This window comes from Acetobacter ghanensis, assembly GCF_001499675.1.
In the GTDB taxonomy this organism is placed as follows: Bacteria; Pseudomonadota; Alphaproteobacteria; order Acetobacterales; family Acetobacteraceae; genus Acetobacter; species Acetobacter ghanensis.
Map to the genome: position 1 here is coordinate 1,711,571 of NZ_LN609302.1, position 57,671 is coordinate 1,769,241.

Annotated in this window: 50 protein-coding genes, 2 tRNA genes and 1 pseudogene (2 of these 53 running past the window's edge); 33 read left to right on the forward strand and 20 right to left on the reverse strand. The window is 52.3% G+C overall.

The genetic code is table 11. The annotated features are described in order from the left end of the window. From fdnG to aspT, 4 genes are all read right to left on the reverse strand, one after another. Window positions 1-2,940, reverse strand: the 5' portion of a protein-coding gene (gene fdnG, locus AGA_RS08215; RefSeq protein ID WP_083503679.1) for a formate dehydrogenase-N subunit alpha. 114 nt of this gene lie to the left of the window's left edge; the window shows 2,940 of its 3,054 coding nt (coding positions 1-2,940); the start codon lies at window positions 2,938-2,940; its stop codon lies off the left edge, out of view. Window positions 2,941-3,205: 265 nt separating this feature from the next. Then, window positions 3,206-4,300 (reverse strand): asparaginase, encoded by a 1,095-nt coding sequence (locus AGA_RS08220; RefSeq protein ID WP_231945748.1) that lies wholly within the window; start codon window positions 4,298-4,300, stop codon window positions 3,206-3,208. Window positions 4,301-4,451: 151 nt separating this feature from the next. Beyond that, window positions 4,452-6,044 (reverse strand): bifunctional aspartate transaminase/aspartate 4-decarboxylase, encoded by a 1,593-nt coding sequence (locus tag AGA_RS08225; RefSeq protein WP_059023818.1) that lies wholly within the window; start codon window positions 6,042-6,044, stop codon window positions 4,452-4,454. 34 nt (window positions 6,045-6,078) lie between these two features. Continuing rightward, the gene (gene aspT, locus AGA_RS08230; RefSeq protein ID WP_059023819.1) at window positions 6,079-7,761 is read right to left on the reverse strand and encodes an aspartate-alanine antiporter; all 1,683 of its coding nucleotides are present in this window, start codon (window positions 7,759-7,761) and stop codon (window positions 6,079-6,081) included. Between the two features lie 301 nt (window positions 7,762-8,062). On the opposite strand from aspT, the gene AGA_RS08235 reads away from it, so the two are divergent. Beyond that, window positions 8,063-8,995 carry a transporter gene (locus AGA_RS08235; RefSeq protein ID WP_059023820.1) on the forward strand — a complete coding sequence of 311 codons (933 nt, stop codon included), beginning with the start codon at window positions 8,063-8,065 and terminating at the stop codon, window positions 8,993-8,995. Between the two features lie 95 nt (window positions 8,996-9,090). Here the strand turns inward: AGA_RS08235 and AGA_RS08240 are convergent, their stop codons facing one another. The 4 genes from AGA_RS08240 to AGA_RS08250 form a co-directional block, all read right to left on the reverse strand. Beyond that, window positions 9,091-10,590, reverse strand: coding sequence for a globin-coupled sensor protein (locus AGA_RS08240; RefSeq protein ID WP_059023821.1), 1,500 nt, complete (start codon window positions 10,588-10,590; stop codon window positions 9,091-9,093). A gap of 121 nt (window positions 10,591-10,711) precedes the next feature. Beyond that, window positions 10,712-11,623 (reverse strand): putative bifunctional diguanylate cyclase/phosphodiesterase, encoded by a 912-nt coding sequence (locus AGA_RS14115; protein ID WP_331711634.1) that lies wholly within the window; start codon window positions 11,621-11,623, stop codon window positions 10,712-10,714. Beyond that, window positions 11,508-12,851, reverse strand: a complete 1,344-nt coding sequence (locus AGA_RS14120) for a diguanylate cyclase domain-containing protein (protein ID WP_231945750.1) — start codon at window positions 12,849-12,851, stop codon at window positions 11,508-11,510. Before AGA_RS14120 ends, AGA_RS14115 begins: the two co-directional genes overlap by 116 nt. Window positions 12,852-13,683: 832 nt before the next feature. Continuing rightward, window positions 13,684-13,757 (reverse strand) — tRNA-Gln (locus AGA_RS08250). A gap of 193 nt (window positions 13,758-13,950) precedes the next feature. Here AGA_RS08250 and AGA_RS08255 point away from each other — a divergent pair. From AGA_RS08255 to AGA_RS08320, 14 genes are all read left to right on the forward strand, one after another. Beyond that, the gene (locus AGA_RS08255; RefSeq protein WP_059023822.1) at window positions 13,951-15,081 is read left to right on the forward strand and encodes a Ppx/GppA phosphatase family protein; all 1,131 of its coding nucleotides are present in this window, start codon (window positions 13,951-13,953) and stop codon (window positions 15,079-15,081) included. After that, on the forward strand, window positions 15,078-15,863 hold the full coding sequence (locus AGA_RS08260; RefSeq protein WP_059023823.1) for an RlmE family RNA methyltransferase: 786 nt from the start codon (window positions 15,078-15,080) through the stop codon (window positions 15,861-15,863). The genes AGA_RS08255 and AGA_RS08260 overlap by 4 nt, the downstream gene beginning before the upstream one ends. A 72-nt stretch (window positions 15,864-15,935) precedes the next feature. Further along, the gene (locus AGA_RS08265; protein WP_059023824.1) at window positions 15,936-16,172 is read left to right on the forward strand and encodes a sulfurtransferase TusA family protein; all 237 of its coding nucleotides are present in this window, start codon (window positions 15,936-15,938) and stop codon (window positions 16,170-16,172) included. 82 nt (window positions 16,173-16,254) lie between these two features. Continuing rightward, window positions 16,255-16,509: an exodeoxyribonuclease VII small subunit gene (locus AGA_RS08270; protein ID WP_172793731.1), complete on the forward strand. Its 255-nt coding sequence runs from the start codon at window positions 16,255-16,257 to the stop codon at window positions 16,507-16,509. 1 nt (window position 16,510) lies between these two features. Next, window positions 16,511-17,446 (forward strand): polyprenyl synthetase family protein, encoded by a 936-nt coding sequence (locus AGA_RS08275; protein ID WP_059023826.1) that lies wholly within the window; start codon window positions 16,511-16,513, stop codon window positions 17,444-17,446. 4 nt (window positions 17,447-17,450) lie between these two features. Further along, the gene (gene dxs / locus AGA_RS08280) at window positions 17,451-19,442 is read left to right on the forward strand and encodes a 1-deoxy-D-xylulose-5-phosphate synthase (RefSeq protein WP_059023827.1); all 1,992 of its coding nucleotides are present in this window, start codon (window positions 17,451-17,453) and stop codon (window positions 19,440-19,442) included. A gap of 4 nt (window positions 19,443-19,446) precedes the next feature. Next, window positions 19,447-20,187, forward strand: coding sequence for a TlyA family RNA methyltransferase (locus AGA_RS08285; RefSeq protein WP_059023828.1), 741 nt, complete (start codon window positions 19,447-19,449; stop codon window positions 20,185-20,187). Between the two features lie 297 nt (window positions 20,188-20,484). Then, a complete protein-coding gene (locus tag AGA_RS08290; RefSeq protein WP_231945751.1) occupies window positions 20,485-20,916 on the forward strand; it encodes a hypothetical protein in 432 nt (143 codons plus the stop codon). 115 nt (window positions 20,917-21,031) lie between these two features. After that, entirely contained in the window at window positions 21,032-22,246 is a 1,215-nt protein-coding gene (gene rlmN, locus AGA_RS08295; RefSeq protein ID WP_059024770.1) for a 23S rRNA (adenine(2503)-C(2))-methyltransferase RlmN, read from the forward strand. A gap of 120 nt (window positions 22,247-22,366) precedes the next feature. Further along, a complete protein-coding gene (locus AGA_RS08300; RefSeq protein ID WP_059023830.1) occupies window positions 22,367-23,608 on the forward strand; it encodes an argininosuccinate synthase in 1,242 nt (413 codons plus the stop codon). 42 nt (window positions 23,609-23,650) lie between these two features. Further along, complete coding sequence (locus AGA_RS08305; protein ID WP_059023831.1) at window positions 23,651-24,151, forward strand: FKBP-type peptidyl-prolyl cis-trans isomerase; 501 nt, start codon at window positions 23,651-23,653, stop codon at window positions 24,149-24,151. A 250-nt stretch (window positions 24,152-24,401) separates the two neighbouring features. Next, a complete protein-coding gene (gene trpS, locus AGA_RS08310; RefSeq protein WP_059023832.1) occupies window positions 24,402-25,397 on the forward strand; it encodes a tryptophan--tRNA ligase in 996 nt (331 codons plus the stop codon). 103 nt (window positions 25,398-25,500) lie between these two features. Beyond that, window positions 25,501-26,880, forward strand: a complete 1,380-nt coding sequence (locus AGA_RS08315) for a tetratricopeptide repeat protein (RefSeq protein WP_231945752.1) — start codon at window positions 25,501-25,503, stop codon at window positions 26,878-26,880. Window positions 26,881-27,435: 555 nt separating this feature from the next. After that, window positions 27,436-28,752 carry an MFS transporter gene (locus tag AGA_RS08320; protein ID WP_059023834.1) on the forward strand — a complete coding sequence of 439 codons (1,317 nt, stop codon included), beginning with the start codon at window positions 27,436-27,438 and terminating at the stop codon, window positions 28,750-28,752. Between the two features lie 169 nt (window positions 28,753-28,921). On the opposite strand, the gene fumC is transcribed toward AGA_RS08320, so the two are convergent. From fumC to AGA_RS08335, 3 genes are all read right to left on the reverse strand, one after another. Continuing rightward, window positions 28,922-30,388: a class II fumarate hydratase gene (gene fumC, locus AGA_RS08325; RefSeq protein WP_373319907.1), complete on the reverse strand. Its 1,467-nt coding sequence runs from the start codon at window positions 30,386-30,388 to the stop codon at window positions 28,922-28,924. Then, window positions 30,388-32,541, reverse strand: coding sequence for a catalase (locus AGA_RS08330; protein WP_083503591.1), 2,154 nt, complete (start codon window positions 32,539-32,541; stop codon window positions 30,388-30,390). The genes fumC and AGA_RS08330 overlap by 1 nt, the downstream gene beginning before the upstream one ends. A gap of 300 nt (window positions 32,542-32,841) precedes the next feature. Then, window positions 32,842-34,308 (reverse strand): mannitol dehydrogenase family protein, encoded by a 1,467-nt coding sequence (locus tag AGA_RS08335; protein ID WP_059023836.1) that lies wholly within the window; start codon window positions 34,306-34,308, stop codon window positions 32,842-32,844. 215 nt (window positions 34,309-34,523) lie between these two features. Here AGA_RS08335 and AGA_RS08340 point away from each other — a divergent pair, with 215 nt between their 5' ends. Next, window positions 34,524-35,570, forward strand: a complete 1,047-nt coding sequence (locus tag AGA_RS08340) for an aldo/keto reductase (protein ID WP_059023837.1) — start codon at window positions 34,524-34,526, stop codon at window positions 35,568-35,570. Window positions 35,571-35,695: 125 nt separating this feature from the next. Then, window positions 35,696-36,148, forward strand: a complete 453-nt coding sequence (locus AGA_RS08345; RefSeq protein WP_373319906.1) for a Dabb family protein — start codon at window positions 35,696-35,698, stop codon at window positions 36,146-36,148. A gap of 3 nt (window positions 36,149-36,151) precedes the next feature. Here the strand turns inward: AGA_RS08345 and AGA_RS08350 are convergent, their stop codons facing one another. The 4 genes from AGA_RS08350 to AGA_RS08365 form a co-directional block, all read right to left on the reverse strand. Then, the gene (locus AGA_RS08350) at window positions 36,152-37,120 is read right to left on the reverse strand and encodes a helix-turn-helix domain-containing protein (RefSeq protein ID WP_083503592.1); all 969 of its coding nucleotides are present in this window, start codon (window positions 37,118-37,120) and stop codon (window positions 36,152-36,154) included. Window positions 37,121-37,274: 154 nt separating this feature from the next. Next, a complete protein-coding gene (locus AGA_RS08355; RefSeq protein WP_059023839.1) occupies window positions 37,275-38,165 on the reverse strand; it encodes a transporter in 891 nt (296 codons plus the stop codon). A 67-nt stretch (window positions 38,166-38,232) separates the two neighbouring features. Beyond that, window positions 38,233-40,689, reverse strand: coding sequence for a membrane-bound PQQ-dependent dehydrogenase, glucose/quinate/shikimate family (locus tag AGA_RS08360; RefSeq protein ID WP_059023840.1), 2,457 nt, complete (start codon window positions 40,687-40,689; stop codon window positions 38,233-38,235). Between the two features lie 329 nt (window positions 40,690-41,018). After that, window positions 41,019-41,095: transfer RNA gene (locus tag AGA_RS08365), tRNA-Ile, on the reverse strand. Between the two features lie 800 nt (window positions 41,096-41,895). Between AGA_RS08365 and AGA_RS14460 the strand changes: the two are divergent. Together AGA_RS14460 and AGA_RS14465 are read left to right on the forward strand one after the other, a co-directional pair. Then, window positions 41,896-42,435: pseudogene (locus tag AGA_RS14460) on the forward strand (B12-binding domain-containing radical SAM protein); the annotation flags it as partial. Between the two features lie 72 nt (window positions 42,436-42,507). Continuing rightward, complete coding sequence (locus AGA_RS14465) at window positions 42,508-43,050, forward strand: DUF4070 domain-containing protein (RefSeq protein WP_408735972.1); 543 nt, start codon at window positions 42,508-42,510, stop codon at window positions 43,048-43,050. A 70-nt stretch (window positions 43,051-43,120) separates the two neighbouring features. On the opposite strand, the gene AGA_RS08375 is transcribed toward AGA_RS14465, so the two are convergent. Further along, on the reverse strand, window positions 43,121-43,468 hold the full coding sequence (locus AGA_RS08375; RefSeq protein WP_059023842.1) for a hypothetical protein: 348 nt from the start codon (window positions 43,466-43,468) through the stop codon (window positions 43,121-43,123). Between the two features lie 470 nt (window positions 43,469-43,938). Here AGA_RS08375 and AGA_RS08380 point away from each other — a divergent pair, with 470 nt between their 5' ends. Next, window positions 43,939-45,636, forward strand: a complete 1,698-nt coding sequence (locus AGA_RS08380) for an ATP-dependent nuclease (RefSeq protein ID WP_197556471.1) — start codon at window positions 43,939-43,941, stop codon at window positions 45,634-45,636. A gap of 354 nt (window positions 45,637-45,990) precedes the next feature. Here the strand turns inward: AGA_RS08380 and AGA_RS14125 are convergent, their stop codons facing one another. After that, on the reverse strand, window positions 45,991-46,293 hold the full coding sequence (locus AGA_RS14125) for a site-specific integrase (RefSeq protein ID WP_059023843.1): 303 nt from the start codon (window positions 46,291-46,293) through the stop codon (window positions 45,991-45,993). Between the two features lie 140 nt (window positions 46,294-46,433). On the opposite strand from AGA_RS14125, the gene tnpA reads away from it, so the two are divergent. From tnpA to tnpC, 3 genes are all read left to right on the forward strand, one after another. Further along, complete coding sequence (gene tnpA, locus AGA_RS08390) at window positions 46,434-46,793, forward strand: IS66-like element accessory protein TnpA (protein WP_007400224.1); 360 nt, start codon at window positions 46,434-46,436, stop codon at window positions 46,791-46,793. Further along, the gene (tnpB, locus tag AGA_RS08395; protein ID WP_010510701.1) at window positions 46,790-47,137 is read left to right on the forward strand and encodes an IS66 family insertion sequence element accessory protein TnpB; all 348 of its coding nucleotides are present in this window, start codon (window positions 46,790-46,792) and stop codon (window positions 47,135-47,137) included. The genes tnpA and tnpB overlap by 4 nt, the downstream gene beginning before the upstream one ends. Before the next feature lie 63 nt (window positions 47,138-47,200). After that, window positions 47,201-48,811 carry an IS66 family transposase gene (tnpC, locus tag AGA_RS08400; RefSeq protein WP_007397838.1) on the forward strand — a complete coding sequence of 537 codons (1,611 nt, stop codon included), beginning with the start codon at window positions 47,201-47,203 and terminating at the stop codon, window positions 48,809-48,811. Here the strand turns inward: tnpC and AGA_RS08405 are convergent. The 3 genes from AGA_RS08405 to AGA_RS08410 form a co-directional block, all read right to left on the reverse strand. After that, on the reverse strand, window positions 48,741-49,373 hold the full coding sequence (locus AGA_RS08405) for a hypothetical protein (RefSeq protein WP_059023844.1): 633 nt from the start codon (window positions 49,371-49,373) through the stop codon (window positions 48,741-48,743). The genes tnpC and AGA_RS08405 overlap by 71 nt on opposite strands. A gap of 187 nt (window positions 49,374-49,560) precedes the next feature. Further along, window positions 49,561-49,905, reverse strand: coding sequence for a hypothetical protein (locus AGA_RS13730; protein WP_157065331.1), 345 nt, complete (start codon window positions 49,903-49,905; stop codon window positions 49,561-49,563). Beyond that, a complete protein-coding gene (locus tag AGA_RS08410) occupies window positions 49,887-51,056 on the reverse strand; it encodes a hypothetical protein (RefSeq protein WP_157065332.1) in 1,170 nt (389 codons plus the stop codon). The genes AGA_RS13730 and AGA_RS08410 overlap by 19 nt, the downstream gene beginning before the upstream one ends. Window positions 51,057-51,107: 51 nt before the next feature. On the opposite strand from AGA_RS08410, the gene istA reads away from it, so the two are divergent. The 10 genes from istA to AGA_RS08455 all read left to right on the forward strand — a co-directional run. Continuing rightward, entirely contained in the window at window positions 51,108-52,631 is a 1,524-nt protein-coding gene (gene istA / locus AGA_RS08415; protein ID WP_059024568.1) for an IS21 family transposase, read from the forward strand. Then, a complete protein-coding gene (istB, locus tag AGA_RS08420) occupies window positions 52,621-53,400 on the forward strand; it encodes an IS21-like element helper ATPase IstB (protein ID WP_025437151.1) in 780 nt (259 codons plus the stop codon). Before istA ends, istB begins: the two co-directional genes overlap by 11 nt. 164 nt (window positions 53,401-53,564) lie before the next feature. Further along, the gene (locus AGA_RS13465; RefSeq protein ID WP_173568053.1) at window positions 53,565-53,750 is read left to right on the forward strand and encodes a hypothetical protein; all 186 of its coding nucleotides are present in this window, start codon (window positions 53,565-53,567) and stop codon (window positions 53,748-53,750) included. Then, window positions 53,747-54,343, forward strand: a complete 597-nt coding sequence (locus AGA_RS08425) for a YmfQ family protein (RefSeq protein ID WP_059023846.1) — start codon at window positions 53,747-53,749, stop codon at window positions 54,341-54,343. Before AGA_RS13465 ends, AGA_RS08425 begins: the two co-directional genes overlap by 4 nt. 6 nt (window positions 54,344-54,349) lie before the next feature. After that, window positions 54,350-55,492, forward strand: a complete 1,143-nt coding sequence (locus AGA_RS08430) for a hypothetical protein (protein ID WP_059023847.1) — start codon at window positions 54,350-54,352, stop codon at window positions 55,490-55,492. Further along, entirely contained in the window at window positions 55,489-55,935 is a 447-nt protein-coding gene (locus AGA_RS08435) for a hypothetical protein (protein ID WP_059023848.1), read from the forward strand. Before AGA_RS08430 ends, AGA_RS08435 begins: the two co-directional genes overlap by 4 nt. A gap of 132 nt (window positions 55,936-56,067) precedes the next feature. Further along, on the forward strand, window positions 56,068-56,370 hold the full coding sequence (locus AGA_RS08440; RefSeq protein WP_083503594.1) for a hypothetical protein: 303 nt from the start codon (window positions 56,068-56,070) through the stop codon (window positions 56,368-56,370). Continuing rightward, window positions 56,367-56,843 carry a hypothetical protein gene (locus AGA_RS08445; protein WP_059023850.1) on the forward strand — a complete coding sequence of 159 codons (477 nt, stop codon included), beginning with the start codon at window positions 56,367-56,369 and terminating at the stop codon, window positions 56,841-56,843. Before AGA_RS08440 ends, AGA_RS08445 begins: the two co-directional genes overlap by 4 nt. Beyond that, window positions 56,836-57,258 carry a hypothetical protein gene (locus AGA_RS08450; protein ID WP_059023851.1) on the forward strand — a complete coding sequence of 141 codons (423 nt, stop codon included), beginning with the start codon at window positions 56,836-56,838 and terminating at the stop codon, window positions 57,256-57,258. The genes AGA_RS08445 and AGA_RS08450 overlap by 8 nt, the downstream gene beginning before the upstream one ends. Then, a protein-coding gene (locus tag AGA_RS08455) for a twin-arginine translocation signal domain-containing protein (protein ID WP_059023852.1) crosses the window boundary here: on the forward strand, window positions 57,255-57,671 show its 5' portion. It continues 132 nt past the right edge of the window; 417 of the gene's 549 nt are visible here — the first part of the coding sequence; it begins with the start codon at window positions 57,255-57,257; its stop codon lies beyond the right edge, outside the window. Before AGA_RS08450 ends, AGA_RS08455 begins: the two co-directional genes overlap by 4 nt.

Consider the following 57,671-nt stretch of genomic DNA (forward strand, 5'->3'; position numbering starts at 1 on the left):
AAAGCCCCAGTGGCAGGGCACACCAACCTGATCCAGATCCTTGCCCATAACGCTCAGGCGTTTAAGCCTTTTGGTGACAACGGCTTTAGCCTCGATATACCCACGGTGGGAGGATACGCGCACCATGTCTCCGGCGTTGATGCCGAGTTTGTCGGCCAGTTTGTCACCAATTTCTACAAACTGTTCGGGTTGCATGATGGCATTCAGCCTGGAATGCTTTGTCCAGTGCCGAAACAACTCAGTAATGGAATATGTTGTAGCTACATAGGGATACTGAGCTGGGTCTCCCATACGCGGTTTTTCGTCGGCGAAAAAACGCGCTGCCGGGTTTCGGAGTGTTGTTTTACCCAGAGCTGATGCCAGAACCGGCGTTTCCGTCGGCTCATAATGTTCGGGGAACGGCCCATCAGCCAATTTGTCACCACCAGCAAACAAAAGACCAACGCCTTCGCTATGCATAATAAACGGACCAACACCGCTGCCGGGTGGTGATGTGACCGGATAATCAGGCACATCCCCGCCTCCCCAGCGTTGACCATCCCATGCAATAATCTGCCGTTTGGGGTCCCACGGACGGCCCTGTACATCCAATGAAGCACGATTATACAGAATGCGGCGGTTAGCAGGCCAAGCCCAAGCCCAGCCGGGGGTTGTGCCTAGCCCGGTATCTGTATTGTCGCGTCTAGACATCTGGTTACCGGCTTCTGTCCATGAGCCGGCAAAAATCCAACAATAGCTGGATGTGCTGCCGTCATCCTTCATGACGGAAAAATCAGGCAGTAATTCCCCTTTGCGGACGACAATTTTTCCTTTGTCATCCGTTATGTCGGCCAGTGCGTAGCCGTTGGCTTCCTTCGCCACTTCTTCAGGCGTGGGGTCTTCGGGGTCTTTGTAGTTCCACTGCATGTTCAGAACAGGCTCGGGGCACACACCTCCCTCTTTGGCATATAGCGCTCGGAGTTTGGTAAAGATGGTGCCAATAATGCGTCCGTCATTCCATGCCTCACCCGGTGGTCGGGCACCTTCAAAGTGCCATTGCAGCCAGCGTGCGGAGTTGACGATAGACCCATTTTCTTCTGCAAAGCACGAGGCGGGCAGACGGAAGACTTCTGTCTGAATATCCTCCGGTTTGGTATCGTTATAGGCGCCCTCATTCTGCCAGAAGTTGGATGTTTCCGTATCCAGCGGGTCCATGGTGACCAGAAAGCGGAGTTTAGACAGACCTTCCCGCATACGATTTTTATCGGGCATGGCAGCCAGAGGGTTAAAGCCCTGTGCAATGTAGCCGTTGACCTTGCCCTGCTGCATCATTTCAAAATAGGCCAGCATATCGTAGCTGCGGTCCCATTTTGGGAGCCAGTCATAACCCCAGTTATTGGTTGGGGTCGCGTGCTCACCCCATAGGGTTTTCATCAGACTGACAAAGAATTTGGGTGTGTTATGCCAGTAGTTGACCTGCCCCGGTTCATCCGCATGGGGCGTTACGGCTTGCAGGTAGGTATCCAGCGTCTGCTGGCTGTCCTTAGGCAGGTTCATATAGCCCGGCAGCCGCAGAGAAAGCAGGCCGAGGTCGGTATAGCCCTGAATGTTGGAATGTCCACGCAAGGCGTTCAGCCCGCCACCGGGCATACCAACATTGCCCAGCAAAAGCTGAATTATAGCCGCTGTGCGTATTATTTGCGTTCCATTGGTGTGGTGCGTCCATCCGAGCGCAAACAGGATGGTCGAGGTCAAGTCCGGCGCGCTGGTCGCCGCAAGTGTTTCGCAAACGTGCAAAAAATCTTTTTCGGGCGTGCCGGTTATTTGCGCCACAACGTCTGGCGTATAACGTGCTGCATGTTGGCGCAACAGGTTGATGACGCAGCGCGGGTTCTGAAGTGTTGGGTCAACAACCGCATATCCCTGAGCATCCCGCTCATAGGTCCATGATGACTTGTCGTAACTCCGTTTTTCCGCATCGTAACCGCTAAAGAGTCCTTCGTGAAAACTGAAGTCCTCCCGAACGACGAAGGCCGCATTGGTATAGGCCTTTACGTATTCATGCTGAATCTGGTCATGCGTTAGAAGGTAGTTGATGACACCCAGCAGGAAAGCTCCATCTGAGCCTGCCCGGATGGGGGCGTAAAAATCCGCGACGGCGGCACTTCGGTTGAAGCGCGGGTCCACCACCATGACCTTGGCGCCGTTGCGAATTTTGGCTTCCATGACCCATTTGAAGCCCACGGGGTGAGCTTCTGCCGGATTGCCGCCCATGATCAGCACGACATTGGCGTTTTTTATATCGACCCAGTTGTTGGTCATGGCGCCACGGCCAAGAGTTGGCGCAAGGGCCGAAACGGTGGGGCCGTGGCAAAGGCGGGCCTGACAGTCAAGCGCGAGCATTCCCATAGACCGGGCGAATTTAAAGTCGAGCAGACCTGTTTCGTTGCTGGCGGCGGAGGACGCCAACATGCCTGTGCTTAACCAACGATTAACGGTTTCGCCTTTTTCGTTCTTTTCAATAAAGTTTTTGTCACGGTCATCTTTGAGCAAGCGGGCAATGCGGTCTGTTGCTTCGTCCCAGCTAATGCGCTTCCATTCGTTGCTACCAGGCGCACGGTAGGATGGGTAATGAAGACGTCCTTCGCTGTGAATGAAGTCAACAAGCCCAGCGCCTTTGGGGCAAAGAGACCCACGGCTGACGGGGTGGTCCGGATCACCCTCAATGTGGAAAATACTGGGTTTGGCATTTTTGGCGCCATCCCCCAGTGAGTACATCAGCAGTCCGCAGCCAACAGAACAATAGGTACAGTTGTTCCGAGTTTCTTTCGCGCGGAGCAATTTGTATTGCCGCGTTTCCTGCGCAAAAGCTTGTGGGGGAGAAAAACCAAGGGCAATGGCGCTGGCTCCTCCTACGCAAGTGCCAGCACCTTTTAAAAACTCTCTGCGCCCCAGAGCCATCTGTACCATCCCGGTTTTGTAAAGAAACAGTAATTCCGGTGTATATATGGGCTTCTGGGTTTAGATCATTGATCAGGATCACACGAGATAGCTAAACAAGGCTTTACTTGATAAATTTTTGCATAAATCGGCAAGGGTGTGGCAAAAATGCAAACATGGAATATTAGGAAACCATAGGAAGTTTTAATTTTTGGCGGTTATCTATATTTGTGTGTATATAGATAACCTGTATAATGTTTTTAAATTATACTTTATGTCTGTAAGTTCATTCGGGAGAGCCGGTTGCTGAGTCTGCATAAGCGAACGCCTGCTGTACTTCGGCAGGTGATGTCTGCTGATTGGCAATCAGAAGCTGAAGCAGAATGCGCGCTTTTTGCGGGTTCAGGTCGTAGGAAACCGCAAAACCATGCTGGTCGTCTGATACTTCAACATTGCGATTGACAAAACCGCTGCCTGTGCGGGTTGATCGCACAACCAGCAGACCCTGTGTTACGGCACGGTCCAGCCCCTCAATGGCCAAACGGGACGTATTGCCATCTCCTACGCCAGCCAGAACAATCCCTTTGGCACCATCACGAATGGCATTGTCAATCTGTTGGGCATCCATATTACTGTGCGCATAAATAATTTCCACACGTGGTAGTGGAGCATGTTCAGGCGCTCTTAAAGTCGGCCCATGCTGAGGCAATGCCGCTTCAATAAAACGGATAGAAGCCGGATCGACATAGCCGATGGGCGCCGCGTTAACAGAGCGGAAGGTTTGCACCTCTGTTGTATTGGTTTTACTGGCCCAACGGGCACCGTGAATGGTGTCATTCATAACCATCATGACGCCACGCCCTTTGGCTTTGGGGCTTGTCGCAACTTCAACAGCTTCGTACAGGTTTGCCGGGCCATCGGCGCTAATGGCCGTGCTAGGGCGCATGGAGCCCGTTAGTACAACAGGGTTTGCAGTGTGGATAACATTGCTGAGGAAAAAAGCAGTTTCCTCCATGGTGTCCGTTCCATGTGTAATGACCACACCATCAGCTTCATGCTGGTCAAAAGCTTTCTGAATACGATTTGCCAGACGGAGCCAGACATCATCATTCATGTCCTGTGAGCCGATATTGGCGATCTGCTCAACTTTCAGGTTCGCAAGTTTATCAAGTCCAGGGACCCCTTCCGCCAGTTCCTGCCCACTTACGCCGCCTGCATCATAACCAATTGCGGAGCGGGTATCTTTTTTGCCCGATATGGTGCCGCCAGTCGCCAGTACCAGCACACGTGGCAAGGTTTGTGTAGCGTTATGCTGCAATGGTGATTCGGCATGAACGCACGGAACAGGAAGAGCGGTCGCCAGTCCAAACGTGGCGGCCAAAAGAAGTTGTTTGCAGTATGGGCCAGAAAACATAGTTACACCGTGGCATATAAAGTTAATGGCGTGGAGTATGGAGCCATATTCCACGCCATTAAAAATAGTATTTGTAGTATGCGGGAGATTATAAACCTCCCACGTGGAAACGAGGTGTTTATGCCTCGCTTTTCAAGAATTCCTGGTAGTATTCATCTGCCATTTTGCGCAAAGAACGACCAATGGCAGCGTATTGATATTCGCTAAGATTGGCCAAAGATGCGCGGGCTGCAGGTTTTTGTACACCAAAGCCCTCGCCCGGCAAAAGTACAATGCCAGTTTCATCTGCAATGCGGAACAGCATTTCACCCGTGCTGGCACGCTTGAGCATCCATTTAGCAAATTTTTTGCCGTATAGACTGCGGGAAATTGTTTCCAGATCAAGCAGTGTATAGTAGTCGACCGCATTGGCATCTTCGGACGGTTTGACGCCGAGTTCACGGTAAAGCGCAGCTTCGCGGCGGCGAATAACCGCTTTGAGGGATGCTTTATAGTGTCCGGTTTCGTCCATCAGAGCAAACAATGCGAACAGCACCATTTGTACCTGCTGAGGGGTGGAGAGACCCGCCGTGTGGTTAAGTGCGACGGCGCGGCTGTCTGCAACAAGACGGTCAATGAACTTGAGCGAACTGGCATCTGTTGTCAGGCTTGAATAGCGCTGTCCAAGGGCTTTTTGCGTATCGGCCGGGAGTGCGCGCAGTAGTCCGTCAATGGCGTTGTCTTTATGAACGCCAATAACACCGAGACGCCAGCCTGTTGCACCAAAGTATTTGGAGAAGGAATAAACCAGAATGGTGTTGGCTGGGCAAACGGCATACAGGGAACGGAAGTCATCTGCAAATGTGCCATAGACATCATCCGTCAGGATCATCAGATCAGGACGATCATTTTTGACAATAGATGCAATCAATTCCAGAGACGTATCGTCCATCTTGACTGATGGTGGGTTGCTCGGATTAACGCAGAAGAAAATTTTAACTGCCGGGTCTTTGAGTTTTTCCAGTTCGGCCGCCGGGTACTGCCAGTTCATCTCCGGATCGGCATTAATGGCAACAACCTCAAGTCCGTATTCTTCCAACTGCGGGATTTCGATGTAGGGAGAAAATACGGGCAGGCCAATGGCGACTTTGTCCCCCTTTTTGACCAGACCGTTCTGCTTGAGACTGTTGAAGATATACGCCATGGCGGCAGTGCCACCTTCGGTCGCAAAAAAGTCCGTGCTGTCAACGGGCAATTCGCTTCCAACCATTTCATGCAGAACGTACTGGCCTGCAATCTGTTCGCTCATGGTCAACATGCGCGGTGGGGTTGGGTAATTGCAGCCCAGAATACCTTCCACCATTTCGTGCAGGAAGGCAGAAGCAGACAGGCCCATCTGGTCCCGTACGTAGCTTAGTGCGCGACCCAGAAAGAAAATGCCGCTTTTGTCACGATTTTCAGACAGAAAGCGTTCAAATCTTTCTTCAATCCCATCCACGCGGGCCTGCCCGCCTACTCCCGCCGTCATGTAGGAAAAGGAGAGTTCGGATTCAGAAACCGCAAACTGCCCCAGATGGAAAAAGGCGGAACGTGGGAGCGTTGCAAGAAAGTTAGGGTTACCGCGGCCCGCGTTGAGCATGGTGCGGTCTGTATGGCTGGAAGCCAGACGAATAAGTTCGTCTTTGAGTTCAAAGGGGCTGAGATTTTTGAATTTTGCGTAATCAATAGCCATTATGTTCTCGCTTTCTTACGGTTCAAAAATAAGGTCAGGAAAAAGCAACAACCAGCGGCCCCAGAAGGGTCAGCAGCACATTTGCCACGGCGTATGTAATGGCAAAGGGGGTTGTTGGAACGGAATTGCCAGCTTTGTTCAGGACTTCGCCAAAAGCAGGGTTGGCGCTGCGTGAACCTGCCAGTGCGCCGGCAAAAATGGCGGTATTGTCGTAGCGGAGCACGTAACGCCCGAACAGCATGGTCAGAATAAGAGGAACGAGAGTGACAACGACGCCAAGCATGAACAGGGTTAAGCCATGCTCTATAATGGTCGCCACTGCTTGTTGGCCTGTTTGCAACCCGGTTACGGCGACAAACCCCGAAAGACCGAGGTCCACCAGCAAGGATGAGGATGCCATTGGCATATTCCCCACGGTGCTATGTTTGCTTTGATACCACCCGAACAGAAGGCCAGATAAAAGAGCCCCCCCACCGCTGCCAAGAGTAAGGGGAACAGACCCCATGCGAATAACAACCAGACCGATCAGCAGGCCCAGAACAAGGCCGCAGCCATGAAAAACCAGATCGGTTTTGACGCTCTTGGTCAGGATGGGACCCAGTTGTGCAGCCACTCGCTGCACATCCTGACTTGTGCCGTAAAGTGATACGATATCCCCGGACATGGTACGGAGATCATCGCTGACAGTTTCCGGTTTTCCATCGCGGCTGAGGCCCAAAAGAAAAACGCCATGTCGTGCGGCCGGTGAGAGCATATGCACACATTCGGACACCGTCTTGCCAGCAAATGCCTTGTTTGTCAGGCAGATGTCGCGACGCACCATGACAACGTCCATACCCTCGGCATTACGGATTTCTTTGCCAAGTTGTTGACCCGCCGAGACCACCTCTGCGCGGTGGCCAAAAAGAAGAATAACATCGCCTGCGGCAAGTACCGTGTCAGAGGTCCAGCCAAGCGGAGTTCCGTTACGGTGTATCTGCTCGACTGTAACGGAGGCGCTTTCAATCTGGCTGACAGATTGCCCGCCCTGCTCAATGACAAAAACACGGCCAATGAGTTCTGGTAAAGCAGGTTGTTCGCCGTCTGCGTAAATATGAACGCCCCCCATCTGGGCGGCTTCGGCTTTTAATGCATCCTCACGAATGCTGCGTTTGGTTAGCCAGGGCAGCAAGTTTACACAGAGGATGATCGGACCAAGGGAACCAAAAATGTAAGTGACGGCATAACCGACAGCAACATTCCCCTGCATCTGCTGCACCTGTGCCATAGGCAGGCCCAACTTTTCCAGTGCGGAACTGGCTGTGCCGATAATGGCTGATTGTGTAAGGCCGCCAGCCGCAATACCCGCAGCCAGTCCTTTATCCAGATGAAAGATGCGGGCCACGGCAACAACGGTCAGCAGACCGCTAATTGCCAGAACCACAGCCATCAGAACTTCTCGTATGGACTGGCGTCCCAGCGAGCGAAAAAACTGCGGACCACTCTGAAAACCAACGGCATAAATAAAGAGCGCGAAGAGTACGGCCTTAATGCCGGAATCAATATGAATCCCAATCTGGCTAATGGCGACAGCCGCAAGGAGTGAACCAGCTACACCGCCGAGTTGGAAGGAACCAAAACGTATTTTTCCAATGCCATAGCCTATGGCGATAGCCAGAAACAGCGCAATTTCTGGGCATGTATTGAGTAGAGTCCTGAAAAAATTAGTTATTTCCATATAACAGGCGCTTCGCTTTGTGTGGTTTTAAAGCCTACGTTTTTGTTGTGACAAGGCTGCGTGTCAAGTGAATGTTTTGATTCTACAAATAAAAACAATGTAAATAGTTTCTAAGTCGTATTGTTACGAATGTATTATAACTTTTTGGTGGATGTTATGTTTGGGAGATTTTTGTATCTATATGGCATTTTGTATTTATCAGTGATACAAGACCACCCCGCCGGTGGATGTTTATTTTTGTGCCGCAATGAGAGAAGATTATGATAGCCAAATATAAAATAAAAATAAAAAATATGTGGTAATGGCAAGTGTTGTCTTATCTTTTATTTCAGGTGTGGCACGCGCAGCCGATGGACAGTGGTATACAGGGTCACTTGTGTCACCTTCCGGTGCTGAGGCACATGCCGGTCTTTTAGGAGTGGAGCCATATTATAGCTACACACAACCTATAGGATATTTTGGGCCTGATGGGAGTAGTCACCCGCAGCATCCTCGACAGCAAACGTTCAGTAATTCAACCATGTGGAAGTACGGGATTACTGACCATTTGAGTATTCAGGCGCATACCGTGGTTAATTATGGGTGGGAGCGAGGGCAAGGGCACTCGTCCGGCCCAAAGTTTGGTGATTTTCCCGTGGATATGGTCTGGCGTTTTGTCGATCCAAATCCAAAAAAATATATTCCTGCATTTAATCTTTTTGCCGGGGTATATTTTCCCACCGGTGATTATAAAAAATTGCAGAGCAAACAGGACGGCAATGGTAATGGAGCTTATGTTTTCCGTGTTGCCATTACAGAGCAGTCTACTTACGTAGTAAATGGGAATCATGCTCTTCGCCTGCGCACATGGGGATGGTTTCGTCGTGCTCTTACGTCCGCACAACTGGAAGATATGAGCAGTTACGGTACCAGTGCGGGTTTTCATGGTCGTGGTCGACCGGGCATGAGCGGCCAGAGCGGTTTCTCCCTGGAATATGGGCTTAACCAGTCTTGGGTTTTGGCTATGGATTTGGCGCGTGACTGGGCCAATGGCTCTCGTGTTTGGGGATACGACGCTCACGGTAAGCGTGTTGATCACATCGGGTCAAGTAGCGGAGATTGGCAGATAGCTCCGGCTGTAGAATATAGCTGGAATTCACGTATGGGTATTATCGTGGGATCGGCAATTTATTATGCAGGGCATAACACAGGTGTAAAAGTATCGCCGCAGTTTGCCGTGAATATGGTTTATTGATTTTAAATATTGCATAATTATCCTCATGATTTTTGCCTGAGGATGCAAAAGGGGCATCTTCTAATGAAGATGCCCCTTTTTTAATGATACTATTATTACGACAGGGTGAATTCGTTCAGCAGCCCTTTAAGCTGGCGTGCCTGCTGCGCCATGCCAGAGCTTGCAGCAGATGTCTGCTCGACCATTGCTGCATTCTGCCGTGTACCTTGGTCGATCGTGGATACCGCATTGTTGACTTCCTGCAGGGCCGTCGCCTGTTCAGAAGCCGCTTCAGCAATAGCTTTCAGATGGTCACCAATGTCCGCAACGCTGGAAATAATTGTGCTGATAGCGTGCCCTGCTTCTTCCATAATGGAAACGCCAGAAAGCACCTGCCCGCGAGATGTTTCAACCAGTTCCTTTACTTCCTTGGAAGCATTGCCTGCACGGTTAGCAAGATCACGAATTTCCTGCGCCAGTACACGGAACCCACTTCCTGCCTCGCCAGCTCGGGCTGCTTCCACACCAGTGTTCAATGCAAGTAGGTTGGTCTGAATGGCAATGTTGGACATAACATTGGTAATTTTGCTGATCGCCTCGGAAGAACGCTCAATTTCAGACATTGCTGATGTGGCGCGGTTAATCATGACACCAAACTGCTCAGTAATATTCTGACAGTTGTTTACAAACGTGTTGGCTTCGCTAACGCGGGATGCTGTAGAAGTAACCGTTGCTGTAATCTCTTCAACTGCGGCTGCTGTTTTTTCAACAGAGACGGCCTGCTGTTCTGTCCGATGTGCCAGATCCTGCGCGGCGCTATTAATTTCGCCTGCCGTAATGTCAATTGTTTCTGTCGTGTCGTTTACAATCCCCAGCGTTTCACGCAGGGATTCAATGGCGCCATTCAGGTTGTCGCGCAGCGGAATATAGGCAGCAGGTAGCTCTTTGTCCATTTTCTGGGACAGGTTGCGCTCGGCTACTTCGCTGAGAATGACACCAAAGCTGTCCGCAACGAAAGTCTGCTCTTTATGGATAACTTCATCGCGTGATTTCTGGCGAGCCTTTTCCGCTTCTTCGAGATACACCGAAATTGTCAGATCCATTTCAAGCATGACAGCTTTTGTCAGGCTCGCAATCGCATCGCCCATCTGTTCGGCCGAAATGGCAGGTTTTTTGGCGAAGAGGCCAGTCTTGGGAGCGAGATCGCTTATAATGCTGCGGATCAGATGATCCAGCACAATGGCATAACCGCCAATATACCAGCGGGGTTCCAGCCCAATTCGTGCATGTACGCTACCGATGATATGCACTTTTTCTGCATATTTCTGATCAAAATTTGCAGATGAAATATTTTTCCAATGGTCTTGTTGGGCATGTTTTGCATGTCCAATTTTTGATTCAGTCGGAAAGAAAGAGCTTGTTTCAGGCGTTTTGCGAACCTGCTCATAAAAGCTATCCAGCGCGATTGGCAATTCGCGATCAATAATATCCTTGATCAGACGGATAGATGCGCAATCTTTGTCTGTGAGCTTCATGAATTTGCGACGATATTCCAGATCCGCAAAATCCTGCGCACGGTTTTGTGAATGTCTTATTTCGGTGGAAATGCTATTCATTTGAATCTCCTAATTATCGTTTTGGGTGCTTTATTTTCTGAAGGGGAATGCCCTCCCCTTCAGAAAATTTATGGATATTCAGGGTAGACCTTCGGGCGTTAGAAACCCTGCGTTTACGGCATTACGATGGCGCAAGAATAGGTCTGGTTTGCATCCAGTGTAGTAAATCACTCGGAGGCATGGGGCGAGCAAACAGGTAGCCCTGCATAACATCACATCCCATCGCTCGGAGCCGTGTTTCTTGGAATGTGTCTTCCACACCTTCCGTTACAACGTGTACGCCAAGTCTTTTACCAATGTTGATGGCTGCTTCCGTCACAATGATAGAACTGACATCTTTTTCAAAATTAATGATGAAGCTCCGGTCAATTTTGATTTCGGTCAGCGGCAGGTGTGAGATCCGCGACAGGGAAGAAAAACCTGTACCAAAATCATCCAGTGAAAGGCCGACACCAATATCGCGCAGAGCAGTTAGCGTTGTCATCGTTTCGGCATTCTGCTGCATCATGCCACCTTCGGTAATTTCAATCGTTAGGCGATTGGGGGAAAGGCGGTAATGCTCAAGAAGGTTCACGATGTTTTCTGTCAAGGTCGGGTTGCTGAAATGAGCAGCCGACAGATTTACACTGACAATAGGAACATGCAGGCCTATTTTGTCCCATTTAACGATCTGAATGCAGGCCTGTTCTAAAGACCACAAGCCGATTGCTTCAATCTGCGCTGTTTCTTCGGCAATCGGAATAAAGCGCGAAGGAGGAATGGTGCCCAGAGTGGGGTGGTGCCAGCGTGAAAGCGCTTCAACCCCATACAGCATGTTATTTTTGGTACTGATCTGGGGTTGATAAAACAGCTCCAGTTCAGAATCCTGAATAGCTTTGCGTAGAGCTGACCCAATAACGACGCGCGCCCTTACATCGTCATTTGCAATACTTCCCAGAAGCCTGAAGCCTGAAGCTTTTGCGGGCCGTCTTTTTGGCCTCGAGCATAGCCATTTCAGCACGGTTGAGAATATGCTCAATTTCCAGACCATCATCAGGGTAAAGGCTGATGCCAATACTCAGGGATATGATGATTTCCTGATTGTTAATAACAACAGGCTCACGCATTGCGGCCGTTAGGCTATCCGCAAAAGCATCGGCAATATCGTGGTCACCATTAGGAATGATGACGACAAAATCATCCCCGCCCAACCGTCCAGTTATGAAGTTGCTCCGGCACTGTGCAACCAGACGCTGGGCCATGGTTTGCAAAAGCGCATCACCCTGATCATAACCCATCAGGTTGTTGATGTCCTGAAACAGATCAACATCCAGCACGAGCAGAGCAAAGGGACTGCTGGCGGACTGAAGTGTCATGTCCCTTAGGATCGTCGTAACGGCATTTCTGTTCAGCAAGCCCGTCAGAGCATCGTAGCGGTCCAGACGGCTTAGCTGCTGTCGCGTTTTGCCCCGTTCAATAATTGCTGCACAGGATGGTACGCAACCAGCAACAATTTTTTGCGGCCAGTTGGTGATTTTGTCCCGGTTGCGGGAATATAGGGCAAAAATCCCGATTAGTTCACCTGCGCCATTGCATATGGCAGAAGCCCAGCAGTCCAGGAACTCACTTTCCTGACCGCTGGAAGGATCTGCATTCCATACAATGGAGCGTGCTTCTTCTGGGGCTTCTGTTAGGGCTGCAATATCTGCATCCGTTAAAGCAATGCGCATAAGCATTGCTATTTTTCTACGGGAAAGCCCCTCCCCCGAAAGAATTTCAAGATTCTGTTCGCCGTTTACCTGCAATAGAACGGCTACGGTATTGGGGACCAACTGCTCAGCTTCTGCGCAGAGCATGTCGGCAATATCCTGCTCTGGTGATTCGCCAGACAACTGGTGGAAAACACGGTTTTGAAGGTCCAGTATTTTCCTGCGGTGGCTTTCTTCAGTCACCCCTTTAAGGAAGGCCATATAATAGCGCTGCTTGTCCGGGCCTATGATGGCCGTTGAAATGGACATTTCTGCTGAAACATAGTCGCCATTGGAGCGCGTAAAAACCACCTCCCGCGAGGTGCCGACGATATGATTAATGCCGGTGTTTCTGTTGTGGTTAATGTAGCCATCGTGCTGCGCGCGCTGTTCGGACGGCACAAGGCAGTTCACATTTTTCCCAACCACGTCGGCAGCGGAACATCCCCAAAGGTGTTCTGCTGCGGTGTTAAAAAAAACAACGTGGTTCAGTTGGTTAATGATAACAACACCATCGGCCGCCTGTTCGAGCATATCAAAATATAATTTTGTGTCTTCTGACGGGGCGGGAGATTTTGAAGGGAGCATTATCGGGCCTTGAATGCGTGTAGGAATGCTGCGGCATAGAACGAGGAAGTATTGAGAGAATTATTGTCTGGATTTAGCCAAATAGCCGTAGAGCCTCTTTGCGGTTGTTGATCCGCAAGTATGATCCCTGCGGTGGAATGATCTCGAGGTCAGGTCATCTGGCATAATGACAACCTCAACACTTACTCTGAGACGCGTAACAATAACTCTACACAGCCATGCCAGAATATAGACTGCATCTATAGGAAGAGCTTCACACGCATCACCCTCTTTTTTATCTGTCGAGGCCAACAAATGACAATTTTTAGATAAATTCAAGTGCGTTGAGTGTTTGTTAACAGAATTTCACGCGGGAGGGTGGTGGTAAGTTCCTCAGAATGAGAGCGTTAGATAAGAATAGGCTTAACCTCTGTCTACCTGTCCGAATTCTATATTTATCTCATGCCTTGCTAGGTTTTATAAATCTCTTCGGAACGGTATTTTGTTTTTAAATCGTTATTACGTCCCGATAAATTAAATTTAAATAAATTTTAATCTTTCGGTCTTTACATTGCCATCTGCTGTGACTCTGCATGAGCTTATTACCTTAGGGTGATGGGGCTCAAAAAATATCGGGGCGAGGATTGGGATAGATTATTCCGCAAGCCATGACCATTCGGGCATACGTATTTTGAGTCCGCCTTGCTGCGGCCAGTTTTGTGCTATGGTAATTGCTATCGCCTCACGTGAATGTTTAGGGCGATAATTACTTTTATGTGACATTTGAGGAGGGAAATTATGGCTGGGGGACCTGGATTCGAACCAGGGCTGACCGGGTCAGAGCCGGTAGTTCTACCGCTAAACTATCCCCCAGCAAGGCGACGCTTCGAAGTGTGAAACCTCACTTCCGTGCCGGTGACGCTCTACTAGCACCCTCGGTATGGGCTGACAACCCCATCCGATAAAAGAATTTTATTTTTGTTGCACATTTGTCTTGTCCCCAGCCGTCCCGGTCCCCAGAATAAGTGGAGAACAGTGCAACTCCAGATATTAAAGGACCGGACAGATGGATCATCCACTTCCCTGGGCCGGCCCTTCGGTCAACAGGCTTTTCCCTTCCTCTGCCGGGCAAGGTGTGGAGCAGGACCTGTTGGGGGCTCTTGATCTTGGCACCAATAACTGCCGACTGATGATCGCCGCGCAAACGGCGGGTGGATTTCGTGTGGTCGATAGTTTCACGCGGACAGTTCGGTTGGGTGAAGGGTTGCATCATACCGGACGCCTGAGTGACGAAGCGATGGGCCGGACTATGGAGGCTCTGAAAATTTGCGCAGAGCGTCTGGAGCGGCGGCAGGTGGGCATGTTCCGTGCCGTGGCAACCGAGGCCTGCCGTCGTGCGAGTAATGGGCCTGCTTTTATCAAGCGCGCACGAGCGGAGGCCGGCTTTGATATTCACATTATATCTGGGCGGGAAGAAGCAACTCTAGCGGTCGAGAGTTGCGCTAACCTAATCCATAATCAGCGTTTTGGTCTTCCGCGCGGCCGAGCGCTTTTGTTTGATATTGGCGGCGGCTCCACTGAAATAGCTTGGATCCGTACAGATGCGGCCTCTCAAACATCCTCTCTTATTGGGTATCTCAGTCTTCCTGTTGGGGTAGTTACTCTGGCGGAGCAGTTTGGGCCGATACAAAACCTGACGCCCGCCCGCTATCGTGACATGGTTGAGCACACCCGCAATTTTTTGCATGAATTTGAGAGTGTGCATCGCATCCGCTCGGAAATCCGTCGTAACCATGTGCGGTTGATTGGCACAAGCGGCACGGTAACAACGCTTGCTAGTCTCATTCTCAATCTGCCGCGTTATGCGCGGGCCGCGGTTGACGGGTCGCTTCTGCCGGCCAGCAGTGCGCGACTGGCTATGCGTAAGCTACAGGAAATGGGGGTGGCCAACATTGAGGCCCATCCGTGCATTGGCCCGGACCGCGCGCCTTTTGTGCTGCCCGGTTGCGCTATTTTCGAGGCTATTCACGATATATGGCCTATGCAGGATATTATTGTGGCGGATCGTGGGCTACGAGACGGCATGATTTTACGTATGCTGCGCAAAACGAGTTCTGTATCCCGTCGGCCGGTGCGCTCGGCCCACACGCAGCAAGCCCCTTCCACACCGAATTTAATGCAGGCAACAGGTTTATGAGCGACAAGAGAAACCGTTCATCGGGCAACTCCTCCACACTGCGTGTGCCGGGACGAGCACGAAAAAGTAGTGCGACGCCCGGCGGCAGGCTGGCTAAGGATGATTCTGATGCCCCGCAAAGAATGCGCACTCAAACCGTTTCGCTTCGAACGGCGCGCGGTCGCACCACTGCCCAGCAGAAGTGGCTCGCCCGCCAGTTGAATGACCCGTATGTGCAGGCAGCGCATAAGCAGGGGTGGCGTTCACGGGCGGCGTTCAAGCTGATTGAACTGGATGACAAGTTCGGTCTCATCCGTCCGGGTATGCGGGTGGTGGATCTGGGAGCTGCTCCGGGAGGGTGGGCGCAGGTTCTGGTTAAGCGTGGTGCCGCCAAGGTTGTGGGCGTTGATCTGCTGCCCGTTGATCCGGTGCCGGGAGCTGAAATTATTCAGGGGGACTTTACTGACCCAGACATGGGCAACACCTTGACTGCCATGCTGGGTGGGAAAGCGGACCTCGTTGTTTCGGACATGGCTCCCAACACAACCGGGCACGGGCCGACCGACCATATTCGTATTATTGGCCTGACAGAAGAAGCCCTGCATTTTGCGTTTGAAATTCTGGCCGAAGGCGGTGGATTTGTTGCCAAGGTTTTTCAGGGTGGTTCAGAAAAAGCCATGCTGGACACCCTGAAGCAGGCTTTTTCGTTGGTGCGCCATGCCAAGCCGCCAGCAAGCCGTAAGGATTCGTCGGAACTCTATGTTGTTGCGACAGGATTTAGGCCTAAGAGGCTGCCGGTCTGACCGGGAAATTCTGGCTCTTATCCTGTTGAGGCAGTGTGAGCCGGCTGACTATCTGGTGAAGTAGAAGTATTCATGACCGATACAGTTCTTGATGTACGGGGGCTGAGCTGCCCCCTCCCCGTCTTAAAAGCCAATCGTGTTCTCCGGGGACTGCCTGCGGGTGCGCGCCTTCGGGTTCTGGCGACCGACCGGGCATCCGTGACGGATTTTCAGGTTTTCTGCCGGGAAACCGGGCATGCGCTTGTTTCCTTCGCAGATGAAAACGGCATTTTTTCCTTTACAATCAAACGTTGCACGCAGGACGCATAATCCCGCTCATAGCTGAAATTCTGCTGCCATTCATTTGCAAGGCTTGGCAGATGGCCCCTTCTCGCGCTATTGGCTGCCCTTCATGAAGGATAGGGACGCCCGCACGATGCCGGACAACATCACTTCGCTGTCTTTTGAGGAAGCGCTTTCCGAATTGGAAAAAATTGTGCGCGGCTTGGAAGGTGGCCAGATGAAGCTGGAAGATGCCATTAAGGCATATGAGCGTGGTGCGGCCCTGCGGCAGCATTGTGAGGCCAAGCTGAGCGAAGCAGAAGCCCGCGTGCAGGCGATCGTGCAACGGTCCGACGGGTCGTTGGACATGAAACCAATGGACTGAGATGTCGATGACTGAGCCGACACAAACCACAATCATCCGCGCAACTGATGCTGCGCTCCTCAAGCAGGATATGGGCGCGCGTGCAAGCGTGATTGAAAGCGCGATCGACGCTCTGCTCCCCCCTACCAAAGGAGGGGACGCCAGGCTTATAGACGCCATGCGTTACGCCACCTTGGGAGGCGGCAAGCGCCTGCGTGGCTATCTGGCGGTTACTGCGGCCAGCCTGTTTGGCGTGCCCGAGAGCCAGTCTGCCCGGGTGGCTGCATCGGTTGAGATGTTGCATGCCTACTCTTTGGTGCATGATGATCTGCCTGCCATGGATGATGATGATATGCGGCGTGGCCAGCCGTCGACGCACCGCAAGTTTGATGAGGCAACCGCCATTCTTGCCGGCGATGCCTTGCAAACCAAGGCATTCGAAATTCTTGCTGGCATGCAAACTCATGAAAGCGCCGAAGTCCGGATTGATCTGATCCAGAGTTTTGCCGAAGCATCTGGGGCCGCTGGCATGGTCGGTGGTCAGATGATTGATATGGAAGGCGAAGGCCGCGCCCTTCCCCTTGATGAGGTTCGGCATTTACATGCTCTTAAAACGGGCTGCCTGATCCGTTATTCGGCGGAAGCTGGTGCAATCCTTGGGCAGGCTTCTCCCGATCTGCGTCGGCGTCTGCGGGCTTACGGCGCCAATATTGGCGCTGCTTTCCAGATTGCTGATGACGTGCTGGACGCTACGGCGACAGCAGAAGAGCTTGGGAAAACAGCAGGTAAAGACGAAGCCTCTGGTAAATCCACTTTTGTGGCGTTGCTTGGGATCGATGGTGCCAAGCAGGAAGCTGCGCGTGTGACCGAAGCCGCAATTGCTGAACTTGCGCCGTTTGGGGCACAGGCAGATCGGTTGCGGGATCTCGCCTATTATGTGATCGAGCGGAGAAACTGAGGTCATGGCTGATCAGAACGCCCCGTCACCGATTCCCACTCTTGGTCGTTTTCCTGCGCTGGATCGTGTTCGCGTTCCCGCGGACCTGCGTAACCTGTCTGTAGAGCAGCTCAAGCAGCTTGCGGACGAACTGCGGGCCGAAACGGTCGATGCGGTCTCCACCACGGGTGGGCACCTTGGTGCATCCCTTGGGGTTGTGGAGCTGACCGTTGCCCTCCACGCCGTGTTTGACACGCCCGATGACCGGGTGATCTGGGATGTGGGCCATCAGGCCTACCCGCACAAGATTCTGACCGGCCGCCGCGACCGTATCCGCACCCTGCGCCAGCCCGGCGGCCTGTCCGGCTTTACCCGCCGGGCGGAAAGCCCATATGACCCGTTTGGCGCGGCCCACTCCTCCACCTCCATTTCTGCCGGTCTGGGCATGGCCGTGGCGCACCACCTGCGCGCCGAGGATGACCCTTCCTACCGTGAACGCAATGTGATTGCCGTTATCGGGGATGGCTCCATCTCCGCCGGTATGGCGTATGAGGCCATGAACAACGCAGCCGTGGCCGGCCCCGGCGCCGAACGGCTGATTGTCATCCTCAATGACAACGAAATGTCCATCGCCCCGCCAGTCGGGGCCATGTCCAACTACCTCTCCCGCCTCATGTCATCACGCAAGTTCATGGAACTGCGCGAACTGGCGGGGAAATTCGTCAAAAAGCTGCCAGCTCCGATGGAACGCACGGCCCGCAAGGCGGACGAATATGCCCGTGGGATGATTACCGGCGGCACGCTGTTTGAGGAGCTGGGCTTTTACTACGTTGGTCCCGTGGACGGGCACGACCTGCCGCAGCTGGTCAATATCCTGCGCAACCTGCGCGATACGGATAAAGGCCCCATCCTGCTCCACGTCATTACGGAAAAAGGCCACGGCTACCGCCCGGCGGAAAACGCAGGCGACAAATACCACGCCGTTGCCAAGTTCAACGTCATTACCGGTGAGCAGAAAAAAGGCCCCGCGGGCCCGCCGAGCTACACCTCGGTGTTTGCACGTGAGCTGGTGCGCCGCGCCCAGACTGACCACCGGCTGACCGCCATTACCGCCGCCATGCCCTCGGGTACGGGGCTGGATGCATTTGCCAAGAACTACCCCGACCGCTTTTTTGACGTCGGCATTGCCGAGCAGCATGCGGTGACCTTTGCCGCCGGTATGGCAACCGAGGGTCTGCGCCCGTTCTGCGCCATTTACTCCACCTTCCTCCAGCGTGCGTATGATCAGGTCATGCACGATGTGGTGTTGCAGAACCTGCCGGTTCGCTTTGCCATTGACCGTGCCGGTCTGGTTGGGGCCGATGGCGCCACCCATGCCGGGTCGTTCGATATTGCCTATCTGGGCTGCCTGCCGGGCATGACCATCATGGCCCCTTCGGACGAGCTGGAACTGCTGCATATGACAGCCACAGCCATTGAGTTTGATGAAGGCCCGATTGCCCTGCGTTACCCGCGTGGCAACGGGCTGGGTCTGGACCTGCCTGCCGAAGGGCAGGTGCTGGAAATTGGCAAGGGCCGCATTATCCGCGAGATGGGTCGCCAGTTTGGGGCAGAAACGGGTGGCATTGCCATTCTCTCGCTCGGGCCAAGGCTTGGCGCGTGCCTGAAGGCCGCCGACATGCTGGCGGCTCAGGGGCTGCCGCCCACGGTGGCGGATGCCCGCTTTGCCAAGCCGATTGACACCGCCCTGCTGGAAAATCTGGCCCGCAACCATGCGGTGCTGATTACCATTGAGGAAGGGTCCGAAGGTGGGTTTGCCACACAGGTCTGCCACCATCTGGCGCGCACCGGTCTGCTGGATCAGGTCCGATTCCGCCCGATGACCCTGCCCGACCGCTTTATCGACCACAACACGCAGGACGCGCAGTATGACGAGGCCGGGCTCTCCGCTCCACACATCGTCGCAACCGCTCTTAACGCACTGGGTGTGAGGCTGACGGAAGAGCGGACGGCCTGATTGCATGGCTCGTCGTCGTGCAGACCAGCTGTTGGTGGATCGGGGGCTGGTCGAGAGTCGTACCAAGGCTCAGGCCCTGATTATGGCGGGTCTTGTTTTTAACGGAACCAAGCGTGTGTCCAAGGCGGGAGACCAGCTGCCTGAGGACGCACCATTGGAACTACGAGGACAGGATCATCCTTGGGTGTCGCGGGGGGGGTGCAAGTTGGCACATGCTCTTGAGCATTTCCAACTCTCCCCGGCAGGACGGCAGTGCCTCGATGTTGGGGCATCCACGGGCGGCTTCACGGATGTGCTTCTGACGCACGATGCCGCTCATGTTTATGCTGTGGATGTTGGGCATGGGCAGTTGGCGTGGAAGCTGCGTTCGGACCCACGGGTAACTGTGCTTGAAAAGTGTAATGCACGGTATCTGGACAAAACACTTATTCCGGTGGCACCAGAAGTTATTGTTTGTGATGCCAGCTTTATTGGTCTTCGTACAGTTCTGCCGGCTGCCCTTGCTCTTGCAGCGGAAAATGCTTGGGCTGTAGCGTTGATCAAACCCCAGTTTGAAGCTGGGCGAGATCAAATTGGTGCAAAAGGGGTTGTCCGAGACCCCGCCGTGCACGCAAGTGTATGCGCTACCATACATGATTGGTGGGCTGGGTTGCCGGGTTGGCAGGTGCTCGGCATAGAACTTAGTCCCATCACGGGCCCCGAAGGGAACAAGGAATTCCTTATAGCGGCGCAACGTAAGGCATAAAAATAAGCCTGCGGATATAAATCTTAAATTAAATTTTCAGATTGCTTCCCATTTTTTGCATGGCAGATGGTCAATTTTTTTGCCACAATTCTTTGAGAGAACACAAAGATCAGTTCATCTTGAGGGAAGCAACATCGTACCATGCGCAAGATAGCAGCACTGTTCAGCGCCGCCTTCCTTTTGACGTCCAGTTCACTTGTTTGGGCGGCTCCGGTTCATCATCCATCTGCCCAGTCTCAACCTGCCACGGGAACAGGGAGTGTACTGCTGCGTGGTTATGAGCAGGATGGATTGATTTTGCAGGATGATATGGAGAACGGTGTTCTCAATATCAAAGCTGATCCTGCAACGCTGCATGTAAAAGGAGCGGCAGGCTCGACGGACCTTTACCGCCAGACGGTAAAGGACGTTCTTTCCGCCGCAGCCACATATGCCTATCTTTATTTTGGGCAGAATCCAGAAGCCTCAAAGCTGTCTGTTACAGCTGACATACAGGAAGATACACCAGCACCAGCGAGCATGAATGTTGGTGAAGACAAACCAGCTGGTCCGGCTCTGACAATCGAAATTACGCGCCCTTCCTTCCCCATCTCAGCCGATGGAAAGCCGGACGCCTATTCAGCGCAAACTATTGGTATGATTTTAGATAATGTCGATACATCCAGAATGACGATGGCGACGTGGCTGCAAAATGCGATTAAAGGCCAAAGCCAGTCATCTGCTCAGTAAAGCAGTCGTTGAATGTAAGCTGTTCGGGTGAGGCAAAAGAGGCTGGTATCTGCCAGCCTCTTTTTTTGTTATAAGGGCCCTTCTCTCCCCTTTGTTTGAAATAGTGTACACTTCCATGTCGTTTCCCACTTCCTCTGCCTCAGTTCCTGCCGATGCTGCCGCGGTTACCGCGCTGAATGCAGAAGAACGTACCCGAATTCTGGCTAAGGCGGCCCAATTTAGCCCTCCTTCCCTTGTTACTGCGGATGGGAGGCGTGACTTGGTTGGGCTTTCCCGCGAAGAGTTGACGGAAATTCTGGTCGAAATTGGAGAGAAGCCTTTTCGCACCAAGCAGTTATGGCACTGGATTTACCATCAGGGCGCGACAGATTTTTCGCTTATGAGCAGCATTGCCAAGCCGCTCCAGCAAAAACTGGCAGAAAGATTTATTATTGGGCGGCCAGAAGCGGCAACGGTTCAGACGTCTCAGGATGAAACGCGTAAATTCCTCTTCCGCTTCCGAGACGGGCAGGAAGCCGAGACTGTGTATATTCCAGACCGGCGGGAAGACAGGGGGGCTGTTTGTATTTCGTCGCAGGTTGGGTGCACACTTTCCTGCACGTTTTGCCACACAGGCACACAAAAGCTTGTACGCAACCTTGGGGCGGCGGAAATAGTCAGTCAGTTCATGGCTGCGCGAGATTCTTATGGGGAGTGGCCGAGCCCCAAAGGGGATACTCCGCGCCTACTCTCCACCATTGTTCTTATGGGTATGGGTGAGCCCCTATACAATTATGAAAACGTGGCCAAAGCCATGAAAATTATCATGGATGGGGAAGGTATAGGCCTGTCACGGCGGCGTATTACGCTTTCCACATCAGGCGTAGTGCCTCTTATGGACCGTTGCGGAGACGAGTTGGGTATTAATCTCGCCGTTTCTCTTCACGCGGTGAGGAATGACCTGCGGGACGAGATTGTCCCCCTCAACCGTAAATATCCTATTGAGGAAGTTCTGGCTGCTTGCCGCCGCTATCCGGCCGCCAGCAATGCACGGCGTATCACGTTTGAATACATCATGTTGCGTGGCGTGAATGATACCGAAGCTGACGCGCGTGAACTGGTTCGGCTTATTTCGGACATTCCTGCCAAGGTTAATCTGATTCCGTTTAATCCGTGGCCGGGGAGCCAGTATCGTCCCTCCACGCGTGAGCAGCAGAACAGATTTGCGGAAATTGTGATGAACGCCGGGTTTGCGTCCCCAATTCGCACCCCTCGTGGCCGAGATATTCTGGCAGCCTGCGGGCAGTTGAAGACTGCCAGTGAACGCGCCCGAAACGGCCTTTCTTCCTGAAAGTTCATATTTTTCACGTTCGAACTCGCTTCACTGGGAATGGCCTCTGGCTCCAAGGCTTTCTCAGTGATAGGAGGAAGACAAACCTGTTGTTCATAGAGTGATCAGGAGATTAGGTGCATGGGCGCGACTTCCGCCAAAAAAGACGTTAAAAAGGTTGTTCTGGCTTACTCGGGGGGGCTGGATACGTCCGTTATCCTGAGGTGGCTGCAAAAAACCTATGGCTGCGAAGTCGTGACTTTTACGGCCGACCTTGGGCAGGGTGAGGAACTGGAACCTGCTCGTAAAAAAGCAGAGATGTTCGGGGTTAAGGAAATTTTTGTGGAAGACCTTCGCGAAACATTCGTGAAGGATTTTGTATTCCCGATGTTCCGCGCCAATACGCTCTATGAAGGTCAGTACCTGCTGGGCACGTCCATTGCCCGCCCGCTGATTGCCCAGCGTCAGATTGAGATTGCTGAGGCTGTTGGCGCCGATGCCGTGGCGCATGGTGCGACCGGTAAAGGCAATGATCAGGTGCGTTTTGAGCTGGCTTACTATGCCCTCAAGCCCGACATTACGGTGATTGCACCGTGGCGCGAATGGGACCTGACCTCCCGTACCCGCCTGCTGTCTTTTGCCGAGGAAAACCAGATTCCGATTGCTAAAGACAAGCGTGGTGAAGCCCCCTTCTCTGTCGATGCCAATCTGCTGCACTCTTCATCTGAAGGGAAGATGCTGGAAGACCCTGCCATCGCACCCGAAGAGATGGTTTTCCAGCGGACAATTGCACCAGAAGCCGCACCGGACCGTGCAACGGAAATCACCATCGACTTTGTTAGCGGTGACCCCGTTGCCATTAATGGTGAAGCAATGTCTCCGGCTACATTGCTGACGCGGCTGAATGAACTGGGTAAGGCAAACGGCATTGGTCGTCTGGACCTGGTGGAAAACCGTTTTGTGGGCATGAAGTCCCGTGGTGTTTACGAAACGCCCGGCGGCACAATCCTGTTGACCGCGCATCGTAGCATTGAGTCCATAACGCTGGACCGCGAAGCCATGCATCTTAAAGATAGCCTGATGCCGCGTTATGCTGCCATCCTTTATAATGGTCTGTGGTTCTCGCCCGAACGTCGGATGTTGCAGGCTCTAATTGATGCCTCCCAGCATTCTGTAACCGGGCGCGTGCGCCTGAAGCTGTATAAAGGCAATGTTATTTGCGTAGGACGTGAAAGCCCGAACAGCCTGTACGATACCCGTGTTGTGACCTTTGAAGATGATGAAGGTGCCTACAATCAGGAAGATGCACAGGGCTTTATCAAGCTGAATGCTCTGCGCCTGCGACTGGGTGCGCAGATTGGCCGTAAAGGTGGCGCTCTTTAAGCGACGTCTTTTCTGAACTTTGTCAGGGAGCACATAAACACCATGTCCCGTCGTTTTTCTTTTGTTCCATGTATGCTTGCGGCCAGTCTGGCCTTTTCCCTTACAGCCTGTGGAGGGCATAAGGCGGAAGATGTTGAGCTGACCCCAGCGCAGCAGATGGCCAAGTTACGGTCGGAACCGGGTGTGACTGTGCTCAAGGACGGTCTGGCATATAAAGTTCTGGAATCCGGCCCCAAGGATGGCGAGCAGCCCCGTAAGGGCGATGTCATGATGCTCATTTATGAAGGTCGCCTGCCGGATGGTTCCATTTTTGATGGTTCTGACCAGCATGGGAATGGGGCGTACATGCAGATGCCGCTGGACGGCCTGATTTCGGGCTGGATGGAGGCTCTGCCCTTAATGCATGTGGGCGATACATGGATGCTGTATGTGCCGCCTGAACTGGGCTATGGGCATAAGTCCATGGGTGTCATTCCGTCTGACAGCCCGTTGGTCTTCCGAATTCAGTTGCTGGGTGTTGAGCATACGCACAACACACCGTAATTCAGGCGGACATTCTTTGCCGATGCTCCCGTGCGTGATGCCCTTTCTGCAATGGAAAAGGTATCACGCCTGAAGAGGCATGGCGGGCATATGTGAGCATCTGCCTATACAGTCTTTGTTATGGCGGAAAGCTTTAAACAGTTGGCAATGTGGTGCTGGCCGACTGGAAAATGCGCGTCTTCTTGCTGGGTGTATTGACCCGCCAGCATTACGTTTTCCTTCTCCTTCCAGACAATAGCGATAGACCCGAATGCAACGTATTTTTTCAGGCATCCAGCCTTCTGGTGTTCCTCAGCTTGGTAATTACCTTGGCGCGATCCGTAACTGGGTCAATCTGCAGGCAGACCATGAGTGTGTGTTTTGTCTGGTGGATATGCATGCCATTACGGTCTGGCAGGACCCGGCAAAACTGCGAGATCATACGTTAACACAGGCAGCTATTCTGCTGGCGTCAGGGATTGATGCAGAAAAGCATATTCTGTTCAACCAGTCTGCTGTGTCGGCACATGCCCGTCTGGCTTGGATTTTTAACTGCGTATCCCGTCTTGGTTGGCTCAACCGTATGACGCAGTTCAAGGACAAGGCCGGGAAGGATAGGGAAAACCATTCCGCGGGTCTTTATGTCTATCCTAACCTTATGGCGGCAGACATCCTTGCATATAAGGCAACACGCGTGCCTGTGGGGGAAGACCAGAAGCAGCATCTGGAGTTGACCAACGATATTGCCCAGAAGTTTAACCATGACTATGGGGTGTCGTTTTTTCCGCAGGTTGAAGCTCTGATCCCACCGGAAGCCGCACGGGTGATGAGCCTGCGGGATGGTACAAAAAAAATGTCCAAGTCAGATCCATCGGCCCAGAGCCGTATCGAACTGACAGATGACGCTGATACTATTGCGCAAAAAATCCGACGCGCCAAAACTGATGCAGACGTTCTACCCTCCGACCCTTCGGGTCTTGCTGATCGTCCGGAAGCGCGGAACCTTGTTTCAATCTATGCGGCGTTGTCCGGTATGAGTGTGCAACAGGTTCTTGACCTGCATCAGGGCCAAGGTTTTGGTCCCTTCAAAGCGGCTCTTACCGAAGTGGTGGTGAATGAAATTGCCCCCATCGCGCTCAAAACGAGTCAGCTTTTGCAGGATGAAGCCTACCTTGTGCAAATGCTGCGTAATGGAGCAGAGCGCGCGCAGGCTATTGCCGAACCGATTGTGGCAGAAGCCGAAAAATTGGTTGGTTTCGTCAAGTAAACCTAGCTCCTGTGTAGGTGTTCTTTTTTACCTGAGATCGGGTTGTATCATTATGTCGTTACCCTCCTCTTCAGGCCTGTCGGATAACTCAGGAACTAACGGTATGGATGCGGTGGCATTGCAACGAGCAAACCGCTTGCAGGATGCTGTTGTTGCATATCAGGCTGAATTGAAGCGTAACCCGAATGATGCCTGCACGCTGAGTAACTATGGCGGCCTCCTCTGCTCATTGGGTGACTTTCAAGCCGCGCGCCAACTGTTGATGCGCGCGGTACAAATCAAACCCGATCTGGCCGATGCGTGGTCCAATTTTGGTAATGTTCTGTTTGAACTCCAAGATTACCAAAGCGCAATAACCGCTTATAAACAATGCCTTACGTTGCAGCCGCAGCACCCTCTTGCACTCAGTAACCTAGGTGTGCTTCTGGATGCGCAGGGGCATCATGCTCTGGCCCAGAATTTTCATAAAACGGCCATCCAGCTTGAGCCCGACAATGGGTCAAATCGCACAAACTATGCGCTCTCCCTCCTTGCCCAAGGCCAATATACTGAGGGCTTTAAAGCGTATGAGTGGCGATGGAATACCAAGATAATCGGCAAGCATAACCTCCAAGGGGCTCTATGGAATGGTGAACCCTTTGTAGGTAGGACCCTTCTGATTCATACGGAAGGTGGGTTTGGCGACATGCTGCAGTTTGCGCGCTTTATACCCCTTGCCGCAGAGCGTGGCGGTCGAGTGATTGTAAAAGTCCGCAAAGAATTATTGGCGCTTTTGCAGCGCTCGTTTCCCCAGCAGCTATTTATTAGCGTGGATGATGATGCCCCTCCTCATGACCTTGAATGCGCCGTGGGGAGTTTGCCGTATTTTTTAGGGACAACCCTGAACACAATTCCTTTTAGCAATGGCTACCTCAAATCCGATCCGGCGCAGGTTGCAATTTGGCAGCAGCGGTTGGAAAAGGATCTGTATTTTACCGCTTGTAATCCAACGCTGCGTATTGGGCTGGTCTGGGCTGGTTCTCCGCACCGTGAAGTAAGGTCCGTGGAATTTGTAGATCAACGTAGGTCCATGGATTTGCAAACCTTGGCGCCGTTGGCCGACATTCCGAATGTTTTATTCTATAGCTTGCAGGTTGGAGAAAAAGGTATTCAGGCCAAAATGCCCCCCAAGGGGATGAAGCTGGTTAACCATACTCATTTGCTGCATAATTTTGATGATACAGCAGCTTTGGTCAGTAATTTGGATATGGTGATTGCGGTTGATACTGCGGTTGTCCATCTAGCAGGTGGCCTTGGTATACCTGTGTGGATGTTATCGCGATTTGACCAGTGCTGGCGCTGGCTATCTGGCCGTGTGGATTCACCGTGGTATGAGAACTTACGCATTTATCAGCAGCCCCAGCCTTTGGACTGGGCATCTCCTATCAAACAGTTGGCCTCTGATTTACTCAAACTTGAACAGTCGAAGCGTCCATCTGCTTAGTACTCAATATATTCTGTTTTCATAACAACGTATTGTAGAAAAAATTTGGATTGTATTGCGATAATATAATCCACAAAAACCCTCTTTTTCGTGGGGATTAATTTCATTTTTTTCAGCCTAGGAATGAAAAAAAGAAACCCCAAAGGTTCTGATCGGTAAAAATAACAAAAATATCATCAAGTAATTTTAAAATTCATATGCGGTTGCAATTTGTAAATATACATAAATAACACTTGAATATAATAATTAAATATAAGAACAATTTCGCATTATTGAATACAAAAGTTTATATTTGAATATGTATTTATAAAAAAAATCTTGAACCGAAATACGTTTATGAGTATATAATATTACCAATGCACTTTTTTTGTGCTTCCTTTTTCGTGATGCGCGATCCTGTTTTCGTGCTCGTATCTTAACTGCCCGTGATGTTTACTCCGGGCCTGCATCACGCATGCCTGCTTCCCTTTCTCCTTAGGGTTCAACTTATTCAGGCAGGCTGCAAAAATTACATAAGGAGAGAGCGTCTTGCCAGAGACAAGCCCTCAGTCGTCCATGCAGCAGCGTGGTCTTGCCGCCCTTTTGGGCATACCTAAACCGCTCTTTTTCGGTTTTATTGGTTTGCTCCTGTTCATGGTCGGTGATGGTGTCGAAGCCGGTTACCTAGACACCTACATGCTCCACCATGGTCATAGTCAAGGTGATGTGAACCTCATGTTCACAACCTATGGTGTGACTGTCATGCTTTCGGCGTGGCTGGCCGGCCCACTGTCTGATCTGTACGGGCCACGGCGTACCATGTGGGCTGGTCTTCTACTCTGGGCGTTGCTGGAAGTCGGGTTTCTCTCTTTGGGGCTTGGTCCGGACAACCTGTCCATGACCCTGCTCTTCTACACGCTGCGTGGGTTCGCCTACCCGCTGTTTGCCTATGGTTTTCTGGTGTGGATAGCCGCTGCTACTCCGGCGCGGATGCTCGGCTCTGCTGCTGGTTGGTTCTGGTTCTCTTTTTCCGCCGGTCTGCCTACGCTTGGTTCTCAGTTTGCGCGGTACACCATTCCTTACATTGGCGAGTTGGCAACATTCTGGTGTTCTCTGGGGCTGGTTATTATTGGTGGTCTGATCGCCCTGTTGTTTGTGCGTGAACCAATTGGTTCCAAACCGCTTGTTTCTGCCGATGCAGATAAAAAACAGGTGTTCTTTGGTTCAGTCAGCATCATGTGGCGTGAACCCAAAACACTGGTTTCTGGTATTGTCAGGACCATCAACACGTCATCCGAGTACGCATTTCTAGCTATTATGCCAGCGTTCTTTGTTGATCAGCTGCATTTCTCACAGTCGCAGTGGCTGGACCTGCTGTCCCTTATCTTCCTGGGCAATATTCTGTTCAATCTTGCGGCTGGTATGCTGGCAGATAAACTTGGCCATCGTTTTGTTATCGCCATTGGCGGGTGTGTTGGCTGCTGTGTGACCATCCCACTCTTCTACTATGTGCCTCTGTGGTATCCGGGCAACTTCACTCTGGCGGCTATCGCTGGCTTTGTTTACGGGGGAACGGTCGCGGCATTTGTGCCCATGTCCGGCCTGATGCCATTGATCTGCCCTAAGGAAAAAGCTGCGGCCCTTTCTATTCTGGGTCTGGGTGCTGGTGCCAGTACCTGGGTTGGCCCCGCGGTTGTGAGTGTTTGCGAAGCGTGGTTTGGTATGGGGCTAGAAGGCGTAATCTGGAGCTTTTCTGGACTGTATCTCGTGGCCGGTATTCTGACACTGTGTCTGCGGATTTCCCCAGAAGCGCGTCGTCACACCGAAATGCTGGAAAAAAAGAAAAAGCGCCCTCAAGACGCCGATTTCCATGGTGCCCAACAGACTGCCTGATGACGCATTACAGTGTCTCAGACCATAAAAAAGGGAGGCTCTTGAGCCTCCCTTTTCCACTTCCGCCAAGAAGCATTGTGTTGCAACAGACGTAAGTTGCTCCTGCCATCCATCACGCAGCAATGATTTGCATCAAGCTAGCGAGATTTAGAAAGCAGTCCTTCCTGCTTCAAGCGCCTGCAAGGCCATGCCCCACCATATTGTGCGGATCAACATTCTGGTCAAAAACTTCTGCACTCACGCCTGAGGCCAAGGCTGCCTCTTTTAAGGTCTCGTTCCGCTCCATGGCACGGTGCGCAATGGCAGATGCTTTGTCATACCCTATGACAGGGCTAAGTGCGGTTACCAGCATCACTGAGACCTCAACGTAGTGTTTAATCTTTTCTTCGTTTAGCGTGGTCCCTTCGACTGAGAATTCTCGGAAATTTCGACAGCCATCGGCCAAAATGCGGATTGCATGTAAAACATTGGCCGCAATGACGGGACGCATGACGTTCAGTTCAAAATTTCCCTGAGCACCGGCAAAGGCGACGGTTGCATCATTACCCAGAACCTGCGTTGCAATCATAATCAGGGCTTCGCACTGGGTCGGATTAACCTTGCCAGGCATAATGGATGAACCGGGTTCATTTTCCGGTAGATGCAACTCAGCCAGCCCACAACGTGGACCAGACCCAAGCCACCGCATGTCGTTGGCAACTTTCATCAGCGCTACAGCAAGTCCACGCAGCCCAGCAGATGCCCGTACCATGGCGTCCAGCCCACCAAGAGCAGCAAACTTATTGGGGGCAGTTATAAAAGGCTTGTTGGTCAGGACTGCAATATGCTCTGCAATGGCTTTACCAAAGCCTTCTGGCGCATTCAGGCCAGTGCCAACGGCGGTGCCGCCCGCTGCCAATTCAGTCAGGCCGGGTCGGGCTGCTCGTAGCGCATCCAGTGCATTCTCAAGCTGTTGCGCCCAGCCTGACCACTCTTGCCCCACAGTGAGGGGAACCGCATCCTGTAAATGGGTTCTGCCCATTTTGACCACGTTGCGCCACATTGCTGCTTTTGTCTGGATGCAGTTAATGAGCGCTTCGACTTGCGGGATGAGCGTATTTTCAATTTCCAGCAAGGTAACGACATGCATGACCGTGGGAAAAGAGTCGTTACTGGACTGCCCCATATTGACGTCGTCATTGGGGTGAACGGGTATTTTGGAGCCGATTTTCCCACCAAGCAACTGGATAGCCCGGTTTGCAATAACCTCGTTCACATTCATATTGGTTTGCGTGCCCGAGCCCGTTTGCCAGACAAAGAGCGGAAATTCGCTATCCAACTGACCTTTGACCACTTCATCCGCAGCCTGAATAATGGCTGCAGCTTTCCAGTTTGGTAGGCGGTTGTCTGCCAGATTGACCTGTGCCGCCGCTTTTTTAACAATCCCGTAGGCGCGGCAAAGTTCAATGGGCATACGGTCTCGTCCGATGGAAAAATGCACCAGACTCCGTTGCGTTTGTGCCCCCCAGTAATGGTTGGCGGGCACGCTGATCGTGCCCATTGAGTCACTTTCGTGCCTCATGCCTGTTGCATCTATGCCAATAGGCACATCACGCAAACTATATGGGGCTGCCATATTCTGAGAGTTCTGTGGCATCAGGCCAGTTCCCTCACTGTAGGCTCACGCTGCCAATGGCGCGCTATTCCAGCTTTGGCGAGCTCGTCCAGCATGATAACGCCTTTGTCTTTCTTGACGCCTGCCTTGTCCAGTAAGGCCTGACTGCCCTTGCAATGTGCTATGGTTTTGCAATGCGCATAGGCATCCATCAACCATTGGACGGCCGCGCTCTCATGCGTCAGCTGTTCTGCAGCATCTGGCGTTAGTACGGTAGCCACTGCGTCAAACAGGACGGAAGGTGACCCAGCCAATTGTCCATCGGCCTTGAGCACGCCGTGTGCAACCGGTATGCCGCCGACTTTAGGAGCAACCAGATAAGGCGTGCCGCCCGCTTTGGTAATAACGTTTTTGAGCTGTTCGATACCGGTCAGGTCAGAGCCTTGAGCAAACAGAATCCCTATGGTTCTGCCTGCCATATCGCCCTTTGCCTGTTTCTGTATGGACAGCTTGTCGGAGTGCCCTAGGTCAACGGGTTCTTTGGCAGCCTTGGCTTTTTCCGGCAGCGTTATGGCTAGGCCGTCCGCTATGCGTTTGGCGAGAGTTTCGTCCACATTGCGGAGCTGGCTCAGAACTCTTTTCCGCACATGAGGCAACTGCACCTTGGAGAGTTCAAACACAAAAGCCGAGGCAATGTGTGCTTGTTCATTATCTGTTTGAGATCGGTAAAAAAGGCGCGGCTGGCTATAATGGTCGGCAAAGCTATCCGGGCGAATACGTAGTTTTTCCTCTGGAGCATTGCGCTCATTATTGGCAGGGAAAGTCGTGAAACCGGTTTCCGAGCACTCACGAGGGCCACCCTCTTCACCCGCTTCAGCCAGACTGTTGGGTTCGTAATTGGCGCGCCCACGGGGCACGAGCGTTTGCATCATCCCGTCACGCTGGAAGTTGTTGAACGGACATTTGGGGGCGTTAACAGGGATCTGGTGGAAGTTGGTCGTGCCCAACCGGGACTTTTGGGTATCAAGATACGAAAAAAGCCTGCCTTGCAGTAAAGGATCGTTCGAGAAATCTATGCCGGGAATAATGTTGGTTGGCAGAAAGGCAACCTGCTCTGTTTCGGCAAAAAAATTATCAACGTTACGGTTGAGGGTCATACGGCCGATAATCTGTACTGGGATTTCCTCTTCAGGGATCAGTTTGGTGGCATCCAGAACATCGTAAGGCTGCTTTTTGGCCCAAGCTTCATCAAAGACCTGAACACCAAGCTCCCATGCTGGGAAGTCACCATGATCAATAGACTCAAACAGGTCCCGTCTATGGTAATCGCTATCGGCCCCCGAAACTTTAACGGCTTCATCCCAGACCAGAGACTGAATGCCCTGTACGGGTTTCCAGTGGAATTTTACAAAATGCGCTTCGCCCGCAGCATTCACCAGACGGAAGGTGTGAACGCCAAACCCTTCCATCATGCGCAAAGAGCGCGGGATGCCACGGTCAGACATGGCCCACATGACTGTGTGCAGGCTTTCGGGCATAAGGCTGACAAAGTCCCAGAATGTGTCATGCGCTGAGGCCGCCTGCGGGTAACCGCGGTCAGCTTCCATCTTAACGCTATGCACCAGATCCGGGAACTTAATGGCGTCCTGAATGAAAAAGACTGGAATATTGTTGCCTACCAGATCCCAGTTTCCGGTGTCCGTATAGAATTTTACTGCAAATCCACGCACATCCCGTGGTGTATCCACCGAGCCTGCTCCACCTGTTACGGTAGAAAAGCGGGCAAAAACCGGGCAACTGTTTCCGACTTTCTGGAAAATGGACGCTTTGGTCAGTTCGGGTATGGCTTTTGTGCATTCAAACACACCATGCGCGCCGGAACCACGGGCATGAACAATACGTTCGGGAATGCGCTCATGATCGAAATGGAAGATTTTTTCGCGGAGAATAAAGTCCTCAAGCAATGTGGGGCCGCGCTGGCCTGCTTTGAGTGAATTTTCGTTATCCGCAATTCTATGCCCAAAATTATCTGTCAGATGGGCAGCACCATCTGCATGATTGCCATCTTTGCCAACAATCTGATGTAGCTCTCCACCGTGGCCGATTGTGTTCTCCGGCTGGGTATCGCCAGAACCGGGTGGATGGTCGTGGAGGCTGTTCTGTGTGCTGGGAGACAAAGATTTTTCGTCTGTCATAGGGCGTCGCTTTCATCAGCAAGAGGGGCGCGTTTTATCGACGCTCTGTGCGGATCAAGGCTTGTTGGCCCCGTTGTCACGAACATCGAAACTCAATGGCTCCAAACGAAGGGTTGGGAGCGGAGTTCCATGTGGTAACGGGAATGTGGTGAAGTGTGATAATCTTCGGCTCTATTTGTGGCCGGTATAGAAAAACAAAGAGAAGGAAAGCACTAATGGTGCCTCCTTCTCCGTTTGAAATGCCAGTTGCTATTTACATTTCTGCATAAAATATTTCTCGTCTATGCAGATAATATATTTTTATGCGGGTAATGTCGCCAAAGCTGCTTTGACGCCCTGGTTGCGTATAATTTTGCGCAGTTCGATAACTTTAAGGTTCAGCGCGCTGCTGTCTAAGTCTCTCCACGCATCAAATGCGGGCAATTGTAGCCCCGCTGCATAGTCATCCGAATGAATGAGGGCTTCCTGTGCTTGCGTATAAGCTGGTTCAGACGTTGTGTAAGTCTGACCAAGTGCATTAACCCCTCGGAGCATTTCCAGATACGCGGCCATGCCAAAGGCAATACGGGAGCAGTCTTTTTTCTCCAGCAGCAGGTTCCTCACTGTTTCTGTCCAGAATACCTGAATTTTGGCACAGCCGTCCCCTGCAATACGCAAGGTCTGGTCAGCCATTGCCGGGTTGGAAAAACGGCTAAGAACGCTCTGCATATACTGTTGCAGGTTGACGCCGGGCGGCGCTTTGAGTGTTGGAATAACATCTCGGGTTAAAAAGTTTTCTACGTTGTTTTTGAGTGCAGGATCTTTGACCGCCTGATCCACATGTTCGTACCCGAGAAGAATAGCTGGGAAACTCAGCATGATATGAGATGCGTTGAGCATACGGATTTTAACATGCTCGTAATCCGTAACGTCAGAGACAAACTGCACCCCTGCCCTTGCTAGATCTGGCCGGCCATCTGCAAAGTTGTCTTCCAGCACCCATTGATGAAAATCTTCCGCAACAACAGGCAGCTCATCTTCCAGTCCGCTAGCCGCGTTGAGTTGTTGTGCAATCTCGGTTGTTACAGTGGGTGTAATGCGGTCAACCATTGCATTGGGGAATGTGGCGTTCTGTTCAATCCATTTTGCCAGTTCCGGGTCGCGTGCCTGAGCAAAACCCAGAAAAGCCTTCCGGGCGACATCGCCATTATGCCGCAAATTATCGCATGACATGATGGTAAAGGCCTTAACCCCCGCAGCACGACGGCGGCGCAGCCCTTCCACAACATAGCCAAAAACCGTTTCTGGTTTTTCAGGGTTTTTCAGATCATTCTGCACGGCTGGTGCATTGAGATCGAACTGACCAGTAGCCTCATTAATATTGTAACCGCCCTCAGTTATGGTCATGGATACAATATGGATGTCGGGGTTACTGAGATAAGCTAAAACATTTTCCGGGTCTTCTGGTGCCAGCAGGTAATCACGCAATGCGGCTATAATACGCACTGACCGCTCACCTGTTGGTGCACATTCAGTCAGGGAATACAGGCAATCCTGCGCTTTAAACATGGCAGCTTTTTTGCGTGAGTGGTCGCCGGATGTCAGGCCCACCCCAACAATGCCCCATGTTGGCTCGGCTTTGAGGATTTTCTCAATATACAGAGCCTCATGAGCGCGAAAAAAATTACCAACGCCAAAATGCACAATACCAGTTTTAATATCGGTAGGGTTGTATTCGGGCAAATGTACAGAAGGCGCCACATTGCGGATGTTGCCAAGGGTAAGCATGTGTTCCTCCAAAATAATTGGTAAATTTCGACCCAAGATTAATTGGATATGTTGAGAATTTCAACCGGGGTCATGGAGAGGTATATTTTCATTTTATTTCTTACTTATTATTCTATCTTTTTTTAAATTTCATACATTCTTGCGCACTTGTTCAAAAATAATTTTTCTTTCATGATGGCTTTATTGATTTTACCCATTCTCAGCAGGCAACGAATATGAACAAACGCGAACTTGGCCGTACAGGCATTATGGTTAGTGAACTCTGCCTGGGCACAATGACATTTGGCCAGCAGAATACTCAGGCGGAAGGTCATGCCCAGCTTGATCTGGCACTGGAGCGCGGTATCAATTTTATTGATACGGCAGAACTGTATGCCATTCCGCCGCGTGCTGAGACTTATGGTGCTACCGAGACCATTATCGGCAACTGGCTGAAGGCAAAAGGCGGCCGGGACAAACTTGTGATTGCCAGCAAGGTTGTCGGACGTTCATCATCCCCTTGGTTTCGCCCGGGCGGTGAACCTGCACGGCTAACGCCACGCCAGATCCGTTATGCTCTTGAAGGCTCTCTCCGCCGGCTGAAGACAGATTACATCGATCTGTATCAGCTTCATTGGCCAGACCGTCAGATTAATCTGTTTGGAGAGGGCGGCACCACTTTCAAAGAACTGCCGGCGGATGATTCCGTACCTGTGGAAGAAACGTTGGCCGTGCTGGGAGACCTTGTTGCTGAAGGGAAAATCCGTCACGTTGGCCTTTCCAATGAGACAGCATGGGGCGTTGCCAGCTTTTTGGCGGCTTCCAGAAGTGGACTGCCACGCGTTGCCTCCATCCAGAATGCCTATAATCTGATCAACCGAACATTCGAAATTGGACTGGCTGAGATGGCCCTGCAGGAACGTGTGGGACTGCTGGCCTATTCCCCACTTGCGCAGGGATATTTAACTGGAAAATATCTTAATGGTGCTCGGCCGTCTGGAGCACGGACAACCCTTTTCAACCGTGGTCAGCGTTATGAAAAACCCGGTGTGGATGAGGCCATAAGCGCTTACCATGCGCTTGCACGGCAGGAAGGAATAGACCCCATTCAAATGGCAGTTGCCTTTGTAACAAGCCGGCCATTTGTAACATCAAATATTATTGGGGCAACGAGCATCGCGCAGCTTGAAACGCTTCTTGCATCCATAAATCTGGCCATCACACCTGAATTGGAAGAGAAAATAAACGCCATTCACCAAGTCCACTCTAATCCTGCCCCCTGAATGTAACACACGCACTTGGTGAGATTTTATTCGTTATGAAAAACAGATCTATCCTTTTAAGTATTGGGTTTTGGGCGGCTGTATATTCTTCCCATGCCTATGCAAAAACTGAACCCGCGCAGGTTATGCCTTTGGATACCGCGGCACAAATGGTGCGGGATGAAGTTCATAACGTAGGAATGGCCCGTTTTACGGCTCCTGACTTTCACCCCGGAACCATCCGGCATGTGGTAATGTTCCAGTTTAAGCCCCAGACCACTCAGGCTGAACGGGATGAGGTTACAAAACGCTTTGTCGCGTTGGCAAAGCTGTCTCATCGCCCAGACGGTCATTCTGTGGTTGCCTCTATTGAGACGGGGCCACAGATTAGCGGGGAAAATGCAGACCTTGGATTGGAACAAGGGTACTTGGTTACGTTTCGTTCTGAAGGGGATCGGAATTTTTATGTCGGTCGGCCGCTTGTAACTGACAAGCGTTACTATGACCCCGCACATGATGCTTTCAAGGCTTTTGCAGGCCCTTACCTTGAGCGGGCCGTTGTATTCGACTTTCCAGTTAAGGCCGGAAGCGCCCCCTGATATTCACTGAATATTCAGGGCCTTCATTTTACGGTAGAGTGTGGCGCGGCTAATGCCCAGACCACGGGCTGTGGCTGCCACATTCCCGTGGCTTGCCGCTAGAGCCGAACGCACTACACTTTCCTCAGCCTTTTGTAGACTGATTTCCGTATCTGATTCCAATTCTGTCAGCAGATTAGGATGGTCTTTAATCATGTCGTCCGTCCACCCCATCATTGCACGGGTGGCATGGGTTGCCCCTATGACTTCTCCTCCTGCATTGAGAGCAACCAGAGGCGCAGAGCACCCTTCTGCTGGACCGAGAGTCAGAATTTTGTTGCCCGCATAATGAGCACGGAAGAGCTGTTCTTCAATACGCCGGCCAGATTGTAACAGCGTTTCCATGACCAGCGCTGCATAGGGTTTGGTCGTGTTGCCACTAAAGGCCGCCAGATTCAGCGCTCCTGCTACGCGGCCCTGTGCGTCAAAAACGGGAGCGGCATAACTGGCAAGTAGCGAAAAGCAAAAGCGCCAGTGTTCGCCCTGCCCCAGAAAAATGGGACATTTTTCTTTGACGCATGTGCCAACACCATTGGTTCCGGCGGCCGATTCATGCCAGATGGCGCCTTTGCGCAAATGGAGGCGGCGGCAGACCGACAGGTGGGTTTCATCCGCGCAGCGTGCAAGAATGGTTGCATCTGGGTCCGCCAGAAGCACCATAAGACCCATGCCTTGCACTAGGTCAAATAGACGGCGCATCTCCCCCATAGCAGATTTGAGCAACAAGGCCGACCGACCGCTAGCCTGCCGGAATTCTGCACCAGAGAGAACGTCAGCCATCCAACCCTGCGAAGGGTCCAGATTATAGGCTGAAGCACAGCGTTCCCATGACTGCTGGATACGGATATCGCTGGTTGCCGGAGTTTTGGAGTTACTGGTATCCGGCAGAATGTTTTGTTCTGCGACCTTTACTCTGCTCAGGTTGCCATTCATGCAGTGTTCCACCAGTTAACCCGTAATGACCCTCTTTGCTTGCGTCAAAGATGTGGAGTTTGAGTTCGCTGGGCATTTTATGCACATTATGACAGGATTTAAAGAAAATTTTATCTTTCCCTGAAAGAATAAGATCTCTTTTATGTGTCAATTGTCACCAGAGATAGACGAACTTTACATAATAAGCGTTCGTTTCTGGCGTATTCCTAGCCTCCAGAGAGTGGGAATAGCGGCCGGTAATAGAAAAGTGCTTGGAGACATTGTACATCAGGCCCAAGCCTAGTGTTGTTTCCCGGCTGTTGGAATCATCCAGATACCGGTTGGCCGTATTATCGTAAGTGCCGGTTACATTCTGCCAGTCAAACGCTACAAAAGGTTCAAGCTTCTTGGTGGCTTTCCAGCTAAAACGCAGGTTGGTGTAAAAGACGACACCGGGGGAATAGCTATGTGCGCCTTTGACATGTTTTGTTGAACCGACGACCGTGCCTGCATCCCCGTCAAAGCTGAAATGTTTCCATTCATAATCAAAAATGAAGCTGGAAATATTGGACCAGTACTGCGGCGATGTCGCATCACGCGTGCCAACAGGTGTCTGCATAAAGGTCTGTATACCAAACGTGCTGTGGGCATTGGGCTTGAACCACGCCGCAGGCCCCACAATTGTTGGTCCCAGACCGCCGTAATCCGTTCCATCGGCCAGACTGTAACTTTCAGACTGGATTAACTCAAACGCAAATCCTACGTGTGGAATGGCCTCAAAACTGCGGAAATGCACATATTTGGTCATGCCCGCCCAGGTGTGGCTGCCGCCCTGAGCCTTACGTTGGCCTAGACTGTTGTAGGTGCTGCCAGCGGCATTCCCGTCACCATACTGGACCAGTACGTTGAACGGCTTAAAATCAACCGGCAAATCATACTCGTGCGGACCAATAATGCCGAGTGTCACATCGGCCGCACGGGCTGAGGACGCATAAACCAGAACCACACCGGGTATGACGAGGCGAAGCAGAGCGCGCAGCCGCTCTGGCTTTTCTGTCAAACTCATCAGAAGGATTTCCGTATTTGAATGTAACGGGGCCCCTGAATGTCAGGGACCCCGCATGAAAGGCGCGTTACTGAGCTTTGGAGCCCTGTGCGCCATCGAGTGTGTAAGCGATGATATAATCACCGCTCCGGGTACCAAGCCCGCCATGACCACCTGCGGCGATCACGACGTACTGCTTGCCACCTGCCTCGTAAGACATGGGAGTAGCCTGACCACCTGCGGGCAGACGGTCGCTCCAGATGACCTGCCCCGTGGAAAGGTCAAACCCACGCAGATAGTCGTCTGCGGTTGCGCCCATGAACACGACGCCGCCCTTGGTCACAATGTTCCCGCCGATATTATACATGCCTGTTGGCAGCGGCAGGTTGTTGTGCGTGCGGAAAGGCCCTGTATCACGGGTGGTGCCGACCGGGTGCTGCCAGACGATTTTTTTGGTCACAAGGTCAATCGCTGTCAGCGTGCCCCATACCGGCCCTTTGCAGGGGATCTGAAGCGGGTTCAGCCACGGGTTGGTGTAAGCGATATAAGGCGTACCATAATCAGGCGAGACGGACAGTGCGTCACCTTTAGCCGCCGGTTCTTCACCTTTACCATCCCATTTGGGCAGCGTTCCCGTGCCTTCCAGTGTCTGGCGTTTTTCCAGACGGATACGGAACGGCAGATAACTTGCATTGGCCAGCAGGATTTTGCGCTGCGGGTCAATGGTAATGCCCTGCCAGTCCACAACGCCATAGAACGCGGGATAGACAATGGTCGTCTTGCCCACATGCGGCGGTGTAAACTGCCCCTCGTAAGCCGACTGACGGTACTGGATACGGCAGATCATCTGATCCAGCAGGGTTGCGCCCCACATGTCCGTTTCCTTCAGGTCAGGCGGCGTGAGGGACGGCATGGCCGTAGGATAGGGCTGCGTGGGTGAGACGCGGTCATCCGGCGCATGGCCTGCCGTGGGGACGGATTTTTCCGCAACAGGGTAACCCGGCACAGGTTCGCCGGTGCGGCGGTCCAGCACGAAGAATTCGCCACGCTTGGTGCTCTGCACGAGAGCGGGAATGGTTTCCCCGTTCGGGCCGGGCAGATCAACCATGGAGGGGCCAGACGGAATGTCCATATCCCACAGGTCGTGGTGGACGGTCTGGTAGATCCAGCGGCGTTCACCGGTTTCGATGTCCAGAGCAACCGTGGCGCTGGAAGATGCATCATCGAACGGACGGCGTGTACCACCCCAGTTGTCAGGCGGAGAGTTCCCTGTGGGGATGTAAACCATACCAAGGTCAAGGTCAGCCGTGTAAACGCCCCAAGCATTGGGGGTGTCACGCGTCAGAACGTCGTTCGGACCCGGTTTCCATGTTTCAGGGTTATGCCCAACGTCCCATGCCCATTCGATAGCACCGGTGGTGGCATTGAATGCGCGGATGGCGCCAGAAGGCTCAAAGTTGGCCTGATTGTCAAATATCCAGCCGCCAGTAATGACGCGGTTTTTGGCCACCATGGGGGGGGATGTCACAAAGTGGAAGCCATGCGGCACGTGGCCCAGATAGTCACGCAGGGAAATGAAGCCGTGATCACCGAAGTCATCACAGGGCTGTCCGGTTTCCGCATTCACGGCAACCATGCGCACGTCTGCAACCGGTGAATAGATACGGTTGCGGCAGCTTGTCTGAATTTCATCCGGGATATGGTAGTAAGACACACCACGGCAGGCCAGATACACGTTTTTATCAAGGTCGGCCGTTGCAGGTTTGGGATCAAACTTCCATTTGACCTTACCCGTCACAGCGTCCACAGCCATAACCCAGCTATGGGGGGTGCACATGTACAGCGTGTCACCGACTTTGATCGGGGTGAGTTCAAGGTTAAATTCATGGCCCTGATCGGGACCAGCAACAGTCCCCTCACCTTCCTGCTGCACGTCACCCGTACGGGTCATCCATGCGCGTTTGAGGTGGCTGATATTGGCCGGAGTAATCTGCCCGACGGGCGAATAGCGGTCACCACCAACGGTACGGCCATAAGCAGACCAGTCTGCATCAGCAACACCAGCAGAAGCCAGATCGCTCTGCCCCTGTGCAGCCATGCGGTCGGCTGGCACGGTGCCGTTAATGGAATAGGAGGCAAAGCAGCTGGCAATTACGACCAGAGTGGAGACGGCAACAGCGCCCAGCACTTCGCGCTTGTCAGTCAGCCAGTCTGCCCCTGTGCGCCATACCCACGGCAGCAGCAGCCATACGCCAAGACCGATAAGCGTAAACAGGCGGACTTCCAGACCCCAAATATTGAAGCCAACTTCAAACAGCGACCAGACCGTTGCAAGCAGCAGCAGGGCGGCATACAGGCGGGAAGCCAGTTTGGGGTTTTTGAAACCGCTAAAAGCAGTGGCCAGCAAAATGCCGCCGGCCAGAATGTAAAACCAGGACCCGCCAAGGACGAGCAGTTCGGCTCCCCCCAAAAATAGGAAAAGTCCGATAAGAGCCAGTAAGGCTGAGGTTATAATTGAAAATAACCCCTTATTACTCTCTCGCATGTTGTGTTTCTCTCTGAATGTGTTCAGTCGGCCTGAACATTGCGCAAAGCTGTCTACCACGCCCTGCCCGAGGCCAATTTGGTTTGATGAACAGGAAGCGCCCAGAAATTGCCACTGTTGACACAGCTATGCTCACATATGTTTGTAGCAAAAAACGCGACCTGTTTCAGATATGAGACAGGTCTTGCTGAAATCTGGAAAAGTAAGCGGGGAAGTGACGGAACCTTGCGCTGGGTCAGGCTGTAAAGCGGGCACCTTTCTCAGTGTTCAAACCCTGCGCGGGGATGGAGGCTGAGAGATGTCAATGCTCTTGGGATACGAGAGAGAAATGGTGCGCCGGGCAGGACTTGAACCCGCGACCAAGCCGTTATGAGCGGCCCGCTCTAACCAACTGAGCTACCAGCGCACTATGCACTTCAATATGAAAGTGAAGAGCATTAGCTTCTGGCATACATATCATAATGTCGTCTGAAAAGACATATGAGGCCATTTTTTACGGGGCTATGTAACACCCTGCCTCTCTATCGCTATTATCGCGCATTCAGCGTATAAGCCATCCATCATGCTCAGACGAAGGTCATGACCGGCCTTCTGCTGTATCCGTGCCGCCCTGCCTTCTGCTCCAGATTTTATGAAAGGCACACACGGCATGTCTTCCCTCGCATCAAACCGTGTTTTCAGGGGACCGGCATACGGTCCAAAGGGGACTAGGCTTATCCCCTTTGATGCTGCTTCCCTATCTCACGCAAGGAACTCTCGTCCATGACCGATAGCTGTAAGGTCTTGATGATCTTTCCGCTCTTTAACGCCAGTTCATTCTGGAATTACAAGGAGGCCTGTGACCTGTCCGGTGCCCGTTATCCAGCGGCTCCTCTTGGACTGATTACGGTTGCGGCCTTACTCCCCAAAAACTGGGAGGTTCGGCTGGTCAACCGCAACACAGAGACGCTGCTGGACAGTGATTTTGACTGGGCCGACCTGATTATGACAGGCGGTATGCTCCCGCAAAGGAACGATGCCTTACATCTTATTGAAAGATGCCGTGCGTCTGGCAAGCCGGTGGTGGTTGGCGGTCCAGATGTTACGTCCAGCCCCGATTTGTATGCCGCGGCAAATTTTCAGGTTCTTGGTGAGGCTGAAGAGATCATGGGCAATTTTATTGCCGCGTGGCGCGATGGGGCCAAGCAGGGTATTTTTGAAGCTCCCATGGGGAAAACGGACGTTACCAAAAGTCCCCTACCCCGCTTTGACCTGCTTAAGCTGAATCAGTATCTGCATGTTGGTGTCCAGTTTTCCCGTGGGTGCCCGTTCAGTTGTGAATTCTGCGATATTATCGAACTGTACGGACGTGTGCCCCGAACCAAAACAAATGAACAGGTTATGGCGGAGTTGGATGCCCTGTATGCTCTGGGTTATCGAGGACATGTTGACTTTGTTGATGACAATCTGATTGGCAATAAAAAAGCATTGAAGAAGTTTTTGCCAGATTTGATGCACTGGCAAAAAGCGCACAAGTTTCCATTCGAATTTTCAACGGAAGCATCAATCAATCTTGCTGATGATGAAGAACTGCTGTCTGGCCTAGCAACGGCAAACTTCTTTGCCATATTTGTGGGCATAGAAAGCCCGGATACCGATACGTTAGTTCTGATGCAGAAAAAGCAGAACACGCGTCGCAGCTTACAACAAAGCATTACCAAAATTCATGAAGCCGGTATTTTTGTAAATGCGGGATTCATTGTCGGGTTTGATAGTGAAAAAGCCAGTGTTGCGGCTGGTATGATCGATTGCATTGAGGATACGTCCATCCCTGTCTGCATGGTGGGGTTGTTATATGCCCTGCCAACCACACAATTAACGCGCCGCCTGCTGGCCGAAGGGCGTCTTTTCTCCGGTAGTGAGCAAACACAATTGGGGGATCAATGCACTGCGGGATTGAACTTTGAGACTAAGCGTCCACGCAGAGATGTTCTGGACGACTACAGGCGGGTGCTCGGAGCAATTTATAATCCGGTTGCCTATTTTGGTCGTGTGCGCCGACTTGGACGTATGCTTAAGCGTGAGCGTGCACATAAAATGATCCGTGGTGACCTGCGCAGTTTTGGTCGTCTGCTTATGCGTATTCATCGTGCTGGCCCCGGTACGGCCAAGCAATTCTGGCGGATGTTGCTTGACTGCATAGTGCACAACCCAAAGGCGCTGCCCTATGTGGTTATGGTCAGTGCATTGTACTTACACCTTGGTCCGTTTTCCCGGCAGGTGATCAGGGAGATTGACCAGGAAATCGATAATATCGACCAGGGTTTGTGGCACGCTCCCGTATCTGTCACACCTTCGCAGGTGGCCGCTGCTTCTGCATAAACGCAGTGTCTGAAGTGAGTATGTGCTGGCGCTTGTCTGGTGAGACCAGCACATTCCAACTTAATCTGCCTTAGGGCTTCCTGCTTGTGGGGGGGATTGCACTTGCCTGAAACGCGCTTCGTAGTTGCTCAACCGTTTCTTTGACGAGTTGCACTATGGCTCCCCTGTCCTGATAACCACCAAATTCGAGCGCATTTTGATAGAGGCTCCAAGCTGTGGACCAAATAATGTTGGGCGTTAGATAGAGGGACCATTCGCTATCTGCTGGCAGGACGTTTTTGACGTCTTGTAGAAGTTGGGCCATTTCGGTCAGGTTAAAAGATACACCAGCATCTTCGCGAGCTTTGCCTTCAATATCGGCGGCCAGATACAGAAGCTTCCAAAGCAGCTCATCTGGCGTGCGTGGCGTGGTGTTCATGGAGAATCGTCCTCATCATGGAGTGGTCGAACACATGATGAACATGACAAGCGGATGTGACAACGTGTTGGCTTGTTTCTGTATAAGACCCATTCTCACAGATGAGCGTAAGATGAATCTTTGACATGCATGAGCAAAAAGTAAACATGCATGGTTGGAATTAATTGGCAGCATGACCACAAAACGCGCCATGCACAATAACGATTTTGAATGAATTTATATCTCTGCCAATGGAAATATTATTTCCCAACAGAAAACTAGGGCAAACCGTGGTGGGTGCGACAGGGATTGAACCTGTGACCCCCGCCGTGTGAAGGCTGCATTAAAATGGTATAATTGACTGGTTTTAAAAGATTTTTTGTCATCATTCTGAATAATGCACTGATTTTGCATATATCTTATTTATAATTAACATTATCCTCTATTATAAAATTTCATTAATTTTACGGAAACAAAATTGGGGCGCCAAAATGAAACTGTATAATTTCAAAATTTCAGGGTTTAAAAAAATAAAAGAAGCAAGTGTTTTTTTTGGAGATGCTACATTTTTAATTGGTCCTAACAATTGTGGGAAAAGCTCAATTTTAGAAGCACTTAACGTAATTTTATCTGATAGGAAATCTCTCGACAGTAGCTTCTTTTACTCGATAGCGCAGGATGAAAGTAAAAATCCAGAGTTGGGCGTGTCAGAGATAGTATTAGAAGTGGAATTTCGAGATGTTCCGAATGAATCAATGAATTGGAGGGGATTTAAAGGTAGAATATTATCTTATGATGTGGACAGTGAGAATGAAACTGGAAAAAGAATATTTTATAAAAAAACTTACAAACTTGATAAACCGTGTGAAATTTCAATCAAGTCACTCAAAAGAACGTTAAAGAGTGAATATGAAGATGTAACAAATATAAACGATTTTATTAAAAAGGGATTAAACAAAGAAGAGTTAGAAACAATATTTGGAAATATTAGCGCTGATAAAAAATTTTCAAAGACTGATAGAGAAAAGTTCGAAATGCTCGATTGCATTTGGGATCTTGATCAAGAAAAAGAAGAGTGGATTCCAAACCCCGGTGGAATTTCAACTATTGTTTTGTCAAAATTACCTCATTATCTTTTAATACCAGCAAATATTGATTATGAAGAAATTTCCTCACCCAAAGGATCATTGCAAAAAATATTAACAGAATTATTTAGAGAAGTTAGAGAAAGTTCTGAGAATTATAAGTCCGCTCAACAATATTTAATTGCGTTAAGCCGTGAACTTGACCCCGATGATAAAAACTCCCAGTTTGGAGTAATGATGAATGACCTGAATCGGGTCTTAGACGGGGTTTTCCCAGACACAAAGTTTTTTGCATCCGCGAATCTTTCTGGCCCGGAGAACCTAACACCATCATTCGATATATTTATGTCTAGTAATATTAAGACATCTGTATCTTGCCAAGGAACAGGAATGGTTCGAGCCGCCATATTTGCGTTATTAAAATTTCGTCAAGAACGATACTTACAAGGGAAAGGCGGTAGAAAACTTCTTATTGGGTTTGAAGAACCTGAAATTTATCTACATCCAAGTGCTGCCAACCAAATGAGAGACACTATCTATTCTCTTGCGCAATCTTCAGCACAAATAATAGCTACAACTCATTCTCCTTATTTAATTGATATTTCACGAAATCCAAGGCAAATACTCAATAGAGTTTCTTCATGCAATAATTCTTCTCAGGTTTATCCATTTTCGATAAGCGATAAATTTTTGGAGTTGCAGGAAGATGATAAGCAATATGTGAAAATGTTGGCAAAAATTGATGATTATTTGGCGAGAATATTTTTCACTCATCGAGTTATTATTATAGAAGGGGATACTGAAGAAGTCGTGTTTCGAGAAGCATTAAATAGATTGACACCAAAAGCTAAAGCTACTGTATATTCGAAAGTGGAAATCATTAAGGCAAGAGGAAAAGCCACAATTATTGGCATTCTCAAATATATAAGAGCTTTAAAGATAGATTTTTTTGTTATCCATGATCGGGACAAAAACACGCCTGGTGCCGCCAAATTCAATACTCCGATTGAGAATGCGGCTGGAGGATCAACCCGTATATTCCAGATGGAAGAGTGTATTGAAGATTTTTTAGGATACCCCGCCGTCTTCAGAAAAGCCGTTTAATGCTTATAAAAAAACCACTTCATGGGGAGAAAAATGGACTGATGTTCCCATTAAATTACGTGATTTACTCTCTAGGGCAACTGGTGTAAATCTTGACATTTTAAATGATTCTGATGAAAGTTCTATAATAAATCCAACCAGTTCTTAATTTCCATTTTGTAAATATCAGGCATTTTCTTTGCATAGCGTGCTACCATGGTAATTGTGCGCCAGCCACCGTCGTCTTTTAACCTAATTAGGTCGCGGTGAAGGCAGTAATGCCACGTTGCAAAAGTATGTCGTAGGCAATGGGGAGTAAGATCTGGCACGAATTTGGTTTTTGGCTTGTCCGAACCCTTCGGTGTCCATACTCGGTCATGACCTGCAAAGCCTGCCTTCTTGCAAGCCGTGGCCCAGGCGTTCTTTATCTGCCCCCCCGCCTGTTCGTCCGGTGTTGTAGTACGACGTGCCGATTTGTTTGCCTGATTTGGCACCATAGGGTGTTCTGCTCCTAACCGGGCGGAACACCCGGCCTACCCTGCCCTTTATGTCTTCCAGAGCATGTACCACGACTGGTGGCAGGTCTATGTGTCGTTCATCACCCTGCTTTTGCCAGACAACTGCCCTCTTCCCCGCCAGATCCACGTCTTTCCATTCCAGTTCCAGAGCCTCGGACATACGGGCTCCTGTTCCGATCAGGAATATCAGCAAGGGCTGGATGGTAACCGGCCGTTTGAGGCCGCCTTATGATTGAGGATTGTGACTGGTAACTTACCGTCGTTAACGACGTCGTTATTGACGTCATTTGAGAGGTAAGAATGACCCAGGAAATCCTGATTGGCGTTGAACGCCGCCGCCGCTGGTCGGATGAACGGAAGCTGGCGATACTGGCTGAAGTTGGTGTGGATGGAGCAAGTGTATCGGATGTGGCACGTCGACATGACCTGACCCGCCAACATCTTTACCAATGGCGGACGTCATTCCGTCAAAGACTATCTTCCCCAGATCAGTCTGTGGCGTTTGTTCCTGTTGCTTCAGTGACGACACCTGCTGTGGCATCTGGCGGTGATCCTGACGAACTGGCCATAGTGCTGCGCAATGGCCGTAGTATCAGGGTGACGGGACATCCTGCCGAAGATCTTCTGGCCCGGGTCATCCGGATTGCGGAGACGGCATGATTGGCGTGGGCAACGGCGTGCGTGTCTATCTGGCCTGCGGGGTGACCGATATGCGCAAGGGCATATCGGGTCTGGCAGCACTGGCACAGGACGTGCTGCGTCAGAACCCGACATCAGGGGCGCTCTTTGCCTTTCGTGGTCGCCGTGGGGACAGGATCAAGCTTCTGATGTGGGACGGTCAGGGGTTCTGTCTTTATTACAAGGTGCTTGAGAAGGGACGTTTTCCATGGCCGTCTCCGGCAGAGGGCGTTGCACGCCTGACGACAGCACAGATGGCCATGCTGTGGGAAGGCATGGAGTGGAGACGCCCTTCCTGGTCTGCACCACCGTCTCGCGTGGCCTGATTTTTATGGCGTGAGAGTGCAGAACATTTTGAATTTTCTTAGGTTTTCTGCTATTTTTTCATAATGACGTCTGCACCTGCGGTCCTGCCTGATGATCCGGATACCCTGAGGGAAATGATTGTTTCCCTGCAGACCGAAGTGGCTCGGCTTTCTGCGTCAGCCCGTGCGTATGAAGCTCTTGTCCAGTCTCTCAAAATCCGGATCGCACGTCTTCAGAAACAGAAATTCGGGGCCAGTTCAGAAAAGATAGACCGTGAGATTGAACAACTCGAACTGCTCCTTGAAGATGTAAAAATCGCCATCGCGGCAGCCGATCCTTCTCCTGATATCAGGGAGCATGATGTCAGCGATGATGCACTCTCTCCCCCACGGCAGCGTGGCAAACCAAAGGTTTCTGACACGACACCACGGGAGCGTATTGTTCTCGACCCAGGTGAGGCCTGTCCTGCCTGTGGCGGTCCCCTGCGTCTTGTAGGCGAAGATGTCACCGAAATACTGGACTTTATTGCGGCAAAACTGAAAGTTGTCGAAACGGCACGGCTGAAGAAATCCTGCCGTCACTGCGAAACACTGGTGCAGCCTGAAGCACCGTCGCGCCCTGTCCCACGGGGGATGGCTGGCACCGGGCTTTTAGCCCATATCCTGGTCTCGAAATTCGATGACCACATTCCGCTTTATCGTCAGAATGAGATCTTTGCCCGTCAGGGTGTGGACATTCCCCGTTCAACCCTGATCGACTGGTGTGGTCAGGCCGTTGCCGTTCTGCGTCCTCTGACAGATCTGATCCGTCAGGATGTCGTAAAGGCAGACCTGCTACATGCTGATGATACACCCATCCAGGTTCTTGACCCCCGTCTGCGTCAGGCTGGCAAACCCCGGGGCGTGAAGGAAGGGCGGATCTGGAGCTATCTGCGCGATCCCCGCCCATGGGGAGGGAGTGATCCGCCCGCCGTGGCCTACTGGTTCTCTCCCGATCGCAAGGGGATCAATCCCCAGACCCATCTGGCACAGTTCCGGGGCATTCTGCAGGCTGACGCCTACGCCGGGTTCAGGGATCTGTATAAACCAGACGCAACAGGAACCGTGCACGTGCGCGAAGCGGCCTGCTGGGCTCATCTCCGCCGGGCCTTCCATGATGTCTGGAAGGGCAGTGATTCGACAATCGCAAGGGAAGCACTTGAACAGATCGGAGAGCTCTACGATATCGAGCGCCAGATCACCGGACACCCGGCCCCGTATCGTCTGGCTGTCCGACAGGAACAAAGCCGCCCCCGTGTCACAGCATTCCACGCATGGTGCGAAACACAGCTTGCCCGTATCCCTGGAAAGGGGGAACTGGCAAAAGCGATCCGTTATGCGCTCAACCGGTGGAAGGCCTTTACCCTGTTCCTCGAAGATGGTCGTGTCGCCATCGACAACAATCCTGCCGAACGCGCCATACGGCCCGTATGCGTGGGGCGAAAAAATTATCTCTTTGCCGGATCCGACACCGGGGGCGACAACATCGCTGATGCCATGACGCTTATCGAAAGCGCAAAACTCTCCCGGCTTAATCCGCACGATTACCTCGCCGACGTCCTGGCCCGTATCAACGAGCACAAGATCAACCGGCTCCACGAACTGTTGCCATGGAACTGGAAACCCGTGAATACACTGCACAGACAGGCCGCATAATCAAGGCGGCCCAGAGCGGCCGGTTACGCTGGATGTGTGGTGCTGCGGCATTTACCAGGGCTGTGGCTTCTGCTGGACGCAGAAACTGCATGCGGACCTGCTGCACCTTGGGGCGCTGGAATGCCGGTTTGTTACACCAGCCGCGAATGGCCGCAAACTCCAGCACGGCACGAAGCGGCGTTAGCACCGCACGAAGCTTTGTTGCGCCGGTAGCCTGCGCACCTTTGGTCAATATAGCTTTATAGGCATCATCCAGTTCCTGCTGGCCAATACTCTCCAGCTTTGTTGTGCCAAAGTGTGCTAGTAGCCTCCGCAGGTGGGTACGTGTTGTTTCCGTCCTTGGCTCTGCTTCCATATATGCGGCTACGGCATGGGCAAAAGTTACCGTTGCACGTTTGCCATAGACTGATTCCGTCCAAAGCTCTGCCTCACGCTTCGCCCGGTATGCCTCGGCTTGTTCGGCGTTAGTAGTTCCAGTGCTCTCGAATACGCTTTGGCCGCGGACGGTGCCGCGGATGTAGAATGTTTTGCCGTTCCTGCGGGTAATGATTTTAAGGGGCATTCAAGGCTCTCTAGCAAGCGGGTGTAGTCGCCATTGCGGAAGACAATGCGCTTTCCAAATCGGCGGTGTGTGGGGCCGCCAGCGTATGATGGTGTGTTACGTAAGTGATTCAGCAGCTTGTTGCGGCCAACAACGCCTTTGAGGCGTTCCAACACATCATTGATGGTCAACAGCTCTAATTGCTCTGTCATGCAACTCGGCCTTTTGGGCTTTCTCGCTGCGCCTGCACATCGTCTGTCCAGCCGATAATGCAGGGCTCGGTGTCTGTTTCGTCCAGTTCGCATTCTGGAAACTCGATACGGAAATGCGGGTTTGAGAGGGTGATGCTAAACACTCCATCCCCCACAAAGGACATTTCCAAAAACCATCCGGGTAGATCGGGGCTGCTATGGCCGGTAATGACTTGGCGGCCGTCCTGGCGGTGCTTGCTGCAATCTCGAAAGTCGATCTGGCTACGGCTCTCTAGGTCAGCAAGAATACCCCGGTAACGACCCGCCGAATGGTTTATGAGAGTTATCTGGTATCGGGGCACTCCGCGTCTCCGTTGCCATCTCTCGGATTTTTCCATTGGTCAGAAATTGGACCCGGTGCGCCAAAATGTACGGGAACCCAGTTGGGCATACGTCCACACAACCAGCGGCGCAGGTCTGCTACTTTTGCGGGCATTTCTGCGGTTTCAGCTTTAGGTAGATGATCATGGGCAAGGGTCTGTAGAGTGCGCCCGCCAACGCAGGACAAAAACTCTGGCGTATCTACAGGCGGCATCAGGCCATCTGCGTTCACAATGGCGCCAATCCATTCCGCTGCATTATAGGCTTCTGCCGAGCGATGGACTTGGTTTTGCCGATGCAATGGGGTCAGGTTTATTGTTCTGGCTAATGCTTCCCCCACCATGGCAGCAAATGTGTTGGCATCAGGGGTGGTTATTGCCCCTTCGGGGGAGACAATGGTGGCCAGAATTTCACGCAGATCATACCGGCCCGCAACATAGGCAATCAGCAGGGCAACCCCTGCTTTTTCAGGTGTCATCCGCAAGGGTGAGCGCAGGGCATCATGGAGTGCCTCGTTCCTGATATCTGCCAGCATATCATACCCTGCCTTAGTGATCTGGCACACGTCGTCGGGCAGTGCTTCGGGCTCCTCTGCCGGAAGTTCTGGCTCGTATTCTTCCTGCTCGATAGCATCAGCGTTGTGCGTTGTGGCTGGAACAGCCGCAGCCTTTGCTGTTGTAGCTGGCTTTATCACCACATCCACCACGCGGCCCGCGTCCATCCAGTCATTCGCGGGTACAATGGCATAGGCGCGCTTGTGTTTACTACGTGGGGTCAGTGGCTCTTTACGTTCCACAAATACCCAGCCGGTCGGCAGTTTGGGTAATTGAGCCATGGGGCTGTATTCCAGCAACATGGCTGGTTCGTCGCCGTTTTGGATGCGGTCCTGTACGGCTGCAAGCTGGGCAGCCATAAACCCGGCGATATCGCCCGTTGTGAACTGCTCAGGTGAGCCCGGCTCGGCAAACAGATCCTCGTCAAAAACTACGCCCGATGTGGCTACATCAAATATGGCACGGTCCTGTGGTATGCGATGGGCCGTGCATTCTGCGCTTACTGATGTCCATGTCTGTTGATTTTCACTGAGAACTGACCCGGGTAGGGCGGAAATTTTCATCGAGATTTGACCCATGCCTTCACACTCCCCGGCATCATCTGCTGGGGGGGTTTTGGAGTGATTGACATGGAGCTTCTGAGTGTGATCCGCCGGTGGCACTGCCGGGATCATCTTCCGATCCGCGAGATCGAACGCCGGACGGGACTGTCACGCAATACGATCCGGAAATATCTCCGGGCACAGAGTATTGAACCGCGGTTCCAGGTCCCCGAACGTCCCAGCCGACTGGACCCGTTTGCTGACAGGCTGAGGGGATGGCTGGTCCTGGAAGCCGCTCGCCCCCGCAAGAATCGGCGCACGGCGCGACGACTGCATGAAGACCTTGTGGCACTGGGTTATGATGGATCCTACGGACGGGTGGCCGCTTTCATCCGGCAGTGGAAACACGAACAGCACCAGGCACGCCAGACAACGGGTCGGGGTGTTTTTGTGCCCCTGTGCTTCCAGCCCGGGGAAGCGTTCCAGTTCGACTGGGGCGAGGACTGGGCGGTCATTGCCGACCGTCGCGTCAAGCTGCAGGTTGCCCACACCAAACTGTCCTTCAGCCGGGCCTTCATACTCAGGGCCTATCCCCTACAGACCCACGAGATGCTTTTTGATGCGCTTACCGAGGCCTTCCGCGTGCTCGGTGGCGTGCCGCGGCGGGGTATTTTTGATAACATGAAGACGGCCGTGGACCGGATTGGGTCGGGCAAGGCGCGTCAGGTCAACCTGCGCTTCATGGCCCTGGCCAGCCATTACCTGTTCGAGCCGACCTTCTGCAATCCGGCAGCCGGATGGGAGAAAGGGCAGATCGAGAAGACCGTGCAGGATGCCCGGCGCCAGATCTGGCAGGATTTGCCCGTCTTTCCCGATCTGGGGGCGCTGAATGCCTGGCTGGAAGCCCGCTGCCTGGACCGTTGGGAACGGCTGCGGCATGCTGGATTGCCGTGTAGCGTCTCCGAGGTCCATGCAAGCGAACGTCCCCACCTCATGGTGCCGGGGCGTCCCTTTGACGGGTTTGTCGAACAGACCAAGCGCGTCTCACCAACCTGCCTGATCCAGTTCGAAGGCAACCGCTACAGCGTGCCGGCCTCCTTTGCCAATCGTCCGGTCAGCCTGCGGGTTTATCCTGACAAGCTGCGCATTATCGCCGAAGGGCAAGTTCTGTGCGTGCATGACCGGATCATCACGCGTTCGCATGGTGTGCCAGGCCGCACGGTGTATGACTGGCGGCATTATCTGGCGGTCATCCAGCGCAAACCGGGCGCCCTACGCAATGGCGCGCCGTTTACCGAATTGCCAGCCGCCTTCCGGACCCTGCAGGATCAACTGCTCAGGCGCCCTGGAGGCGACCGGGAAATGGCTGAAATCCTGGCCCTTGTGCTGCAGCATGATGAGCAGGCTGTCCTCTGCGCGGTTGAACTGGCACTTGAAGACGGCGTGGCGACCAAGACCCATGTTCTCAATACGCTTCATCGCCTGATCGATGCCAAGAGAACCGTGGTTCCCCGGCTCGATGCCCCACAGGCCCTGGTGCTCGAACACGAACCGTGCGCCGATACAGGGCGGTATGACATCCTGCGAAGGGACAGCCGCCATGCGTCATGATCCTGCGGCTGCTTCACTTGTGGTCATGCTCCGTGGATTGCGGATGTATGGCATGTCCCAGGCCACGGCCGACCTCATCGAGCAGGGGGCACCTGCCTTCGAGGCGGCCATCCCCATCCTCTCACAACTCCTGAAGGCGGAACTGGCCGAACGCGAAGTGCGCTCCATCGCCTACCAGACAAAGACCGCCCGGTTCCCCGCCTACAAGGACCTGTCCGGGTTCTCCTTTGCCGATACGCAGGTCAACGAGCCCATGATCCGCCAGCTCCATAGCGGGGACTTCATCGAGCGTGCTGAAAATGTCGTGCTGATCGGCGGTCCGGGAACCGGGAAAACCCACCTGGCGACCGCGCTGGCCATCCAGGCGATCACCCATCACCGCAAGAAGGCGCGCTTCTGGTCAACGGTCGACCTGGTCAATGCGCTCGAACAGGAAAAGACCGCCAACCGGGCCGGGCAGATTGCCGACAGGCTGCTCCGCCTGGATCTCGTGATCCTTGATGAACTCGGTTATCTCCCCTTCAGTGCGTCTGGGGGCGCCCTGCTGTTCCATCTGCTCAGCCGCCTCTACGAGCGCACCAGTGTCATCATCACAACCAATCTGAGCTTCAGTGAATGGGGAGACGTCTTTGGTGACCCGAAGATGACAACGGCGCTCCTCGATCGGCTGACCCATCACTGTCATATCCTCGAGACAGGAAATGACAGCTACAGGTTCCGCGCCAGCACCGCCGCGTCAAAAAACAGAAAGGACAGATCCTCTTCTTGACCGCCCGCCCGACTGTGCCTGAAATAGCATCTGGCTGGGTCAATTCCTGATGAAAAACCCGGGTCAGTTCTCAGTGAAAATCAACAGTTTGTGCTCCTGCCCCGTTCCCTATTGACGTTACACTGGCAGACCTGTCACCCAACACGCCAGATCAGCTGGCCGCCATGAAGGCAGCTCTTGCCGATCTATATGTGCGGAACGGCACGCCCTTGGGAATGACCATAGCCCAGAGTGATATTGAAGAGGCGCTGGTATCAACCGGGGCTTCCTTCACACTCTCTGCCCCGTTGGGTCCGGTAGCTGTTCCTCTGGGGTCATTACCCACTGTTGGGGTGGTAACTTCAACATGAGTATCCCCACGTGGACAGCCAGCCAGATTCTGGAACAGTTTAAAAAGACAATGCCTTTCGGTCGTGCATGGCCGCGTGAAGCGGGCACTGTCCTAGATGGCGTTTTATCTGGCTTCATGCCCATGGCAGAGCGGGTGATTAACGATGCGCGCTCTATTGTTCCCAATGTTTTCCCAGCAACTGCATCGTACCTGTTGTTAGAATGGCAGAAAACACTAGGGCTGCCAGATCCATGTGCTGGTAGTAACCCTTCCTTAGAACAGCAACAGCGGCAGGTTGCTGCGCGCATGGGTGATGCAGGCGGTTCATCCATAGAATATTATGTGCGGTTCGCAAAAACTCTCGGATACACAATAACCATTACCGAGTTCTCAGCTGCCCGCGCTGACTTTCTGCGTGCGGATGATCCTGTTGCAGATGCCTTCTGGGATTATGTCTGGCGCGTAAATGCCCCGGAGACCACAGTAAATTACTTCAGCGCAGATGCCTCTTACGCTGATGAGGCGCTGGCAACATGGGGTGATGCAGTTCTGGAGTGCGAGATAACATCCCGCGCTCCTGCTCATACCAGAGTTTTCTTTTCTTACGGATAAAATCATATGGTTTACCGAATAGATGACGTAACGGCAGTATCTGCCCTACCGGCGCTGCCAACTGATAACATCGGCACTCCTGGCTTTTTTACCGGCGGTTCCACGTCTGGGCAGTCCCCTACGCGGGTACGGTTCTGGTGGCTGAACATGGTGCAGGAAGAGCTGGTCAATATTGCTGAGGCAGCTGGGATTGTTTTCGACAAAACCAAAAATGATCAGTGCATTACGGCCATTAAACAGCTCATTTCCGGCGTGGCCTCCAGTGCTGTCATGGGCACGCCAGGAGTGCTGGCAGATGGGGATGTAGCTGGCAAGCTGCTGTATTACGCGGCAAACCAGAAAGCGCCTGTGTTTGTCTATGGCACAACCACCGTTGCATTGGTCACAACCACGGCCTTGGGGACTGCCCTTCAGGGGTTTCTGTCCTTGGGTGGTGGCAATGTGACCGGCACAATGGACTGGGGTAGCAAGACTGCGGCGGCCACCCTTACGCATCGCTACTGGTCGGCCGGGGCGCCATCCGAAGGCGATGCTACGCCAGACGTCACATTGACCATAAGCGGCGGCACAGCGGGAACAGCCAACAAAGGAGTGACGGCGCTTTCCACCGGCACGTTTGACTTGACTGGTATTGGCTCCATTCCGGTTCCTGATGTGGTGGATTTCAACTCTCAGGGAGTGCTGAACGCAAAAACAGCGGACGGCAGGTATATTTCATCTGTTGCAGATGCCGCTGCATCCCTGAAACGCATTATCAGCCTGTTGGAAAATGCGGACGGTCGGGCAGTTTTCGGGGATGGCACGAATAACTCTGTATTGGCAAATCTTTCCGACCTTCCGACACAGTTTAACGGGGTAGATAGTTCTGGTCGTGGGTATGGCTATCAGAAGTTCAATGATGGCACGATGATCGTTTTTGGTTACGCATATTATCAGAAATCGACTGGCACAACCGGGACGGTTATTACTCTCCCATTCTCGTTTCCGGGAAAATTTATTGGCCTGAATTGCACAGATGTTGGCAACGATAACAATGCAGTCGCGGCGTACCCTGAAAGCCAGTCATCGTTTCGCTGCTGGGGCGGAGCACCGACAATCTCGTATCTAAATACGGAGTTTTTCTACACCGCCAGAGGGACGTGGGAATGATTTATTACGGCAAAAATACAAACGGCTCGTATGGTTTTTTTGATGACGCTTTAGGGAGTGTTCCTAGCGGGGCTGTTGAGGTCACGGACAGCGATTACAGGGCCTTGCTTGGCGCTCAGAATTGTGGTGCGGCTATTGTTGCGTCTAGCTCTGGCCAGCCGCAAGCAGTGTCAGAGGGCGGCGCGGGTAGCGTAATCGATCTATCCACTGTTACGGCAGCCAGTAGTTTCACGGCACCTGTTTCTCTCAAAACACAAGCTACCAGTGCGCAGGCATGGATACAGCAGCAGGCCAACCTTGCGGGCGCGATGGGAGAAGTCTTTACTGCCGACATGAAGGCATATGTGCTGGCGATTAACGCTATTGCCAACGGCACAGATACCACCAGCACGGCCCTTCCCGCCCAGCCTACGGATGTGATGACGACGACTTCCGCAACGTAGTTAAGAGCACAATACAGGGTGACTCAATAGCCTTTAATAACCGCTTTAACTGTCCTCGATAGATGTACGGCCTATCGCATACATGACACTCCTTGTGCACGTAATCTGATCGTGCACAAGGAACTGCCCCAAATGGATACTTCGCCTTCTGGAACAAGCGGGCAGCCAGAGCAAATCGGCCTTCTTATGCTTGATCGTAGGGTGACAGCGATGGAGGCCAAATTTGATATGGACCGCCAGAGCCGAACGGCTTTTGAAGCAGGCATGTCTGACCGTCTAGCTGCCATGGATGCCAGACTTGCGGATATTCAGGAACAGAAAAGCCTCAAAAATGGAACACTGCGCGGGATTGTCCTGACCTTATCCTTTTTTGGTTCCGGGGCAGGAACAGGGCTTTTGCTGATTATCAAGGCTCTGATCGGGGGCGCTTCATGATTGCGCCTGGTCTGCATATCTCTCAGTTCAAGGAGTTGATCGTCCGCGCCACTTTGCAGCAGATCGGATTGATAAGCGATTCAGCTGTCAATCTTCTGCTTGGCACGGCTTTAGTGGAGAGTAATCTCTACTTTCTGCAGCAGATAAGTGGTCCAGCGCTTGGGTTATGGCAGATGGAGCCTGCGACACATGATGATTGCTGGCAGACATTCCTGAACCAGAAGCCTGATCTAGCCCAAGCAATCCGCATTATAGCTGGGCGCAACAATCCGGGCTCGGCACTCCTGATAAGCAACCTGTCGTACGCATGCGCCATGGCGCGCACAAAGTATTTGCGTGCTCCAGCTCCACTGCCACCCGCGAACAACGCGGCGGCCCTGAGTGCCTACCATAAACAGTTTTACAACACGCTTCTTGGGGCGGCCGACCCGACAATAAATGTCCAGGCCTTCCAACGGGCAATCAATGCGTAAGCTGGGCGCAACGGCCCGGCTTGCTGCCATCCGCCAGCTTGTCTGGCGCCTTACAGTAGAGGATAGCTCCATGGCCGAACCCCCAGCTAACAACGCAACTGTTGTTAATACCGCCAAAGTGGCAGGCATTCTCGCATTGCTGCCAACCCTGTTTTCCTCCCTCCCCCCTACTGTCGCGTTAACCATCTGCATTACCATGGTGACCTGCGCGGCCATTACTGCGTCTGTTCCTGCCCCGACTAATAACCGCGTTCTGATCGCTCTTTATCAGGTGGTTCGCGTGATTGGTCTCGGGGTTAGCTACGCTCTGCCATACGTGGCCACCCATCTGGTCAAGGGTGGGCCTTCTGTCTCCACTGCACCGCAGGCAGTTCCTGCCTCCGTTGGTACCAACCCCCAGGACGACACGAAATGAAAAGCCTCTCCCGCCGCAGCTTCCTGCGTACGTCCGCCCTTGTGGGTGCGACCGCCCTGACCGCCTGCACGGTCGCCACCACGGGCAGCACAACCACTGTCACGCTCAACACCGCCAAGGTGAAGGCTTACGGGCAGGCAGGCGTTAATGCTATCGCCACCATTCTGAGCATCACGGCTATTTCTACCGCCATGGGCGCACCTGCCGTGGCCGCGATTGAAACAGCCGGGGGTGCGTTGTCCGCCGCTCTGGCTTCGTTCTCCAGCGCGACCAATGGCACGCTGACTATCACGTATGACGACACGAACTGGAAAACGGCTGTCGATACGATTCTGGTGGACCTGAACAGTGTTGCCACGGCCCTACGCGCGGGACTGACTGCCGCTCAGTCCACCGTGACAAGCACGATCATC

Coding starts and splice junctions, on each gene's coding strand:
- AGA_RS08380 (WP_197556471.1), top strand. CDS start 43,939: ATGAAACTGTATAATTTCAAAATTTCAGGGTTTAAAAAAATAAAAGAA.
- AGA_RS08305 (WP_059023831.1), top strand. CDS start 23,651: ATGTCCCGTCGTTTTTCTTTTGTTCCATGTATGCTTGCGGCCAGTCTG.
- AGA_RS08450 (WP_059023851.1), top strand. CDS start 56,836: ATGCGTAAGCTGGGCGCAACGGCCCGGCTTGCTGCCATCCGCCAGCTT.
- AGA_RS08275 (WP_059023826.1), top strand. CDS start 16,511: ATGTCGATGACTGAGCCGACACAAACCACAATCATCCGCGCAACTGAT.
- rlmN (WP_059024770.1), top strand. CDS start 21,032: ATGTCGTTTCCCACTTCCTCTGCCTCAGTTCCTGCCGATGCTGCCGCG.
- AGA_RS08410 (WP_157065332.1), bottom strand. CDS start 51,056: ATGGGTCAAATCTCGATGAAAATTTCCGCCCTACCCGGGTCAGTTCTC.
- AGA_RS08260 (WP_059023823.1), top strand. CDS start 15,078: ATGAGCGACAAGAGAAACCGTTCATCGGGCAACTCCTCCACACTGCGT.
- AGA_RS08265 (WP_059023824.1), top strand. CDS start 15,936: ATGACCGATACAGTTCTTGATGTACGGGGGCTGAGCTGCCCCCTCCCC.
- AGA_RS14120 (WP_231945750.1), bottom strand. CDS start 12,851: ATGCTCGAACAGGCGGCCGATGGTGTTGTTATCATTAACCAACTGAAC.
- fumC (WP_373319907.1), bottom strand. CDS start 30,388: ATGCCACAGAACTCTCAGAATATGGCAGCCCCATATAGTTTGCGTGAT.
- trpS (WP_059023832.1), top strand. CDS start 24,402: ATGCAACGTATTTTTTCAGGCATCCAGCCTTCTGGTGTTCCTCAGCTT.
- AGA_RS08375 (WP_059023842.1), bottom strand. CDS start 43,468: ATGAACACCACGCCACGCACGCCAGATGAGCTGCTTTGGAAGCTTCTG.
- AGA_RS08225 (WP_059023818.1), bottom strand. CDS start 6,044: ATGGCTATTGATTACGCAAAATTCAAAAATCTCAGCCCCTTTGAACTC.
- AGA_RS08235 (WP_059023820.1), top strand. CDS start 8,063: ATGGCAAGTGTTGTCTTATCTTTTATTTCAGGTGTGGCACGCGCAGCC.
- istA (WP_059024568.1), top strand. CDS start 51,108: ATGGAGCTTCTGAGTGTGATCCGCCGGTGGCACTGCCGGGATCATCTT.
- aspT (WP_059023819.1), bottom strand. CDS start 7,761: ATGGAAATAACTAATTTTTTCAGGACTCTACTCAATACATGCCCAGAA.
- AGA_RS08320 (WP_059023834.1), top strand. CDS start 27,436: ATGCAGCAGCGTGGTCTTGCCGCCCTTTTGGGCATACCTAAACCGCTC.
- AGA_RS08350 (WP_083503592.1), bottom strand. CDS start 37,120: ATGAATGGCAACCTGAGCAGAGTAAAGGTCGCAGAACAAAACATTCTG.
- AGA_RS13465 (WP_173568053.1), top strand. CDS start 53,565: ATGAAGGCAGCTCTTGCCGATCTATATGTGCGGAACGGCACGCCCTTG.
- AGA_RS08360 (WP_059023840.1), bottom strand. CDS start 40,689: ATGCGAGAGAGTAATAAGGGGTTATTTTCAATTATAACCTCAGCCTTA.
- AGA_RS08445 (WP_059023850.1), top strand. CDS start 56,367: ATGATTGCGCCTGGTCTGCATATCTCTCAGTTCAAGGAGTTGATCGTC.
- AGA_RS14465 (WP_408735972.1), top strand. CDS start 42,508: ATGGTGGGGTTGTTATATGCCCTGCCAACCACACAATTAACGCGCCGC.
- AGA_RS08285 (WP_059023828.1), top strand. CDS start 19,447: ATGGCTCGTCGTCGTGCAGACCAGCTGTTGGTGGATCGGGGGCTGGTC.
- AGA_RS08430 (WP_059023847.1), top strand. CDS start 54,350: ATGGTTTACCGAATAGATGACGTAACGGCAGTATCTGCCCTACCGGCG.
- AGA_RS14125 (WP_059023843.1), bottom strand. CDS start 46,293: ATGTCCGAGGCTCTGGAACTGGAATGGAAAGACGTGGATCTGGCGGGG.
- AGA_RS14115 (WP_331711634.1), bottom strand. CDS start 11,623: ATGATGGTCTGGAAATTGAGCATATTCTCAACCGTGCTGAAATGGCTA.
- AGA_RS08425 (WP_059023846.1), top strand. CDS start 53,747: ATGAGTATCCCCACGTGGACAGCCAGCCAGATTCTGGAACAGTTTAAA.
- AGA_RS08335 (WP_059023836.1), bottom strand. CDS start 34,308: ATGCTTACCCTTGGCAACATCCGCAATGTGGCGCCTTCTGTACATTTG.
- AGA_RS08440 (WP_083503594.1), top strand. CDS start 56,068: ATGGATACTTCGCCTTCTGGAACAAGCGGGCAGCCAGAGCAAATCGGC.
- AGA_RS08345 (WP_373319906.1), top strand. CDS start 35,696: ATGCCTTTGGATACCGCGGCACAAATGGTGCGGGATGAAGTTCATAAC.
- AGA_RS08405 (WP_059023844.1), bottom strand. CDS start 49,373: ATGCCCCTTAAAATCATTACCCGCAGGAACGGCAAAACATTCTACATC.
- tnpC (WP_007397838.1), top strand. CDS start 47,201: ATGACGTCTGCACCTGCGGTCCTGCCTGATGATCCGGATACCCTGAGG.
- istB (WP_025437151.1), top strand. CDS start 52,621: ATGCGTCATGATCCTGCGGCTGCTTCACTTGTGGTCATGCTCCGTGGA.
- dxs (WP_059023827.1), top strand. CDS start 17,451: ATGGCTGATCAGAACGCCCCGTCACCGATTCCCACTCTTGGTCGTTTT.
- AGA_RS08270 (WP_172793731.1), top strand. CDS start 16,255: ATGAAGGATAGGGACGCCCGCACGATGCCGGACAACATCACTTCGCTG.
- AGA_RS08300 (WP_059023830.1), top strand. CDS start 22,367: ATGGGCGCGACTTCCGCCAAAAAAGACGTTAAAAAGGTTGTTCTGGCT.
- AGA_RS08240 (WP_059023821.1), bottom strand. CDS start 10,590: ATGAATAGCATTTCCACCGAAATAAGACATTCACAAAACCGTGCGCAG.
- AGA_RS08255 (WP_059023822.1), top strand. CDS start 13,951: ATGGATCATCCACTTCCCTGGGCCGGCCCTTCGGTCAACAGGCTTTTC.
- AGA_RS08355 (WP_059023839.1), bottom strand. CDS start 38,165: ATGAGTTTGACAGAAAAGCCAGAGCGGCTGCGCGCTCTGCTTCGCCTC.
- tnpB (WP_010510701.1), top strand. CDS start 46,790: ATGATTGGCGTGGGCAACGGCGTGCGTGTCTATCTGGCCTGCGGGGTG.
- AGA_RS08330 (WP_083503591.1), bottom strand. CDS start 32,541: ATGACAGACGAAAAATCTTTGTCTCCCAGCACACAGAACAGCCTCCAC.
- AGA_RS08340 (WP_059023837.1), top strand. CDS start 34,524: ATGAACAAACGCGAACTTGGCCGTACAGGCATTATGGTTAGTGAACTC.
- AGA_RS08315 (WP_231945752.1), top strand. CDS start 25,501: ATGGATGCGGTGGCATTGCAACGAGCAAACCGCTTGCAGGATGCTGTT.
- tnpA (WP_007400224.1), top strand. CDS start 46,434: ATGACCCAGGAAATCCTGATTGGCGTTGAACGCCGCCGCCGCTGGTCG.
- AGA_RS08435 (WP_059023848.1), top strand. CDS start 55,489: ATGATTTATTACGGCAAAAATACAAACGGCTCGTATGGTTTTTTTGAT.